Origin of the sequence: Collinsella intestinalis (assembly GCF_902501455.1) — a bacterium.
Lineage (GTDB): Bacteria > Actinomycetota > Coriobacteriia > Coriobacteriales > Coriobacteriaceae > Collinsella > Collinsella intestinalis.
Genome location: NZ_CABWIC010000007.1, coordinates 739538 through 796987, shown reverse-complemented (window position 1 = coordinate 796987; position 57450 = coordinate 739538). Strand labels below are relative to the sequence as shown.

Annotated in this window: 48 protein-coding genes (2 of these 48 only partly in view); 38 read left to right on the top strand and 10 right to left on the bottom strand. The window is 63.7% G+C overall.

The annotated features are described in order from the left end of the window. Positions 1-119: the end of an ABC1 kinase family protein gene (locus AOBCEHNH_RS04960; RefSeq protein WP_152063376.1), read on the top strand. Its footprint begins 1681 nt before the window's first position; only the last 119 of its 1800 coding nucleotides appear in the window; the start codon falls outside the window, past its left edge; its stop codon occupies positions 117-119. Here the strand turns inward: AOBCEHNH_RS04960 and AOBCEHNH_RS04955 are convergent. From AOBCEHNH_RS04955 to AOBCEHNH_RS04945, 3 genes are all read right to left on the bottom strand, one after another. Next, on the bottom strand, positions 31-948 hold the full coding sequence (locus AOBCEHNH_RS04955) for a methyltransferase domain-containing protein (protein ID WP_152063375.1): 918 nt from the start codon (positions 946-948) through the stop codon (positions 31-33). The genes AOBCEHNH_RS04960 and AOBCEHNH_RS04955 overlap by 89 nt on opposite strands. 3 nt (positions 949-951) lie before the next feature. Next, positions 952-1488 (bottom strand): GNAT family N-acetyltransferase, encoded by a 537-nt coding sequence (locus tag AOBCEHNH_RS04950; RefSeq protein WP_152063374.1) that lies wholly within the window; start codon positions 1486-1488, stop codon positions 952-954. A gap of 191 nt (positions 1489-1679) precedes the next feature. After that, the gene (locus AOBCEHNH_RS04945) at positions 1680-3836 is read right to left on the bottom strand and encodes a class I tRNA ligase family protein (RefSeq protein WP_152063373.1); all 2157 of its coding nucleotides are present in this window, start codon (positions 3834-3836) and stop codon (positions 1680-1682) included. Between the two features lie 151 nt (positions 3837-3987). Between AOBCEHNH_RS04945 and AOBCEHNH_RS04940 the strand changes: the two genes are divergently transcribed. The 3 genes from AOBCEHNH_RS04940 to queA all read left to right on the top strand — a co-directional run bounded on the left by AOBCEHNH_RS04940 (position 3988) and on the right by queA (position 6669). Beyond that, positions 3988-4788 carry a DUF3267 domain-containing protein gene (locus tag AOBCEHNH_RS04940; RefSeq protein ID WP_152063372.1) on the top strand — a complete coding sequence of 267 codons (801 nt, stop codon included), beginning with the start codon at positions 3988-3990 and terminating at the stop codon, positions 4786-4788. Beyond that, on the top strand, positions 4785-5381 hold the full coding sequence (locus AOBCEHNH_RS04935; RefSeq protein ID WP_152063371.1) for an epoxyqueuosine reductase QueH: 597 nt from the start codon (positions 4785-4787) through the stop codon (positions 5379-5381). The genes AOBCEHNH_RS04940 and AOBCEHNH_RS04935 overlap by 4 nt, the downstream gene beginning before the upstream one ends. Positions 5382-5442: 61 nt before the next feature. Then, positions 5443-6669 (top strand): tRNA preQ1(34) S-adenosylmethionine ribosyltransferase-isomerase QueA, encoded by a 1227-nt coding sequence (queA, locus tag AOBCEHNH_RS04930; protein ID WP_152063370.1) that lies wholly within the window; start codon positions 5443-5445, stop codon positions 6667-6669. 522 nt (positions 6670-7191) lie between these two features. Here the strand turns inward: queA and AOBCEHNH_RS04925 are convergent. After that, positions 7192-8598 carry a coiled-coil domain-containing protein gene (locus AOBCEHNH_RS04925; protein WP_152063369.1) on the bottom strand — a complete coding sequence of 469 codons (1407 nt, stop codon included), beginning with the start codon at positions 8596-8598 and terminating at the stop codon, positions 7192-7194. Positions 8599-8733: 135 nt separating this feature from the next. Here AOBCEHNH_RS04925 and AOBCEHNH_RS04920 point away from each other — a divergent pair, with 135 nt between their 5' ends. The 8 genes from AOBCEHNH_RS04920 to AOBCEHNH_RS04885 all read left to right on the top strand — a co-directional run bounded on the left by AOBCEHNH_RS04920 (position 8734) and on the right by AOBCEHNH_RS04885 (position 15751). Then, positions 8734-9192, top strand: a complete 459-nt coding sequence (locus tag AOBCEHNH_RS04920) for a hypothetical protein (protein ID WP_152063368.1) — start codon at positions 8734-8736, stop codon at positions 9190-9192. 154 nt (positions 9193-9346) lie between these two features. Continuing rightward, positions 9347-10000 carry a helix-turn-helix domain-containing protein gene (locus tag AOBCEHNH_RS04915; RefSeq protein WP_152063367.1) on the top strand — a complete coding sequence of 218 codons (654 nt, stop codon included), beginning with the start codon at positions 9347-9349 and terminating at the stop codon, positions 9998-10000. Between the two features lie 156 nt (positions 10001-10156). Then, complete coding sequence (gene tgt / locus AOBCEHNH_RS04910) at positions 10157-11296, top strand: tRNA guanosine(34) transglycosylase Tgt (protein WP_118271400.1); 1140 nt, start codon at positions 10157-10159, stop codon at positions 11294-11296. Between the two features lie 106 nt (positions 11297-11402). Further along, a complete protein-coding gene (locus AOBCEHNH_RS04905) occupies positions 11403-12107 on the top strand; it encodes a zinc metallopeptidase (RefSeq protein ID WP_152063366.1) in 705 nt (234 codons plus the stop codon). Between the two features lie 58 nt (positions 12108-12165). After that, positions 12166-13644 (top strand): exodeoxyribonuclease VII large subunit, encoded by a 1479-nt coding sequence (gene xseA / locus AOBCEHNH_RS04900; RefSeq protein ID WP_152063365.1) that lies wholly within the window; start codon positions 12166-12168, stop codon positions 13642-13644. Between the two features lie 69 nt (positions 13645-13713). Further along, the gene (xseB, locus tag AOBCEHNH_RS04895) at positions 13714-13980 is read left to right on the top strand and encodes an exodeoxyribonuclease VII small subunit (protein WP_039910177.1); all 267 of its coding nucleotides are present in this window, start codon (positions 13714-13716) and stop codon (positions 13978-13980) included. 142 nt (positions 13981-14122) lie between these two features. Next, positions 14123-14458: an HIT family protein gene (locus AOBCEHNH_RS04890; protein ID WP_152063364.1), complete on the top strand. Its 336-nt coding sequence runs from the start codon at positions 14123-14125 to the stop codon at positions 14456-14458. 120 nt (positions 14459-14578) lie between these two features. Then, a complete protein-coding gene (locus tag AOBCEHNH_RS04885) occupies positions 14579-15751 on the top strand; it encodes an acetate/propionate family kinase (protein WP_152063363.1) in 1173 nt (390 codons plus the stop codon). A 153-nt stretch (positions 15752-15904) separates the two neighbouring features. On the opposite strand, the gene pta is transcribed toward AOBCEHNH_RS04885, so the two are convergent. Continuing rightward, positions 15905-16885, bottom strand: coding sequence for a phosphate acetyltransferase (pta, locus tag AOBCEHNH_RS04880; RefSeq protein WP_152063362.1), 981 nt, complete (start codon positions 16883-16885; stop codon positions 15905-15907). A gap of 186 nt (positions 16886-17071) precedes the next feature. On the opposite strand from pta, the gene glf reads away from it, so the two are divergent. From glf to polA, 3 genes are all read left to right on the top strand, one after another. Continuing rightward, positions 17072-18274, top strand: a complete 1203-nt coding sequence (glf, locus tag AOBCEHNH_RS04875; RefSeq protein ID WP_118103710.1) for a UDP-galactopyranose mutase — start codon at positions 17072-17074, stop codon at positions 18272-18274. After that, a complete protein-coding gene (locus tag AOBCEHNH_RS04870; protein ID WP_152063361.1) occupies positions 18267-19400 on the top strand; it encodes a glycosyltransferase family 2 protein in 1134 nt (377 codons plus the stop codon). The genes glf and AOBCEHNH_RS04870 overlap by 8 nt, the downstream gene beginning before the upstream one ends. Positions 19401-19552: 152 nt before the next feature. Beyond that, positions 19553-22348 carry a DNA polymerase I gene (polA, locus tag AOBCEHNH_RS04865; protein WP_152063360.1) on the top strand — a complete coding sequence of 932 codons (2796 nt, stop codon included), beginning with the start codon at positions 19553-19555 and terminating at the stop codon, positions 22346-22348. A gap of 82 nt (positions 22349-22430) precedes the next feature. On the opposite strand, the gene AOBCEHNH_RS04860 is transcribed toward polA, so the two are convergent. Continuing rightward, complete coding sequence (locus tag AOBCEHNH_RS04860) at positions 22431-23264, bottom strand: HAD family hydrolase (RefSeq protein WP_152063359.1); 834 nt, start codon at positions 23262-23264, stop codon at positions 22431-22433. Between the two features lie 347 nt (positions 23265-23611). Here AOBCEHNH_RS04860 and AOBCEHNH_RS04855 point away from each other — a divergent pair, with 347 nt between their 5' ends. The 7 genes from AOBCEHNH_RS04855 to AOBCEHNH_RS04825 all read left to right on the top strand — a co-directional run bounded on the left by AOBCEHNH_RS04855 (position 23612) and on the right by AOBCEHNH_RS04825 (position 32076). Continuing rightward, the gene (locus AOBCEHNH_RS04855; RefSeq protein WP_226803268.1) at positions 23612-24532 is read left to right on the top strand and encodes a transporter substrate-binding domain-containing protein; all 921 of its coding nucleotides are present in this window, start codon (positions 23612-23614) and stop codon (positions 24530-24532) included. A 167-nt stretch (positions 24533-24699) separates the two neighbouring features. Continuing rightward, positions 24700-25893, top strand: a complete 1194-nt coding sequence (locus AOBCEHNH_RS04850) for an amino acid ABC transporter permease (RefSeq protein ID WP_006722270.1) — start codon at positions 24700-24702, stop codon at positions 25891-25893. Between the two features lie 3 nt (positions 25894-25896). Then, positions 25897-26670 (top strand): amino acid ABC transporter ATP-binding protein, encoded by a 774-nt coding sequence (locus tag AOBCEHNH_RS04845; protein ID WP_306437540.1) that lies wholly within the window; start codon positions 25897-25899, stop codon positions 26668-26670. Between the two features lie 472 nt (positions 26671-27142). After that, positions 27143-28447 (top strand): argininosuccinate synthase, encoded by a 1305-nt coding sequence (locus tag AOBCEHNH_RS04840; RefSeq protein ID WP_152063358.1) that lies wholly within the window; start codon positions 27143-27145, stop codon positions 28445-28447. A 99-nt stretch (positions 28448-28546) separates the two neighbouring features. Beyond that, positions 28547-29974 carry an argininosuccinate lyase gene (argH, locus tag AOBCEHNH_RS04835; protein ID WP_152063357.1) on the top strand — a complete coding sequence of 476 codons (1428 nt, stop codon included), beginning with the start codon at positions 28547-28549 and terminating at the stop codon, positions 29972-29974. A gap of 178 nt (positions 29975-30152) precedes the next feature. Further along, complete coding sequence (gene ndk / locus AOBCEHNH_RS04830; protein WP_006722274.1) at positions 30153-30560, top strand: nucleoside-diphosphate kinase; 408 nt, start codon at positions 30153-30155, stop codon at positions 30558-30560. A 157-nt stretch (positions 30561-30717) separates the two neighbouring features. Then, positions 30718-32076, top strand: a complete 1359-nt coding sequence (locus AOBCEHNH_RS04825) for an L-cysteine desulfidase family protein (protein ID WP_193221190.1) — start codon at positions 30718-30720, stop codon at positions 32074-32076. Between the two features lie 22 nt (positions 32077-32098). Here AOBCEHNH_RS04825 and AOBCEHNH_RS04820 read toward each other — a convergent pair whose 3' ends face one another. After that, on the bottom strand, positions 32099-32845 hold the full coding sequence (locus AOBCEHNH_RS04820; RefSeq protein ID WP_152063355.1) for an HAD family hydrolase: 747 nt from the start codon (positions 32843-32845) through the stop codon (positions 32099-32101). A gap of 378 nt (positions 32846-33223) precedes the next feature. Between AOBCEHNH_RS04820 and rpsA the strand changes: the two genes are divergently transcribed. From rpsA to AOBCEHNH_RS04775, 9 genes are all read left to right on the top strand, one after another. Continuing rightward, entirely contained in the window at positions 33224-34384 is a 1161-nt protein-coding gene (rpsA, locus tag AOBCEHNH_RS04815) for a 30S ribosomal protein S1 (protein ID WP_006722287.1), read from the top strand. A gap of 114 nt (positions 34385-34498) precedes the next feature. Further along, positions 34499-35170: an HAD hydrolase-like protein gene (locus tag AOBCEHNH_RS04810; RefSeq protein WP_226803266.1), complete on the top strand. Its 672-nt coding sequence runs from the start codon at positions 34499-34501 to the stop codon at positions 35168-35170. Positions 35171-35288: 118 nt separating this feature from the next. Then, positions 35289-36716 (top strand): Sapep family Mn(2+)-dependent dipeptidase, encoded by a 1428-nt coding sequence (locus tag AOBCEHNH_RS04805; RefSeq protein ID WP_152063353.1) that lies wholly within the window; start codon positions 35289-35291, stop codon positions 36714-36716. A 1-nt stretch (position 36717) separates the two neighbouring features. Continuing rightward, on the top strand, positions 36718-36876 hold the full coding sequence (locus AOBCEHNH_RS04800; protein ID WP_193221181.1) for a hypothetical protein: 159 nt from the start codon (positions 36718-36720) through the stop codon (positions 36874-36876). A gap of 307 nt (positions 36877-37183) precedes the next feature. After that, a complete protein-coding gene (locus tag AOBCEHNH_RS04795) occupies positions 37184-38116 on the top strand; it encodes a phosphate ABC transporter substrate-binding protein (RefSeq protein WP_152063352.1) in 933 nt (310 codons plus the stop codon). 34 nt (positions 38117-38150) lie between these two features. After that, the gene (gene pstC, locus AOBCEHNH_RS04790; protein WP_006722295.1) at positions 38151-39062 is read left to right on the top strand and encodes a phosphate ABC transporter permease subunit PstC; all 912 of its coding nucleotides are present in this window, start codon (positions 38151-38153) and stop codon (positions 39060-39062) included. Further along, positions 39055-40020 (top strand): phosphate ABC transporter permease PstA, encoded by a 966-nt coding sequence (gene pstA / locus AOBCEHNH_RS04785; protein WP_006722296.1) that lies wholly within the window; start codon positions 39055-39057, stop codon positions 40018-40020. The genes pstC and pstA overlap by 8 nt, the downstream gene beginning before the upstream one ends. Further along, on the top strand, positions 40017-40850 hold the full coding sequence (pstB, locus tag AOBCEHNH_RS04780; RefSeq protein WP_152063351.1) for a phosphate ABC transporter ATP-binding protein PstB: 834 nt from the start codon (positions 40017-40019) through the stop codon (positions 40848-40850). The genes pstA and pstB overlap by 4 nt, the downstream gene beginning before the upstream one ends. 79 nt (positions 40851-40929) lie before the next feature. Next, positions 40930-42816: an ABC-F family ATP-binding cassette domain-containing protein gene (locus tag AOBCEHNH_RS04775; RefSeq protein WP_152063350.1), complete on the top strand. Its 1887-nt coding sequence runs from the start codon at positions 40930-40932 to the stop codon at positions 42814-42816. A 111-nt stretch (positions 42817-42927) separates the two neighbouring features. On the opposite strand, the gene ppk1 is transcribed toward AOBCEHNH_RS04775, so the two are convergent. Next, positions 42928-45255 (bottom strand): polyphosphate kinase 1, encoded by a 2328-nt coding sequence (gene ppk1, locus AOBCEHNH_RS04770; RefSeq protein WP_152063349.1) that lies wholly within the window; start codon positions 45253-45255, stop codon positions 42928-42930. A gap of 286 nt (positions 45256-45541) precedes the next feature. On the opposite strand from ppk1, the gene AOBCEHNH_RS04765 reads away from it, so the two are divergent. After that, positions 45542-46624, top strand: a complete 1083-nt coding sequence (locus AOBCEHNH_RS04765) for a 6-phosphofructokinase (RefSeq protein WP_152063348.1) — start codon at positions 45542-45544, stop codon at positions 46622-46624. On the opposite strand, the gene AOBCEHNH_RS04760 is transcribed toward AOBCEHNH_RS04765, so the two are convergent. Continuing rightward, positions 46621-47334 (bottom strand): response regulator, encoded by a 714-nt coding sequence (locus AOBCEHNH_RS04760; protein WP_152063347.1) that lies wholly within the window; start codon positions 47332-47334, stop codon positions 46621-46623. The genes AOBCEHNH_RS04765 and AOBCEHNH_RS04760 overlap by 4 nt on opposite strands. Beyond that, the gene (locus AOBCEHNH_RS04755; RefSeq protein WP_152063346.1) at positions 47327-50062 is read right to left on the bottom strand and encodes an ATP-binding protein; all 2736 of its coding nucleotides are present in this window, start codon (positions 50060-50062) and stop codon (positions 47327-47329) included. The genes AOBCEHNH_RS04760 and AOBCEHNH_RS04755 overlap by 8 nt, the downstream gene beginning before the upstream one ends. Positions 50063-50383: 321 nt before the next feature. Between AOBCEHNH_RS04755 and kdpA the strand changes: the two genes are divergently transcribed. The 6 genes from kdpA to AOBCEHNH_RS04725 form a co-directional block, all read left to right on the top strand. Further along, positions 50384-52207, top strand: a complete 1824-nt coding sequence (kdpA, locus tag AOBCEHNH_RS04750; RefSeq protein ID WP_152063345.1) for a potassium-transporting ATPase subunit KdpA — start codon at positions 50384-50386, stop codon at positions 52205-52207. A gap of 16 nt (positions 52208-52223) precedes the next feature. Continuing rightward, positions 52224-54278 (top strand): potassium-transporting ATPase subunit KdpB, encoded by a 2055-nt coding sequence (gene kdpB, locus AOBCEHNH_RS04745; protein ID WP_006722307.1) that lies wholly within the window; start codon positions 52224-52226, stop codon positions 54276-54278. Positions 54279-54290: 12 nt separating this feature from the next. Then, positions 54291-54881, top strand: coding sequence for a potassium-transporting ATPase subunit KdpC (gene kdpC / locus AOBCEHNH_RS04740; RefSeq protein ID WP_118271371.1), 591 nt, complete (start codon positions 54291-54293; stop codon positions 54879-54881). A gap of 174 nt (positions 54882-55055) precedes the next feature. Then, positions 55056-55640: a hypothetical protein gene (locus AOBCEHNH_RS04735; RefSeq protein WP_193221180.1), complete on the top strand. Its 585-nt coding sequence runs from the start codon at positions 55056-55058 to the stop codon at positions 55638-55640. A gap of 186 nt (positions 55641-55826) precedes the next feature. Then, on the top strand, positions 55827-57197 hold the full coding sequence (locus AOBCEHNH_RS04730; RefSeq protein ID WP_152063344.1) for an FtsX-like permease family protein: 1371 nt from the start codon (positions 55827-55829) through the stop codon (positions 57195-57197). A 41-nt stretch (positions 57198-57238) separates the two neighbouring features. Beyond that, a protein-coding gene (locus tag AOBCEHNH_RS04725) for a metallophosphoesterase family protein (RefSeq protein WP_152063343.1) crosses the window boundary here: on the top strand, positions 57239-57450 show its 5' end (the start). 508 nt of this gene lie beyond the right edge of the window; only the first 212 of its 720 coding nucleotides appear in the window; the start codon lies at positions 57239-57241; the stop codon falls past the right edge of the window.

The window sequence follows — 57450 nt, the reverse complement described above, 5'->3', positions numbered from 1 at the left end:
AGATCGAGCCGGTCATCTTCGGCATCCCCGTTATCGGCTTTTTGGGTTATGCGAGCGCCTTGTTCCTGGCTCTTGGCCTGGGACGAGAGATTTGGCGCAACAGTCACGGCGGAAAGTGAACTGAGCGCAGATGATCTCGGCGTCGACGGTGATGTGCGTCAGAGAGCCGAGATCGAGGGCGTGCTCCTCGATGCTGAAGGCCACGGGGCTCATGCGCACCAGGTCGAGTGCGTCTTCCGCCTGAACGGGAGACGTTTGGGTCACGCGGGCCCGACTCACGACGTTCATATGGCGCATCAGGTGCTCGGAAACGCCGTGGTCGACGAAATCGGCCTCGGATAGCTGCTCACCTGCAAGTTCGCGCAGCTCGTGCATATGCTGCGGGGCGGGGATGACCTTGACGAGCATTCCGCCCGGTTTGAGGACGCGTTTGAATTCGTCGTAGTTGGCGGGTGTGAACACGTTGAGGATCGCGTCGACCGTGGAATCGGAGAGCGGGATGTTCGCAAGGTCGGCGACGAGCCAGCGCACCGGACCGCCACCTCGAGCGGCGACGCGAATCGCGTCCTTTGCGATGTCGAGGCCCAAGACGGTCGAGTGGGGGAGCGCGCGAGCCACGTCCTTGGCGTATGATCCTTCGCCGCACCCAGCATCGATGACGGTCGCCGTGTTTGCGAGCTCGTTTAGAGAGGCGGCGACGGCCTGATGCACTTCGCGATAGTAACCATGCTCCATGATGCGCTGGCGGCTCGCGAAGAACGTTTCGTCGTAGCCCTTGAGGGGTTTCTGATGCGGGGTGAGGTTCAAGAAGCCCTTCGCCGAGATGGCGAAATCGTGGCCGCTTTCGCAGGCGACCGAGGATTGCCGCGCATGCATTTCCGCTCCGCATAAAGGGCAGCGAAGGAGCTCGGCGATGTCGAGATGCTTTTGAACGCCCGGGCGCGCCATAGGTTAGAGGACCTTCTCGAATGCGATGCGCAAAGGATCAACTTCGCCGGGATAAGGAAGCGTGATGGTGCCGCAGTGGGTGTAGCCGAGCTTACTTACGAGTCCCTGCACGGGGATGTTGCGCTCGTGGGTGTCGATGCGGATGCTCTGAGATCCGTGTTCGCGCGCGATGCGCTCGCCCTCCTCGAACATGAGCGTCATGATGCCGCGGCGGGCGGCGGCGGCGCTGATGGCGCAGCGATGGATGACGGCATAGCGGGGTTCGCGCGAATCCGATTCGGTCAGCCAGGCCCCGTCGATTTGGTCGTAGGTCTCCTCACCCGAGAAGGAAAGCGCCATCACGGCGAGCACGGTGCCGTCCTCGCCGACCGCCACATATGAGGCATCTTCAGCCATGTCGGCCTCGATATCGAGATGATTGGGGTAGTCGCCCAGCCACTGGGGGATGTCCAGTGCCGCAAGTGCCACCTTGCCGTCCACGAGGCACTTTTCAGCCGCTTCAACGTCGGCGGCAACGGTTTTGCGAATCGCGACTCTCATGCACGAGTTCCTTCCAGTCAAATTCGTCCTGAGCGAATCTCCCGACCATTCTTCTGCGCAGCCAGGTCCCGGGGCGGGGCGAAGGTTTTTGTAGATTCCGCACGAACAGAAAGCCCAGTGGGCTTTCGTCGTGAGCAGGACTTGACCGAGTAAAAACCTTCGACCCGCCCCGGGACCTGGCGGGCGGTCCGTTAGAACTGCGACGGGTGCTTCGCGAAGAAATCGAAGCGCGGCGGCAGCGCCTTGATGGCGTGCGTGCCGGGCTGCTCGCCCAACTCGGCCGTGAGCTCGTCATTCGTCTTGAAGATGTTGTCCCAGGAGAAGAAGGCGACGGGGTCGATGGCGAAGTGCTCGCAGATCAGCTCGCAGCCCGTGGGCACGATGCCGTGCATGAGGACGGTCGCCACGCGCAGCTCGTGGAACGCGTCGACGAGCGCCTGGTTCATGGCGGTGTCGTCCCCGCTGTTCTTCGCGGCCTTGGAGGCGTCGCTCCAGCGCTTGTTGGCGGCGCGCAGGAACTCATCGCACACGCCGAGGGCGTGGTGCAGCTCGAAGGCGTGCATGGCCTGCTCGAACGCGATCGCTGCCTGTTCGGCTGCGTTGCGCGCGGCTTCGGAAGGCTCGCCCGCGGGGATGCACCCGGTGCGGTAGGCGGCCTCATCGCCCTCCTTGACGGCCACGCCGTAGAACGCAGAGCGGGCCAGGCGGTTGAAAACACCGGTGAGCAGCGCGCCCTCCTTGAGGGCGGGGTCGATTACGCGCTTGTCATCGCGGGCGAGGATGGGGTTGCCGTCCTTGTCCTTGCCGGTCTCGCGCAGGTCGAAGGCCTTCGGGGAGAAGCTGACGGGTTTCTCGCCCAAGCCGAGCGACAGCCAGTGCGCGCGCAGCTGCTCGGGGGTGTAGTGCTCGAGCATCTCATGCGCCAGCGGCGGGGGAGTCTGGGAGCTGGAGCTCGCCTTCTTGCCCATGTACAGGATATGGTAGTTGGCAGCCACGCAGGACTGCTGCATGTTCCAGTCGAGTGCCTCCCACATGCCGGATTGCGCGATGCAGTAGAAGTAGATGTTGTCCTGGCCGATGAATTGGTAGGCGCGGGCATCCTCGCTGGCCCACCAGTCGTGCCAGTCGAGGCTGGCGTGCGTGTAGGTGGGCTCGTCCATGATCATGGCCGGGGCATCGTCCACGAGCTGGGCGTCGGCGACGGCGCACTCGGCGAGCTCGGCGGCAGGTGTGCCCGCGGCCTCGAGCTTGGCGGCGTCGCGTGCGAGGACGGCGCGGGTGAAGCTGATGGGCGCCCACAGGCTCTCGGGCCAGACCCAGGCCGTGAGGTCGCGGCAGCCCTCGACCTCGGGCAGGGGCACGCCCCACTCGACGTTGCCCGAGATGCGGAACGGCACGAGCGCTTTGCCGGAGCGGAAGCGCACGCCGGCTCGGTTGAGGACCTCGTGGGCCTCGTCGCGCTCGCGCCAGGTGGGGAAGACCACCGTGAAGGAGCCCTTGTTGCCCTCGGCCTCGATGACCTCGTGCGCGGGCAGCTCGCCGCGGATGGCCTCGAATTCATCGCGGAACTTCACCTGGATGAACAGGCGCGGGGCGTCGAGCCACTCCTGCATGGTCTTGGACACCACGGAGCGCACGGTGGGATCGGCGGCCAGGCGCTCGGTGTGCTCCCGCATGTACTCGGTGTAGGAGGGCAGGTCGAAATACAGGTTGTCCACCGGCACGAGCTCAGGCGTCTCGCCGGTGAGCGCGCTCTTGGGGGCGATGAGCTCCTCGGGCTCGAACTGGTGGCCGAGGTCACACTCGTCGGCGTAGGCCTTCTCGGACTTGCAGCCCTGGATGGGGCAGCGGCCGAGGACCTGGCGGCCGTTCAGGAACTGTCCGGCGGCCGGGTCAAAGAACTGCTTGGTGCTCATCTTGGTGAGCTTGCCCTGCTCGTGCAGGCGCTCGACGATTTCGGCGGTCATGCGCTCGTGGATGTGCACGGCGGGCTCCAGCGCGCTGCCGGCATACAGGTCGCAGGACACGCCGAAGCTGGCCAGGTCGGCTTCCTGGCTGTCGTGGTTCTCGCGCACGTAATCGGAGATGTGCTTGGTGTAGCCGTCTGCCTCACGGCGCTTGCGGAAGCCCTCCATGATGGGGGATCCATAGCAGTCGGTACCGGAGACGAAGATCACGTTCTCGCGGCCCAGACGGTCGCGCAGAAAGCGAGCGTAGAAGTCCGCCGGGACGAAGACGCCTCCCACGTGGCCGAAGTGCAGACCCTTGTTGCCGTAGGGCATGCCGGCGGTGACGACGGCGCGACGCGGCCAGGAGGGGCGGTCGGCGGGAGTGAGGTGTGCGGTCATGTGCGTCCTTCTTCCGAGTTTCGTGGTGAATAAGACGGTGCGAGGCGACGCGGCACCGCATTCGGGCGCGGCGTCGCGTCGCCTCGATCATTGTCCGAAGTAATCCCACATTATCGCACAGGTGTCCGCATGAGACGCTACACTTGGTCGCATGAGGAAAATAGCCGACATACATGTTTTCGAGGACGAGGGCTTCCTGGCTCGCATGCGCTCCTTGTCGGCCACGGTGCTGGTGGCTGGGGTTCTCGCTGCGATCCTGTGGGCGCTCACCATGGTGGCGCTTCGCGAGTTCTTCGACGCCCCGGTGACTCCTTTCGAGCTCGGTGCCGTCCTGGGTTCGCTGGGCGACCGTCTCATGGGTGTCGAGGACACCGGGCGCGGCGTCGATATCCGCTGGTGGATCTCCCTTGTCGTCGCCATTCCCGCAACGTTTGCCATCCACGAGCTCGTGCACGCGTTGTTTTTCAGGCATTACGCGCCGCCTGGGGCTCAGATCACGTTCGGCTCGAATCTCAAGATGGGCATGATCTACGCGAGCGCCGAAGGGGTTGTGTACCCGCGTGACGCCTACCTTGTCATAGCGTTGGTGCCTTCCGTCATCGTGACGCTGCTGGTCGTCGTTCTCGGCATCGGTTTTAGGTGGCCGCTGTGGACCATCGTCGTCGCGACCGCCCATCTCTCGGGGTGCACCGGGGATTGGGGGTATGTGCGCGCCATTCGTTCCGACCCGACCATCGCCTATTGCGAGGACACCGCGTGGGGCGTCTCCTTCTATGGCGCCCCTTGCCGCCTTCAGCCGCGCCGCGTTTCTCCGTCCGATGTCCGCGCGACGCCTCGGGCGGCGGATGCGGACGGCTCTCACGGGCTTGGTTCGTCGGCTTTGCCCCGTCCGGCGAAATCCGATCGGGGGACATCCGGTTTCAGCGTCGTCGAGGGAGGAAAGCGCCTATGACCCCGTTGCTGTTGCATGCATGCTGCGCCCCCTGTTCGCTTGAGCCGGTGCGCTTGCTCGTGGAGGAGGGCTTTGAGCCCACGATATGCTGGACCAATCCGAATATCCAGCCCGTGTCAGAGCATGGCAAGCGTCTTGAGGAACTCCGCCGCTGGAGTTCCGATAACGGTATTCGCCTGATCGAGGCGGCGGATGACCGCGACCGCTGGGATGCGTCGGTGGCGCGGCTCGGCGCGGATCGAGAGCGCCGCTGCCGCGCGTGCTACGCCTTGCGTCTCGCCGAGGCCTGTCGGGTCGCCGAGCGGGAGGGGTTCTCGAACATCGCCACGACGCTCGCGGTCTCTCCATACCAGTTGTTCGACACGTGCAATGACGTGTTGGAAAAACTCGCGGCGGCGCATGGACTGACCCCGGTTATCCGAGATTTCCGGCCGTGGTACCCGCAGGCGACCGTGCGCTCGCGCGAACTGGGTATGTACCGCCAGAATTACTGCGGTTGCCGTTTTTCGGCCGCCGAGGCCGCGCTCGACCGTGCGCGCATGCGCGATGAACGCAAGGCGGAGAAGGCCCGCCGGGCCGCCCTCAAGGACTGATGCCTCACCGCGCCTGCGCTATCATGGACGGCTGTCGAACTCTCAAGTGAAAGGTGGCGCCATGCGCACCGATGATTTTGATTACAACCTGCCCGATGAGCTGATCGCTCAAGCTCCCGCCGAGCCGCGTGATTCCTGCCGCCTCTTGGTGGTGAACCGCGAGCTTCCGGGCGGTCCCGTCCGCGCGGCGGATGCCGTTGCGCTCGAGCACGGTGGCTCCGTCGAGCACCGTCATTTTTACGATATCGTCGACTATCTCGAGCCCGGTGATCTGCTGGTCGCCAATCAGACGCGCGTTATGCCCGCGCGTCTCATAGGCAAGAAGCCGACGGGCGGTGTGGCCGAGACGTTGCTGCTCCGTCGTCGCGAGGACGTCGATCCCCTCGGGCATGTGTGGGAGTGCCTGGTAAACCCCGGCAAGCGTCTCAAGCCGGGCAATGTCGTCGAGTATCGCGCCGGCGGCCTGCTCGCGCCGGAGGGCGCGCCCGTGGTACTTACCGCCGAGATCCTCGATTTCATCGACGATTCGAAGGGCGGCCGCCTGGTGCGCTTCGAGCCCGTGGGCGAGAACGAGGGCGGCGTGCCGCGCACGCTCGACGAGGCCATTCACGCCGCGGGCCATGTTCCGCTGCCGCCTTATATCACCGGCTATGAGGGAGACCCGGAGAAGTACCAGACCGTGTATGCCATGAGCGAGGAGCACTCCGCCGCTGCCCCGACCGCCGGCCTACACTTTACCCCGGAGCTCATCCAGCGCATCAAGGACAAGGGCTGCGGTTGGGCGACGGTCGAGCTCGAGGTGGGTATCGACACCTTCCGCCTGGTGGAGGAGGACGATCCCACCGAGCATGTCATGCACACCGAGCGCTATCACGTTCCTGCCGAGGTTGTGGAAGCCGTGCACGCCACCAAGGCGGCCGGCCATCGCGTGATCGCCGTGGGCACCACCGCTGTGCGTTCCCTCGAGAGCGCGTGGGACGCCGCGGCACCCGCGAGCGATCCAGCGGTTACGGCGCGCGGCTTTGAGGGGCGCGAGGATGGTGCGGACGTTCGCGGTGAGGGCGATATCACCGTGCGCGAGGACGCCACCACCAATCTGTACCTCATGCCGGGGTCGACCTTCCACGTGGTGGATGCGCTCATCACGAACTTCCATGTGCCGCGCTCCACGCTCATGATGCTCGTTTCCGCCCTCGCCACGCGCGATCAGATCATCGATGCATACGAGGAGGCCGTGCGAGAGAAGTACCGGTTCTTCAGCTTCGGCGACGCGATGCTTATCGAGTAAAACCTCAATGCCGTTCGCCGGCGATAACGTACCGTTCACTGGGTATTGGCATTCGATGTGCAATACCACTGTCATCCGGGGCATAAGCAGGATGTACCAAAAGAGTCGCAACGTTACCGCGACCGAGACGGGAGGTGTGTCCGATGGGTTTTGAAGATATAGCAGCTTTCGGGCCCGCCGCCTGCGATACCGAGATCGGGTAGATGCAAAAGCGAGCGCACGCGCCGTTCTTAGTTCCACCGGTTGGTTGGTAGGACGATCGAAGAGGAAACGCGTCGGCGGGCTCGATAAATTGGATAGCCCCATTCCTTCGGTAAAAGAAAGTGGGCGAGTCCACCGTAGGATATAAGAGAGGCGGCGGCATCGCGAGAAGCGGTGCCGCCGCCTTTGTCGTGCGTGGGGGGGCTAAGGTTAGGGTTATAGGACAAAAAGTGGGGTTATAGGGTTATAGGACAAATAGTGTGTCCAACATCGGGCCGTCTACGCAGGTAGACGGCCCAGAATCAATCGTGCAAACCCAGACTACAGGAGCATCCAGATCGCCAGGATGGCCAGCAGGGCGATGCCTGCGATCGCGGCGATGAACCGAATGCGCGAGGCGCGCGTTTGCTCACGCACATCGCGTTCGGTGTTCGCAAGTTCCTCGACCTCCGCCACGCGGTCGCCGTGCTCGGCGCGGTCGGCCTCGAGGGCATGGGCAATCGCCTCGGTCACCTCCGGATGGGCGATGACATCCTCGGCTTCATCTATGACGGCCTGCGCCGCCGACGCCTCGTCGAGCTTGTCCGTTATAGAGCGATCCTGCGACTTGAGGGACTTCTCCTCGTCCCCGATGCGCTTCCGCAGCTCCTTTTGCCGTGTCTCAGCGGCCTCTTTTGCCTCGCTGTATGCGTCACGGGCCTTGTCGGATGCGGCCGCCGCCTCATCGAAAGCGGTCTTTGCGGCTGCGATGGGTTTCTCGGCCGCTGCGACGGCGGCGATCGCCTCATCGATGGCGCGTTGCGTCTCCCGGTCGGTCTGCGGCAGGTCCTCCCGAGCGCTGCGAAGCGCGGCGGCTGCGTCGGAGATCTCGAACTCGAGCTCGCGCGTCCTGACCGAGTACTCTGCGGAGTTGGCGGAGGGGTTGCGCTGGAGTTCTGCGTATTCGGCGTTGAGTGTGGCGAGACGCTTCTCAGCGCTTGCGATGGCCTGTTCGGATGCGATCAGGCTGGCGCGTCGCTCCTCGTTGAGGCGTTCGAGGTCGCTTTTCGCGTCGTCGAGGCGGTTCTGGAGGCGCCGTCCGGACTCTCGCGCGGATTGCTCTTTGTCGGTCGCGGCGTCGAGGGTGACCTTGAGGCGCTTCTCCGTGGTCGTATCCTCCTCGCGCATCTGCTCGAGCTTGCGCTTGAGCTGGCTTACGCGCTCGGCCGTTACATCTCGTTGAGCTTTCAGGTCTTCGGCTGCCTGCTCGGCATCGCTCTTGCGGGCACGCTCCCGTTCGATGATCTCGTCGTAGTTCGCCTCGATATCGCGGCGGTGCTCGAGTTCGGCCTCGCGGGCGGCGATGGTGTTCTGAAGTCGCTCGAGTTCGTCGCGGGCCTCGGCATGTGCGCGCCGCGCGCTGCTCATGGCCTTCATGCTCGCAACGCCCTCGGAGAACAGGCCGCTGGGAGCGGATGTCTCGACGGCCTCCGTGCCTTCGGGCTCGGTGGGCTCGGTGGCCCCGGGCTCACCGCCATCGGCGTCTGCGGTGTCGCGAGCGTTTTCACCTGCAGACTCGTCTGGGGTCTCGGCTGCATGAGTGGCCGCCATCTGGTTCTGGGCGAGGAATGCCGGGATTTGGCCCGACGGTTCATCCTCGGCGCCCTCAACATCGCAGGAAGGCGCGGTAAGAGGTTCGGCTGCGGTGACGCCTACCGGCTGGTCTTGCAATTCGTCCTGGTCACACATGGTGCGCCTCCCCGTGGTCGTCCGATTCGTCTACCTTATGATAGGGCTTCTGCCGCTGCGGTTGCGCGGTGGTCTCGGTGCACTTTTCACGGTAGAATCACGCGGAAGCAAACGAAAGCGGACAGGGGGACTGACATGGCTCAGCGGGAGATCGAGCTCGACGAGGCCCTTGCGGCGGTCGAGGATGCGCTGGATTGTCTCGACGCTGCCGCGCGAGATCTCAAGAGCGCGCGGAACTGGGGTCTTCTCGACATGTTCGGCGGCGGGTTTTTGATCTCCGCGTTCAAGCAGGGCAGGATGCAGACTGCGCAGGAGCACCTCAATGCGGCGCAGCGCGCGCTTTCCCGCCTGGCGGACGAGTTGAACGATGTCCAGGGATTCTCGGGTATCGGTCCCGACGTGGGCGACTTTCTGCTCGCCGCCGATTGGCTGTTCGACAACGTTTTCATGGACGCCATGGTCCAGCAGCGCATCGTCGAATCGCGTGAGCGCGTCGCCCAGGCAATTGCCCAGTGCGAAGACGTGCGCGATCAGCTGCTTGCCCTCAGGCGTTCCAATCGCGGTGCGGGCAACGGTTTGCCTGGGGCCGAGTAGGGGACGAGGCAATTTCTTCGATGGTCTCGTACGCCAATCTTGTCGATCGGCGTTTGGCGCGTCGCGTATTTCTCCGATGTAAAGGACTTTTGACAGACAAGCCACCTCTTCTTCGCTACTGTGAAGGCAAGTAATTGCTTATGAGGGAGGGACCATGGAAGGCACTGGAATCGGCACCGGTATTCGGATGCAACGCGAGCGGCTCGGTATGTCTCAGCAAGACCTTGCCCAGGCGTGTATGGTGTCGCGTCAAACCATATCGAACTGGGAGACGGGCAAGACCCTTCCGGATGTCCAGAGCATGGCGTATCTTGCCGAGGTCTTTGGTGTTACGGTGGATGACTTGGTCAATCAAGTCGCTCCTGAGCTCGGTAAGCGGGTTTCCGTCGATAAGCGAGAGCTGCTGCTTTTGACCCTTGGCATCATTTTTATCGGCGTGCTCTACATACCGCTGGAAATGGTGCTGGAGCGGTCGGGCGTCCCCGCTCCGGATATTCCCGCTGCCGCGGTCGACTCGGTTTTGCTTGTTGGAATCGTCGCGATCATAGTTCGCATGGGGATGATCTTTCGCAAGCACAATTTGAGTACCGACCGGGAGATCGCCGACTATCTGGTGGGCAACATCCACTCGGCGCCTCAAAAGAGGGGCTTTCTCCGTCGGCATCGCTTCGAGCTGTCTATACTCCTGAGCGCCGTCGCGTGCCTCGCCCTCATGGTTTTCGCAGGGGAGCATTGGGAGGTTGCGTTTTGGATCTTGGCCGCCGTCGCGATTGTGCTCCAGGTGGGATTCCAGCTCATTTCCCGCTGAATGGCGCAGTGCACGGTGCGCGATAGTACAATAAACGGCTGAAATTGCATGGCACTGGCGGCATGTGAATGCGAGGCCTTCGCGCGGGGGAGTCCCCACGCGCTGGACCGATTGATTTCACGCCCGCCTGGCGCCGAATAACCGAGGAGCCGTTTCATGGACCAATCCCTGTTCAAATACGAGATCGTCGCCGAGGATCCCAAGACGCATGCGCGCGCCGGCATTCTCCACACGCCGCATGGCGATATCGAGACCCCGATCTTCATGCCCGTGGGCACCAAGGCCAACGTCAAGGGCATTCCCACCGAGACCGTGAAGGACCTGGGCGCCCAGATCGTTCTCGCCAACACCTATCACCTTGCCATGCGCCCGGGCGCCGATACGGTGGCCGAGCTCGGCGGCTTGCACGACTTCATGAACTGGCACGGTCCCATCCTCACGGACTCGGGCGGCTTCCAGATCTTCTCCCATTCCGACGCGGTCAAGCTCACCGATGAGGGCGTGCGCTTCATCGCCACCGATTACGACGGCAGCCATGTGTTCTGGACGCCCGAGGACAACATGGAGATCGCCATGAAGCTCGGCAGCGACATCTGCATGCAGCTCGACCAGTGCCCGGGTTACCCCGCCACGCGCAAGTTCGTGGAGCGCGCCGTCGAGCTCTCCAGCATGTGGGCTGAGCGTTGCTACAAGGCCCATACTCGCGATGACCAGGCGTTGTTCGGCATCGTGCAGGGCGGCATGCATTTGGACCTGCGCCTGCGCTCCCTCAAGCACCTCGAGGAGATTGGCGACTTCCCCGGCTACGGCATCGGCGGCTACTCGGTGGGCGAGCCCCACGAGGTCATGTTCGAGACCCTCGAGCCGCTTGTGTCCGAGCACATGCCGCGTCACAAGCCCCGCTATCTCATGGGCGTGGGCAATCCCACCACGCTCGTGCGCGGCGTTGGCTGTGGCGTCGACATGTTCGATTGCGTGCTGCCCACCCGCACCGGCCGCATGGGCACCGCGTTCTCGAGCACCGGCCGCATGAACCTCAAGAACGCCAAGTTCGCCCGCGACCCGCGCCCCATCGACGAGAAGTGCACCTGCCCGGTGTGCACCGGCGGCTACTCCCGTGCGCTCATTCGCCACATGGTCACGCAGAAGGAGATGCTCGGCGGTATCCTGCTGTCGCAGCACAACATCTATTTCCTGCTCGACCTCATGCGTCGCGCCCGCCAGGCCATCATCGATGGCCGCTACGCCGAGTTCCAGGCCGAGTGGCTGGCCGGCGAGGGGGCCGTGGACTTCTAAAGCCGCGCGTATCACATCTGTGCGAAGGCGCCCCGACTTGGAAAGTCGGGGCGTTCTTTTTGGGTACAAGGTCCCACATGTGCACATAGCATCTGAAAGGATTCCCATGCCCTACTACGGCTATTACGGCTTTGGATACGACCCGCTCTATCTGATCATCGTGCTGGTCACGACGGTGGTCGGCCTCATGGCTCAGAGTTATATCAACTCCACGTACCGTCGTTGGTCCCGCGTTCCCTCGGACGGGGAGACCGGTGAGCAGGTTGCCCGCCGTATGCTCGACGCATCCGGTTGCGGCCGCGTGGGAATCTTTGGGACCCCCGGCCATCTGAGCGACCATTACGACCCGCGCGACAACAACCTCTACCTCTCGCGCGAGAACCTCTCCGGCGGCTCGGTCGCCAGTGTTGCGGTCGCCTGCCACGAGGCGGGTCATGCGGCCCAGCGTGAGAGCGGCTATTTCATGATGAAGGTGCGCCACGCCCTCGTGCCCGTCGTCAATTTCACCCAGAACATCTGGACCATCGTGTTCTTGCTCGGCTTCATGATGGACATGGCGGGCCTGACGTCGCTCGCCATCGCCATGTTCGCGTTCTCCGTGGTGTTCCAGCTGGTCACGTTGCCTGTCGAAATCAACGCGAGCCGCCGGGCCGTGGCCTACATCGAGGGCTCTGGCATGAGCGAGGTGAATGTGCGCGGCGCCCGCAAGGTGCTCACCGCCGCGGCGCTCACGTACGTGGCGGCGGCGCTCTCCAGCGTCCTCCAGCTGCTGTACCTCCTCGCCCGCACGCATCGTGACGACGATAACTAGTTTTGTCCGCACGGCGCGCTACCGTGTCGTTGGGTAGACGAGAAGAGGAGGTGTTCGCATGAGTGCCTGGAGTTTGACGGGGGCCACGCCCGATCAACCGGTGGTGGCCGATATGGGCGAGTCAGATTCGGATGCCCTGTCGGTTTCGCAAGCTGCCGAGTTGGCGGCGGGCGCCCTGCACGGCGTCCCCAAGATCACCGTTTTGGGTGAGGTGACCGGGTTTCGCGGTCCGAACGCCCGTAGCGGCCATTGCTATTTTCAGATCAAGGACGAGTCGGCCGCGCTCGAGTGCATCGTGTGGAAGGGCACCTACGACAAGCGCGCGTTCGATTTGCGCGACGGTCTGCAGGTGCTGTTTACCGGTACGTTCGACCTGTACAAGCCCACGGGCAAGATGAGTTTCAAGGCGAGTTCCTTCACCCTGGCGGGGGAGGGACTGCTGCGCCAACAGGTCGCGCAGCTCGCGGAGAAGCTCCGCCGCGAGGGGCTCATGGAGCCCGAGCGCAAGCGCCGCATCCCCGTGTTCTGCACCCGCGTCGCCGTCGTGACCTCGCTGTCCGGTGCGGTCATCAACGATGTGAAGCGCACCCTGCGCCGCCGCAACCCCATGGTCGAGGTTGTGTGCGTGGGTGCCAAGGTGCAGGGCGAGGGAGCTCCGGCGGAGCTCGTGGAGGGCCTGCGCCGCGCCGCTGCGATTACGCCGGCGCCCGACTGCATCTTGCTCGTGCGAGGCGGCGGTTCCTTCGAGGACCTCATGACCTTCAACGACGAGGGCCTGGCGCGCGCGGTGGCCGCGTGCCCCGTGCCGGTGGTCACGGGCATCGGGCATGAACCCGATAACTCGATCTGCGACATGGTGAGCGATCGCCGCTGCTCCACGCCCACCGCGGCGGCGGAGTCCGTCGCTCCGGAGTTCTCCGAGCTGGTGAGCGCCTTGGACGGTCGCGAGCAACGCTTGCAGCGCGTGCTCGAGGGCAAGGTCGTCCGCGCCGCCTCCGCTTGCGACGGACTGGGCGGCCGGCTTGGCCGGGCCATGGACGTGCGGCTCGAGCGCGAGCGCCGGTCACTGGATGCGTTCGCAACGCGTCCCTGCCTAACCAGCCCCGCGAACATCGTGGACCGCCGCGAGGTGGAGCTCGCGCAGACCGTCGACCGCTTTTGCACCGCGTGCGAGCGCGCGCAGGGTCGCTTCGCCATGGAGCTCGATCGCCTGGCGCCCCGGCTGCGTTCGAGCACGGCGCAGATGGACCGCATGGGCCATGCCCTCGAGCTCGCGGCCTCTCGCCTGAGGTCCAAAGGCGCACAGCTGTTGAGCGCCCCTGTTGCCGAGCTGGGCCGTTCGGCTGCCGCGCTCGATGCGCTTTCGCCGCTCAAGGTCCTGGGCCGAGGCTATTCGATCGCGTATGACGGAGACGGCTCGGTCGCCACGCGTGCCGATTCGTTCCATGTGGGCGATGCTTTGCGCCTGCGCATGGCCGACGGCGATGTGCTGGCAACGGTCGATGCCGTTGAGTGTGCCGCGGCACCGCGGGAATAGCGCGCGCCGCGGCACGTTGAATCATGAGATCTTGCCGCGCGTGCGCGGCGACGTGAAAGGATGAAGAACATGGCTGAGTACAAGAACGTCGAGGAGCTCACGTACAAGGAGGCATCCACCGAGTTGGAGCTCATTATCCGTAGCCTCGAGTCGGGCGACATGGAGCTCGAGGAATCGCTCGAGAGCTACACGCGCGGCGTGGAGCTGCTCAAGAGCCTGCGCGCCCGTCTTGCCGGCGCCGAGCAGAAGGTCTCGGTGCTTCTCAAGGATATCGACGGCAACGATGAGCTCGTAGCGGGTTCCCCGGCCGACGACTCCGACGCTCTCAACCTGTAAATTCGCTACGATGTGTCAAGAGGGGACGGGTGCGTTTTGCACATCCGATGCGCCCTTGCGCTCACCGCACGCAGCTTGTCGCGTGCAGATGTGTAAAACGCGCCCGTCCCCTTTTACACATCAAGACGATTGGAGCCTTCCCATGTCCGACTGCATTTTCTGCAAGATCGCAGAGCACGAGATTCCTGCCACCGTTGTGTACGAGGATGACCTCGTCATCGCGTTCGACGATCTGAACCCCCAGGCCCCCGTCCATACGCTCGTGATCCCCAAGGCACACCACGAGAACATCATCGACGGCGTGCCTGCCGAGACGCTCGCCGCCATGACCCATGCCGTCGCCGAGGTCGCGCGTATCAAGGGTCTCGACGAGGGTTTCCGCGTCATCTCCAACAAGGGAGAGGCCGCCGGACAGACCGTCATGCATTTCCACCTGCATGTGCTGGGCGGCAAGCCGCTGGGAGAGGGCCTTATCTAAGGGATGCGGCCGTCGGCTGCGTTTCTGTGCCGTCCATAGGGACCGCGTTCACGCTATGATAGAGACATACGTGTAAAATCTGCCCGGATCGACCGGGCAACCGAACCACCAAGGAGTGTCATGAACGTTCTCGTTCTCAACGCCGGTAGCTCGAGCCTCAAATTCCAGCTGATGAACACCAAGACTCGCGAGGTCTTCACCAAGGGCAATTGCGAGCGCATCGGCCTGACCGACGGCATCTTCGGCCATGTCGAGGGTGATGGCGAGAAGGTCAAGGAGATCGTGGACTTCCCCGATCACGGCACTGCCATCCGCAAGGTCATCGAGCTCATCAACGAGCACGGCTTCGAGATGGGGGCCTTCGGCCACCGCATCGTTCAGGGTGGCTGGCACTTCGAGGACTCCGCGCTCGTCGACGATGAGGTGCTCGCCAAGATCTACGAGGTTGCCCCGCTCGCCCCGCTGCACAACTATGCCGAGGCCGGCGTCATCGAGCACTGCCGCGAGACCTACCCCGAGCTCCCGAACGTCGCCGTGTTCGACACGTCCTTCCACATGGGCATGCCGCCCGCGGCCTACACCTACGCGCTGCCGACCGAGGTGCGCGAGAAGCTGCACATCCGCAAGTACGGAGCCCACGGCACCAGCCACCGCTATGAGTGGCAGACGGCCAAGGAGCTCCTGGGCGAGACCTGCCATCGCGTGCTCTCCTGCCACCTGGGCAACGGTTCCTCGCTGTGCGCCATCGAGGATGGCGTGGTCCGCGACACCACGATGGGCCTCACCCCGCTCGACGGCCTCATGATGGGCACCCGCTGCGGCTCCATCGACCCGGCGACTGTGTGCTACCTCCAGCGCGAGGGCGGCTACACCTGCGATGAGGTCGACACCATGATGAACAAGCAGTCCGGCTTCCTCGCCATCTCCGAGAACACGAGCGATGTCCGCGATATCCGCGACGGCGCCGCCGCCGGCGATGAGAAGTGCCTGCTCGCTCTGGATATGTTCATCTACAAGGTCGTCGCCCAGGGCGCTGCCATGATCGCCAGCATGTCCGGCGTCGACACCATCACCTTCACTGGCGGTATCGGTGAGAACGACTGGGCGACCCGTCAGGCCGTGTGCGAGTGCTTCGAGTGGATGGGCGTGCGCGTCGACCGCGAGAAGAACAAGAGCATGTGCTCCGGCAAGACCGGCGTGATCTCCACCGCCGGCTCCTCCGTCACCGTCATGGTGCTCCCCACCGACGAGGAGTACATGATCGCCTGCGACGTCGAGCGTCTCGCCAAGTAGGTTCACGCCACATACCGTGTATTTGCAAGGAGCGGCTTCCAGAAGGGGGTCGCTCTTTTTTCGTTTGGGCGCTCGTCTCCGAGCTTGGCGCAAGAAAAAACCCGGGGCTCTTTGAGGGAGCCCCGGGCAGGGATTGCATATGTGGCGGTTGCGCTACTCGGCCATCTGCGCCTGGACGGCCGTGATGGCCACGACGCCCACGATGTCGTCGGCGGAGCAGCCGCGGGACAGGTCGTTCACCGGCTTGGCAATGCCCTGCAGGATCGGGCCGTAGGCCTCGGCGCCGCCGAAGCGCTGTACCAGCTTGTAGCCGATGTTGCCGGTCTCGAGGTTGGGGAAGACCAGGACGTTGGCGTGGCCGGCGACCTTGGACTCGGGGGCCTTGAGCTCTGCGACGGACGGCACGATGGCGGCGTCGAGCTGCAGGTCGCCATCGATGGCGAGCTCGGGGGCCTTCTCCTTGGCGAATGCGGTGGCCTCCTGGACCTTCTTGGCGGTGTCGCCGCCGGCGGAGCCCATGGTGGAGTAGGAGAGCATGGCGACCTTGGGCTCGACATCGCCCATGAAGGTCTTGAAGGAGTTGGCCGACGCGATGGCGATCTCGGAGAGCTCGTCGGAGGTGGGGGCGATGTTCAGGCCGCAGTCGGCGAACACGAGCGTGCCGTCGGCACCGAACTGCTCGGTCTGAGTGCACATGATCATGAAGGCGGAGACCAGCTTGGTGCCGGGGGCCGTCTTCAGGATCTGCAGGGCCGGGCGCAGGGTGTCGGCGGTGGAGTGGCAGGCGCCGGAGACCAGGCCGTCGGCGTCGCCCATCTTGACCATCATGGTGCCGAAGTAGGTGGCGTCCATGACCTGGGCGCGGGCCTGCTCGATGGTCACGCCCTTCTTAGCGCGGAGCTCGGCGAACTTGCTTGCGTACTCTTCGTGCTTCTCGGCGTTGCGGGGGTCGATGACGGTGGCGCCGGGGACGTCGATCTCGTCGGGGTTGCCCAGGATCACGAGGTTGGCAAGGTCCTCCTCGACGATCTTCTTGGCCGCTTCGATGGTGCGCGGGTCCTCGCCCTCGGGCAGGACGATGGTCTTCTTGTCGGCCTTGGCGGCGGCCTTCATGCGGCCCAGGAAATCACTCATGCAAACGCTCCTCGTCATGCGCGCCCATCATCGTCCTTGTCTGATGATGAGCTTTATTGGTGTGACAGGGGTAATTATATGCCCCGACCGTTATAATCGGTTGGATGAAAACGCGATGCGCGGCTCATGACGGCCCCGCGCGCCGCGAGAGGGAACATTTGCCGTCGCCACCTGCAAGGAGCTGTCATGCAGATCAATTCAGGTCTCCCTGAGGATTTCAACCCAAGCGCCTACGACATGATCGTCGTCGGTGCGGGCTATGCGGGTGCGGTGTGCGCCCGTCGCCTCGCCGAGACCGTCGGCTTCCGCGTCGCCGTCCTCGAGCGCCGCAACCACATTGCCGGCAACGCCTACGACTACCTGGATGAGGCCGGTGTGCTCGTTCACATGTACGGCCCGCACATCTACCACACCTTCAGCGAGCGCGTGCACACGTTCCTGTCCCGCTTCACCGAGTGGACCGATTACCAGCACAAGGTACTCGCCAACGTCCACGGCACGCTCATGCCGGTTCCCTTCAACCACAAGAGCCTGCTGCTCGCGTTCGGAGAGGAGCGCGGCGAGGAGCTGTACGCCAAGCTCGTGGAGACGTTTGGCAAGGACGTGAAGGTCCCCATCTTGCAGCTGCGCGAGAAGAACGACCCCGACCTGGCCGAGATCGCCGACTACGTGTATGAGAACGTGTTCCTCCACTATACGATGAAGCAGTGGGGCCAGACGCCCGACGAGATCGACCCCTCCGTCACTGCCCGCGTGCCGATCTTCGTCGGCGATGACGACCGCTACTTCCCGCAGGCTCCCTACCAGGGCATGCCCGCGGAGGGCTACACCGCCCTGTTCGAGAACATGCTCGATCACGATTGCATCGACGTTTTCTGCGACGTGGACGCCCGTGACATCTTCGAGCTCACCGACACCACGGTGAAGGTCTGCGGCAACGTCTACGGCGGCGAGGTGATCTACACCGGCCCGCTCGACGAGCTGTTCGACCTCGATTTGGGTGCCCTGCCGTACCGCACGCTCGACATGAAGTTCGAGACCCTCGACATGGATCAGTTCCAGCCCGTGGGCACCGTGAACTACACCGTTTCCGAGGACTTCACCCGCATCACCGAGTTCAAGAACATGACGGGCCAGGAGGTCCCCGGCAAGACGACCATCATGAAGGAGTACAGCCACGCCTACGAGCCGGGCAGCGGCCAGACCCCGTACTACGCGATTCTGGACCCCGATAACCGCAAGCTGTACGAGAGCTATCTCGAGCGCGTCTCGCACATCACGAACTTCCATCCGGTCGGTCGCCTGGCTGAGTACCGTTATTACGATATGGACGCCGTGACCGCCTCTGCCCTCAACCTTTCGGACGAAATCATCGCCTGCCATGCCTAATGTCGACTATTCCGCACTCGCCGCTTCCTATGATGTGGAGGCGGCTCGAGCCGCATTTCCCATCAAGACGCTGTCTGTGACCCCGGCGGGGGAGGGCCACAAGGTCCTCTCCTTCGGCATTCCGAGCTACAACGCCGCCAAGGACATGGACCATTGCATCTCATCGATTCTCGAGGGCTCCAAGTGCGCCTCCGATATCGAGATCATCATCGTGAACGATGGCTCCAAGGACGAGACCGGCGCCAAGGCCGACGAGTGGGAGGCCCGCTATCCGGGCATCGTCCGCGTGGTGCATCAGGAGAACGGCGGTCACGGCATGGCCGTCCGTGCCGGCCTTCGCGAGGCGCGCGGCACGTACTACAAGGTCGTCGACTCCGATGACTGGCTCGACGCGGATGCGCTCGCCACGATGCTGCAGCTCCTGCGTGGCTTTGAGGAGCGCGACCTGCGCGTGGACCTGTTCATCTCCAACTACGTGTACGAGAAGGTCCACGAGGGTACGCACACCACCATCAGCTACCGTATGGCCCTGCCGCGCAAGAAGGTCTTCACGTGGGGCGATATCGGTCGCTTCCGTCCGGATCAGAACCTGCTGATGCACTCGCTGTGCTATCGCACGGACGTCCTGCGCGCGCATGAACTGCCCATGCCGCCTCATACCTTCTACGTGGACAACATCTACGCTTACGTGCCGCTGCCCAATTGCGAGACGCTGTACTACGCCGATATCGACCTCTATCGCTACTTCATCGGCCGCGAGGGCCAGAGCGTGAACGAGGAGATCATGGTTGGCCGTCTTGACCAGCAGTTCCGCATCACGCGCATCATGATGCAGGCGTATCACCTGTATGAGGACGTTCCTCAGGAGAAACTGCGCTCTTACATGATGGGCTACTTCACCATGATGATGGCCATTTGCTCGGTGTTCACCAAGTTGTCGGATAAGCCCGGCATCGAGGATGAGCTCGCGGCTCTGTGGGCCGAGCTCAAGGCCTACGACGAGAAGATGTATCGCAAGGCGCGTCACGGCGTGATCGGCATCGGGACGAACCTTCCCGGCAAGCTGGGGGAGAAGACCACCATCGGCATGTACCACCTGGCGAGCAAGATCTTCAAGTTCAACTAGTTTCACGCCTTGCCGTGTAATTGGGGACGGGTGCAAATTACACATCGAACCTGATGTGCAATTTGCACCCGTCCCCTTTTGCACACCCGCGGCAAGAGGTCCATGCGGTGGGGTAGACTGGTGTCGTTCAACGACGAAATGAGGTTATCCCCATGACCGATAGCACTTCCGCCCGCGAGCGCCGCGTCATCGCCGTGATCGACGGCAACTCGCTCATGCACCGCGCTTTCCATGCCGTGCCGCCTACCATGAACGCGCCGGACGGCCGCCCTACCAACGCGGTGTTCGGCTTCCTCAACATGTTCCTCAAAATGGTCGACGAGTTCACGCCCGACGGCGTGGTCTGCGCCTTCGACAAGGGTCGTCCGAAGGTCCGCATGGAGATGCTGCCGCAGTATAAGGCACAGCGCCCGCCCATGGATCCCAACCTGCGCAGTCAGTTCCCCATGATCAAGGAGCTGCTCGCGAGCCTGTCCGTCCCCGTCGTGGAGCTCGAGGGCTGGGAGGGCGACGACATCCTGGGGACTCTTGCCCGCCGCGGTGAGGCCGCCGGGTGCGACATGTACCTCGTCACCGGTGACCGCGATATGTATCAGCTCGTGACCGACCACGTGCACGTGGTGTCCACCCGCAAGGGCCTGTCCGACATCGCCATCATGACGCCCGAGAGCGTCGATGACCTATACCACGGCATCACGCCCGAGCTCGTCCCCGACTTTTACGGCCTCAAGGGCGACTCTTCCGACAATATCCCCGGCGTGCCCGGCATCGGCCCCAAGAAGGCGAGCGCCCTCATCGCGCAGTACGGCAACCTCGACGAGGTCATCGCCCATGCCGACGAGGTCAAGGGCAAGATGGGCGAGAATCTGCGCGCCCACATCGACGATGCGCTCATCTCCCGCAAGATCGCGACGATCATGACGGACGCGCCCATCGAGTGCGACCTGACCGAGGTGGCGTTCCCCGCCTTCGACGCGGCTGCCGTCTCCGCCGCTTTGGGCGGAATCGGCATCATGGCCATGCAGAACCGTTTCCTCGCCCTGTTAGGCGAGGGCGCTGCAGCGGTTCCCGCCGCGGCGAGTCTCGAGATGCCCGAGATCCTGCGGGTGGCTCTCGATGCGTCATCGGCGCTCGATGAGGCCAAGCACGCTCGCGAGCACGAGGAGATGGACGCGTGTTTCGACGAGCTGTCCCGTGCGCTCGAGGCGGGCGAGTGGCTCGGTGTGTCCATGGAGGACGACAAGGAGGCCGACGCGCTTTTCGGCATGACGCGCCGCCTGTGGGTCGCCACCGAGCGCGCCCTGCTGTCGTTCGAGGAGCCCCTCGGCCCCTGTGCGATATTCACGACCGATTTCGATCTTTCCGCAGGTGTCATCCCGGGCGTTCTCAAGCTCGTCTTGACCGAGGGGCGCGTTGCTTCCTTCGATGTCAAGGCGCTGCTTCACGAGCTGTCGCCGGTCGATTCGAGTGAAGCCGAGCTGCTTGACCCCCTGGCGGTGGATTCCACTCGCCTGTTCGATACCGTGGTCGCCGCATATCTGCTCGATTCGGTGCGCTCTGACTTCACCGACGCCTACCTGGCCGAGACCTACTTGCATGCGTCCCTGCCGTCTGCGGCGGGGGAGGACGGTGCCCCTGCGGACGCCGTGAGCATCGCCGCACGTGGGGCCTGGCTCGCCCGCACCCTGCGCGAGCCACTCGCCTCGGCGCTCGAAGCCCAGGGGGCGGATGCCATCTTCACCAAGATCGAGATGCCGCTCGTACGCGTCCTCGCCTCCATGGAGCGCGCGGGCATGTACGTCGACCCTGCTCGCCTCGCCGCACAGTCCGATGAGCTCGTCGGTCAGATTCAAGCGCTCGAGGCGCGTATTCGCGAGCTCGCCGGCGGCGAGGAGTTCAACCTTTCGAGCCCCATGCAGCTCTCGCGCATCCTGTTCGACAAGCTCGGCCTGCCCACGGCTGGCCTCAAAAAGACGCAGCGCGGATACTACTCCACGAACGCCAAGGTGCTCGAGGATTTGGCGAAGGACCATGAGATCGTCCAGCTCATCCTCGAGTTCCGCGAGAAAACCAAGATCAAGTCGACGTACCTCGACACGCTGGGGCCGTTGCGCCGCCATGACGGGCGCGTGCATACCACGTACAATCAGACCATCACCGCGACGGGGCGCCTTTCGAGCTCAAGTCCCAACCTGCAGAACATCCCCACCCGCTCCGAGCTGGGCCATGCGGTCAAGCGCGCCTTCTCGGTCGAGGAGGGGTCGGTGTTCGTGGCGATCGACTACTCGCAGATCGAGCTCAGGCTGCTGGCGCACCTCTCTGGCGACGAACACCTGGTGAGCGCCTTCAACGAGGGCGAGGACTTCCACGCCGAGACGGCGGCGCGCGTTTTCGGCGTCCCCGTGGACGAGGTCACCCCACAGCTGCGCAGCCGCGCCAAGGCGGTGAACTTCGGCATCGTATACGGCCAGCAGGCATACGGCCTGTCCCAGACGCTCGATATCCCCATGGCCGAGGCGCGTGAGATGATCGACGCGTATTTCCGTGCGTACCCCGGCGTTCGCACGTATCTGGACGAAACGGTCACCTTTGCTAAGCAGACGGGCTATGCCGAGACCATGTACGGTCGCCGTCGTCCCATCCCGGAGCTGCGCATCCCTGCGCAGCGCATGTTCGGTGAGCGCACGGCGATGAACCACCCCATGCAGGGATCCGCTGCCGATATCATCAAGATCGCCATGGTGCGTGTCGCCGAGCGCCTGCGCGCCGAGGGCTTTACGGCCAAGATGATCCTGCAGGTGCACGACGAACTCGACTTCGAATGTCCGGTCGGCGAGGTCGATCGACTCATCGCCATGGTGCGCGAGGAGATGGAGGGCGTCGCCGAGCTGCGCGTGCCCCTCATCGCCGACGCGAGCACCGGCGAGACGTGGGCAGAGGCTAAGTAACTCGTCGCAGAATCGCCCCTATATGTGAAAACCGCCCTCGACGCGTACGTCGGGGGCGGTTCCATTCGAAGTGGCCGCGCTGTTATTTCGCAGCTTCGACGATGCGGTCGATGACGGTGAGCACGCCCGCCTCGTTGTTGGTCGGCGCGAGGAACTTGCCGTGCGCGTGCATGTGCTCGGCGGCGTTGCCCATCACATAGCTGTGTCCCACGATGTCCAGCATGGGGATATCGTTGTAGGTGTCTCCCAACGCGGCGACGTCGGCCAGATCGATCCCAAGGTTCTCTGCGAGATGGCGGATGCCCGAACCTTTGTTGATGCCGATGTTCATGAAGTCGAGCCATTCGTCGCCGGCGCACGTGACGTAGAGGCGGGACCCGAACTCGGGCCCGTAGACCTCGTCGAGCTGTTTTTTGCTGTCCCAGTCCGGGAAGTACATCGAGATCTTGTTCGATTCGATGTCGAGGTCCTCGAATGAGTCGACGTAGATGATGGAACGGTAATAGATCCCCACCACGTCCTCGTGCTTGCGGTCGCGCTCGAGTACGTATGCGTCGTCGAAGGCGCAAAGTACCGGGATGCCGCGGCCCGAATCGACGCACCGCGCGAGGACCTCATGATAGAGCCCCTTGTCGAGCAGGTCTCGATAGATGAGCTCGTCGCGCAGATAGACGGACGCACCGTTGTCGGCCACGATCGCCATGTTGGCATGGTGGCGGGGGAAGGATTGGCGCAGGGCGAGGGCCGGCCTGCCGCTCGCGGCGCAAAAGACGATGCCGTGCTCGGTAAGGGCATCGATGCGCTCGTCGATGCCCTCGGGCATCGATTTGTCGTCGGCCAGCAGGGTGAGGTCCATGTCGGTCGCGACGAGCTTGATGGATGACAGGTCGGTGTCTTCGAGATAGGAGGGGAGCATGGGTTCCTTTCGGGATGCCGGGCCGAGCATGCCGCCGCTGGCTCCGGGGTGCGATTCCCGCCTATTGTAGAGCGCTGAGGTCCGAAGCGCCCCTTCGATGTTTAAAAACCCGATTCACGCGCGCATCGCGCACCATACCGCGCCTCATAATCGCATACAGCAAAATGAATATTCTTTGTAACCAATGTATTTCTTGGCATACCTCCACCATGCGCTCCACTGAAGCGGAGTATTCTGCCTTGCAGCACGCGGAACTTTCACGCATTAAGTTGCAAGGGAGAGGGGGATGGGCCCCCTCTGGTTGCGTCGTGCGGAAGGGGTCTCAGGCAAAAACCGGAGGTATCATCATGACTCACGAGACTGTCTCTGTATCTGTACAACCTGTCATGCGTTCGCGCAGGGAGTTCTTGAAGCTCTCGGGCATGGCGGCATTGAGCGTGGGAGGTATGATGTTCCTCGCGGGCTGCGGACCCGCCCCCCAGGGCAGCGGCGACGCCGCCGATGGCGGTGCTTCTGCGTCCGGCACCCTGCTCGGCGATGGCAAGACCTTGCGCGTCGGCATGGAGGCCGCCTATGCTCCGTACAACTGGCAGGTCTCTGAGGAGTCCGAGTTCACCATCCCCATCGAGAACGTTCCCGGCGCTTACGCCGATGGCTACGACGTGCAGGTTGCGAAGATCATCGCCGATGGCCTTGGCATGGAGCCCGTGGCGGTCAAGCTCGAGTTCGGCTCGCTCATCGACGCGCTCAACAACGGCCAGGTCGACATAGTGTGCGCCGGTATGTCCGTCACGCCCGAACGCGCGGCTGCCGCGGCGTTTTCCGACTCGTATGTCGACGATGACATCGTCATGATCTGCAGGGCCGATTCCGCCTATGCCGGCGCCACCACGTTCGACGAGCTTGCGGATGCCTCCATCCTGGGCCAGGCCGCAACCATGTACGACGATGTTATCGCCCAAATCGAGGGCGCCAACCACATGACGCCCGCCGAGACCCAGCCCATGGTTGTTGAGAACCTGCGCAACGGCACGTGCGACATCATCACGTATTCCATGCTCTCTGCGCCCAAGCTGCTCGAGGTCTATCCCGATTTGGTCGTACTCGACATGGAGGACGCCTTCGAGGACTCGCTCATGCCCGATAACGCGGGCGTTGCCAAGGGAAACGACGCCGCGCTCGACAAGGTCAACGAAATCATCGCCTCCATCGACGACGAGGAGCGCCAGGACATGTGGTCCGCCTGCATGGATCGCCAGCCGGCCTAACGGATCGTGCCGCCTGAGCGCGGACATAATCTCTTCGGGCGTGGTTGCGCTTCGCCTCACAAAACGCCCTTCGAGAATATGTCCGAGCTCAGGCTATGTGCATGTTGCCGTGCCGCCGATTCATGCTCGGCGGCCATATCACGTCACTCAATTAAAGGAGTCGATCTATGACCACCGTATCGGCGGGCGAGGGTCCGCTTGGCCGCTTGGTCTCGTTTATTCGCAGCGATCATCGCTACGTGCTGTTGGGCACGAGCGCCATCGCCGCCGCGGGTATGGCATTGTCCGCCTCGCCCCGTCCCTCTTTGAGCTTCATGACCCATGCATATGCGCTTGAGGTCGCCGTGTACTATCTGCTCGCCGCCTGGCTCGTAATCGCCGCCATTGCCTTGGTGTTCAAGCTCACGCGGTGGAAGGCCTATGCGAACGCCTCGCCGTTCACGCGTCCCGGCGTCGTTCGCGCCCTGCGTTACGGCTCCTATGCGGTCACCGCCATGACCGCCGTCCTCGCCATCGACCGCGTGGGCTGCGGCCTCGCCTCCGCCTGGGCGGTCGCGACCACGGCAACGACGCGCCCCTCCGCCACGCTCGAGAGCATGCTCTACATGCTCTACAACGGCCGCGACATCTTTGTCGCGGGTCTCAAGACCACGGTCGCCCTCGCGGTGTTCGGCACTGTGATCGCGTTCTTCCTGGCGCTGCTCCTCGTGTTTTTGCGCATTCAGGTCATCGACCGTTCGGACAACGACTTCGTGCGCTTTTGGAAGGTCGTGGGCAGTGGATTCGCCCGCACGTACAGCACCGTGGTGCGCGGCACGCCCATGATGGTCCAGGCTATGATCATCTTCTTCGGCGTTTTCTCCCTATTCAAGATGACCGACCTTACCACTACGCAGATCAACGCGATCTGGAGCACGTTCACCGCCGGTCTCGTGACCATCGTGCTCAACTCCACGGCCTACATGATGGAGGTGCTGCGCGGCGGCATCGAGTCGGTCGATGCCGGCCAGATGGAGGCGGCCCGCTCGCTCGGTCTCTCGCAATGGGAGGCGATGCGCAAGGTCGTCTTCCCGCAGGGTGTCAAATTCGCCATCCCCGGTCTTTCCAACGAGCTCGTCATCAACATCAAGGATTCGTCGGTGCTCTCGGTCATCGGTACGTTCGACCTCATGTTCGCCACCACCACCGTGGGCGGCATCTACTATGCCAAGTTCGAGGCCGCGCTTGTGACGAGCGTGATGTACCTGTGCCTCACCATGTTCGCCTCGTGGCTGCTAGGGCGCCTCGCAAGTCGACTCGACGTCAAGTCCGTGAAGCTCGGCAGCACATCCGATCAGCCCATCAACGTCGAGGAGCGCTGAACCATGCATACGAGTGACATTATCGCGACGGCGCCCGCCGGCGAATACCTGGTGCGCATCGAAGGGTTGCGCAAGTCCTTCGGCGACCTGGAGGTCTTGCGCGACGTCAATCTGGACGTCGCCCCCGGCGAGGTCGTGACGATCATCGGCGCCTCCGGTTCGGGCAAGTCGACCTTGCTGAGGTGCATCAATCTGCTGGAGACGCCCGACGCGGGCCACGTGTGGTTCCAGGGGAGCGACCTGACCGCGGATCATGTGGATGTGAACGCCCTGCGCGAGGACATCGGCATGGTGTTCCAGGGCTTCAACCTGTTCAACAACATGGATGTGCTCGCCAACTGCACGTTGGCGCCCGTCACCCGCAAGAAGATGTCGAAGGCCGAGGCGGAGGAGGTGGCGCTTGGGCACTTGCGCTCGGTGGGACTCGAGGCCTTCGCCCATGCGGCACCCTCCACGCTCTCGGGCGGGCAGAAGCAGCGCGTCGCCATCGCGCGCGCCCTGTGCATGCGCCCGAAGATCATGTTGTTCGACGAGCCCACCAGCGCGCTCGACCCGCAGATTGTGGGCGAGGTGCTCGAGGTCATGCGCGCCCTTGCACGCGACGGCATGACGATGGTGGTCGTCACACATGAGATGGAGTTCGCGCGCACCGTATCGGATCGCGTGGTCTTCATGGACCGCGGCATCATCGCCGAGCAGGGTGCGCCTGAGCGGATATTCACCGCGCCCGAGAGCCCCCGCACTCGGGAATTCCTATCCAGATATCTCTCGGATTAGCGAGATTGTATTCATGCGGCCCTGTTTCTTATGCATATGGCAAACAGGGCCGAAATATTCGAAAAATTCGAATGTTCAGGCGAGCACTTTAGGCTACTATAGCAAACCAATGATTGGCGCTGCCGGATTTAGAGGGGACGAGCAACCGTGGCACAGCTTCTGGCTACATACGAGGGGAAGGCGATTGCCGCCATCACGCCCCGCCAGATCGCCGCCGACGCTGCCGTCCGACGCCAGCGCGCAATCTCCCGACGACGATAGATCGTTGTCTCTGTTCGCATGGAGGCCTGACCTCCACGCAGAGTCCAACCGATATCGTCAAGGGAGCATCCGCCGAGAGGCGGATTTTTCATATGCGCGCATCGCATGCGACTCGTGACGCGCGCAGACACAGGTGCGACCGCGGGCACCTCTATATCGGTTGGGCTCAACCCATTTCCACTGCATTAAGGCATCGTGAAAGGATGAGTCCATGAACAACCAGCAATCCAAGGAAAAGGTCGTGCTCGCGTACTCCGGAGGCCTGGATACCTCCGTGTGCATCAAATGGCTGCAACACGAGATGGACCTCGACGTCATCGCCATGCTGGGCAATGTGGGCCAGGAGCACGACGGCCTCGAGAAGGTCGCGGAAAAAGCGCGGATGCTCGGGTGCGTCGCCGTCGAGGTGGTCGATATGACGGAGGAGTTCGCCTCCGACTACATCACCTGCGCCATTGCCGCGAACGCCATGTATGAGAACAAGTACCCCCTGCTCTCCGCGCTTTCCCGCCCGCTGATCTCGAAGCACCTCGTCGAGACGGCCCATAAGTACGGCGCCACCTGCGTCGCCCACGGTTGCACGGGCAAGGGTAACGATCAAGTGCGCTTCGAGACATCCATCACGGCACTCGATCCGTCGCTCAAGGTCATCGCTCCCGTGCGTGAATGGGATCTTGGCATGCGTCCCGACGAGATCGCATATGCGGAGAAGCACGGCGTGCCGGTTTCCCAGAGCATCGAGAAGCCTTATTCCATCGATGATAACCTGTGGGGCCGCGCCATCGAGGCCGGTGTGCTCGAGGATCCGTGGGCGGAGCCCCCGGCGGATATCTGGACGATGACGGTCGATCCGCTCGATGCCCCCGATGTCCCGACCTACGTCGAGGTCGGGTTCGCTGCGGGAGTGCCCACGAGCCTCGACGGCGAGGAGCTGCCGCTGCCCGAGCTCATCGCCAAGCTCAATGTCATCGCCGGCTCGTGCGGGTACGGCCGCATCGACATGATCGAGAACCGCTATGTCGGGCTGAAATCCCGCGAGTGCTATGAGGTCCCCGCCGGTCTTGCGCTCATCCAGGCGCACAAGGCGCTCGAGGATCTGTGCTTGGAGCGCGACGTGCTCCATCACAAGCTCGCGCTCGAGCAGCTTTGGGCGGACCAGGTTTACAACGGACGCTGGTTCAGCCCCTTCAAGCAGGCGCTCGACGCATTTATGGCCGCTACGCAACACGACGTGACCGGCACGGTGAGACTCAAGCTCTACAAGGGCGGATGCGTGGTTGCGGGTCGCAAGAGCTCCTGCGCCCTGTACGATCCGGCGCTCGCTACCTACGAGAACGACGAGGCATTCGACCAGAAGGCGGCGAAGGGCTTCATCGATATCCAGGGGCTTTCGATCAAGACCTGGGCGATGAAGGGGGCCACGCACATGCAGGAAGGCGCGTCCGCGCCCACGTCTTTCGATGTCTTGGATGGTACGGCCGGTTCCCACACCACGAGCCGCGCGGTGAACTTCTGATGCCCGTACGGGATGCGTGAGGGAATGGACCGCGTGGGGGATGGTTTTCCGCGCGGCGGATGCGGCCGAGACGGGTTGCCGCGGAAAGGATGGATGAGGATGGCGCTTTGGGGTGGACGGTTCAAGGAGGACGTCGCTGTGGCCACGCAGGAGTTCGGCGCGTCGCTGCCGGTCGACAAACACCTGTACAAGCAGGATATCGCTGGTTCGAAGGCGCATGCACGCATGCTCGCCAAGCAGCACATCATCTCCCAGGGGGACTGCGATGCCATAGTGGGGTGCCTCGACGATATCGAGGGGGAGATCGATGCCGGGTCGTTCCCCTTCCATATCGAGGACGAGGACATCCACATGGCGATTGAGGGGGAGCTCACGCGCCGCATTGGCGAAGCGGGTAAGCGCCTGCATACCGGGCGCTCCCGCAACGACCAGGTCGCCACCGACACACGGCTTGCCGCGAAGGCGCTCGCCCACGACCTCATGCAGGCGAATTTGCATATGCGCGAGGCCCTGATCGGGGCCGCATGCGACAACGAGGGCGTGGTCTTGCCGGGCATGACGCATCTCCAGCACGCGCAGCCCGTTCTCCTCTCGCACCATCTGCTCGCGTACTACTGGATGTTCGAGCGCGATTTCCATCGGCTGACCGCGGCCTTCGAAGCAGCCGATGCATCCCCGCTGGGGGCGGCGGCGCTCGCCGGGACCACGTATCCGATCGATCGCGTCGCAGCCTCGTACGAGATGGGGTTCGCTCGCGTCATCTGCAATTCGCTCGATGCGGTCTCTGATCGAGATTTCATTTTGGACCTGCATTTCGCATGCTCGACCATGGCCATGCACCTCTCCCGCCTCGCCGAGGAGATCGTGCTGTGGAGCAGTTCGGAGTTCGGCTATATCACCCTTTCCGACGCATATTCCACGGGCTCCTCGATCATGCCCCAAAAGAAGAATCCCGATTTCGCGGAGCTCATCAGGGGAAAGACGGGTCGCGTCTACGGCAATCTCCTGCAGCTGCTGGTGACGTGCAAGGGGTTGCCGCTGGCATACAACAAGGACTTGCAAGAGGACAAGGGCGGTATGCTCGATTCCGCCCGCACGCTCTCCCAGAGCCTCGCCGTCATGGCGGGGATGATCTCCACTTGCACGTTCAACGCCGATGTCATGCGCGCGGCCTGCGAGGTCGGGCATCTCGCGGCGACGGATGTCGCCGACTACCTCGCCAAGAAGGGCATGCCGTTCCGCGAGGCGCATGAGGTTGTCGGGCGCCTGGTGCTTGTATGCGAGGAGCGCGGATGTCGGCTCGACGACCTGCCCCTTGCCGTATTCCAGGAAGCGAGCCCCCTGTTCGGCCCCGATATCGCCTCGTCTCTCGATATCGACGCCATCGTCGGTGCGCGCTCGACGATGGGCGGCACGTCTCCCTCTGCCGTGAGGGAGCAGATGCGCCTGGTTCGAGCAACGCTCGTCGCGGATGAAGCGCATCTCGAGGGGATTTCGTCTCTCGTCCCCATGGGGGAGGGCGCCTAATCGGACGGCTCGATGATGGTGGTTTCGTGGGCGAGCGGTGTATGTTCGCGTGGGGAAACGTTTCAGCTGGGCCCTTTGTCGAAATGTGGGTTTCCGCCCTTGCGCTTTGGGTACCATGGCGTAGCGAACATACAGCGCGCAAGGCGCGTTTCCAGCCCTCCCATCGAAAGGGGAACCCGTGGCAGATATCGAGAAGACCTTCATCATGATCAAGCCCGATGCCGTCCGTGACCGCAAGACGGGCCTCATCATCGACCGCATCGAGCGTTGCGGCCTCACCATTGAGAAGATGGAGAAGTGCGAGCTTGACGAGGACCTCGTCAAGGTGCATTACGCTCATCTGGCCGACAAGCCGTTCTTCGGCGACATCGTCGATTTCATGACGAGCGGCCCCGTGGTGAAGATGGTCGTGTCCGGCCTCTCCGCCGTCTCCAAGATGCGCACCCTCATGGGCGCCACCAACCCGCTCGACGCGGCCCCCGGCACGATTCGCGGCGACTTTGCCAACGACGTGAACGCGAACATCATCCACGGCTCCGATTCCCTGGAAAACGCGGCCATCGAGATCGAGCGCTTCTTCGGCTAGGTGCGACGACCGTCCAATATGCCCCCCTACAACGCGGTTCGGCCTTTGCGGGCCGAGCCGCGTTTCCGTGAGAAGGGCGGATGGGGCTGCTACACTTGGAGGCAGTTGAATGACACATCGAAAGGGGATCGCCGTGGATGTCAAGAACGTGGCCGACATGTCGCTCGAGCAGCGTGACCGCGCGCTGTGCGACCTGTTGAATTCCGAGCTGATCTGCGCGCTGGGCTGCACTGAGCCCATCGCCGTCGCATATGCCGCGGCGCTTGCCCGGCTCGTGCTGGGGTGCGAGCCCGAATCGCTCGAGGTGGGTTGCTCCGGCAACATCATCAAGAACGTCAAGAGCGTCACCGTCCCCAATTCCGGTGGCATGCGCGGCGTCGAGGCCGCGGCGGTCCTCGGCGCGGTCGGCGGCGACGCCTCGGCGGCCCTCGAGGCCCTCGAGGGCGTGGGCGAGGCGGACATAGCGCGCACGCGCGACCTGCTTGCCCAGGAGGGCTACTGCGAGGTGACGCTGATCGAGGGTGTGCCGAACCTCTACATCGAGATCAAAGCGCACGCACTGGGCCATGTGGCCGAGGTCGCCATTTCCGAGCACCACACGAACGTGGTTCGCTGCACGCGCGACGGCGTGCCCGCCAACCAGCTGTGCCCCGCCGCCCGCGGCGGTGACGTGGAGGATTCCTGCTCCGGCACCTGTGCGCTCATGAGCGCCGTGCAGTCCGCCGGCGATTCCGAGGCGCCTGCCGCCAAGCCCCTCGAGGGCCTCACGCTCGACATCATCCTGGACTTCGTGGAGGGCGGCGATATCTCCGGTGCTCGCGAGTCTCTCGAGCGCCAGCTCACGCTCAACACGGCCATCTCGGAGGAGGGCCTTGTCAACGAGTGGGGCGCCGAGGTGGGCCGCACGCTGCTCGCCACGCGCGGCGATGATGTGGCCTGTCGCGCCCGCGCCCGTGCTGCGGCCGGTTCCGATGCCCGTATGAGCGGCTGCGCCCTGCCCGTCGCGATCGTGTGCGGGTCGGGCAACCAGGGCATCACGTGCGCCATGCCCGTGGCGACCTACGCCGAGGAGCTCGGCATCGAGGGCGATCGCCTGTTGCGCGCGCTCGCCCTGTCCGATCTGGTGGCGATTCATGTGAAGAGCTACATCGGCGCGCTCTCGGCGTTTTGCGGCGTGGTGTGCGCAGGATGCGGTGCTGGTGCTGCCATCGAGTGGATGCGCGGCGGGTCGCGTGAGCAGGTTGGCGCCACCATCGTCAACACCCTCGGCAATGTGGGCGGTATCGTGTGCGACGGCGCCAAGGCGAGCTGCGCCGCCAAAATCTCGGCAGCTGTTGACGCCGCGATCCTCGGTGCAGATATGGCTCAGGCCGGTCGCGGTTTCCGCGCGGGCGAGGGTATCGTGATGGGCACGGTGGAGGAGACCATCGCGAGCATGGGCTACGTCGGCCGCGTGGGCATGAAGGACACCGATGTCGAGATCTTGAAGCTCATGACGGGCGAGACCCGGCTGTAAGGAGTTTGGGCCTCGCGAGGGTCTATTCGCCGTTGCAGAACCGTTCCTCGATGCGGTCGAAGTCCTTGGCGAAATCGGCCATGCTGCCGTTCCACAACGCATGAGGTTGGTAGCCGGCACCCACGTAGGCCGTTTTGAGGCCGATCGAGGGGGAGGGGAAGTCGCGCTTGGGGTCGTTGCCCACCATGAGGGTCTCCTCGGGGGCGAGGCCGAGCTTGGCGAGCGAATCGCGGTAGTAATCGGCGCTGGGCTTGACGCGCGTTGAGTTCTCCCACGTAGTCACAAGTTCGAAGGGCATGTCGAGCATGTCGCCCCAGCCCATACGGCATTCGATGCAGGAGCGCGAGAAGCTCGGGTTGGTGAGTAGCGCGATGCGCAAGCCATGGTCGAGCACGGTCTGCACCGCCTCGTGGGCTCCCTCGCGAGGGCGTGCGGAGATGGTCCGGTCGTTCTTCTTGGGCAGGACCTCCCGCTCGTAGAAGTCGAGCATGTCGGCGATGGCGGGCTCGAGAATGGGGATACCGCAGCGGCGCTCGATTTCATCGGCGAAGAACTGGCGGTTGGTGCGGGTGTCCCCCTGTGCGCGATCGCCGTTGTTGAGGGCGAGCATGGCCGAGCCGAGGGGGGAGAAGAGCGACACGATGGGTTTGCGGGCGACCTGCGCGAGCAAGTTCGCCTCGTCGAGCGCGAACACGCCGATGAAGGCGCTGAGATTGATGCTGAGCAGCGTGTCGTCCATGTCAAAGACGACGGCTTTGAGAGTCGCCATGGGCGCCGTTTCCCTCCTGGTCATGTCGGCATGTCTACCGATTATGCCCAAACCGAGGCAATTCAGGCGCACGAACAGACAAAAGGCGTCAGAGGGGCTCGTCGCCGCACGAGTCGTTCAAGGGGGAGGGGTTCGACCATCCCCACCGCTCCCCGGGCGGTTTGCCGCCATGGACGAAAAAATCGCACTTTATGCTTGAAATAGATGGGGATTCAACGTACTCTAATGAACCGTGAATGTTTATAGTTCACGTCAGTATCTGTCGGCCCCCGAGATTGTTCCAAACGGTGCGCGCGCGCTGGCGGCTCGTCCGCTCCTTGCAAGCAACCATCTGCAGGTCAGGTAATCGGGGCCCCGTAGTTCGAAAGGGGTCCACCTTTGAGTGAGATTCAGAACTCGTCCATCTTCTCCCTCGACGACGTCGATACCGAGGAGATGAACAACCTCATCGACAACTCCATCACCGATTTCGATGAGGGCGACCTGGTTAACGGCACCGTTGTGAAGATCGAGCGCGACGAGGTCCTCGTCGACATCGGCTTCAAGTCCGAGGGCGTCATTCCCGTCCGCGAGCTCTCCATCCGCAAGGATGCCAACCCCGCCGACCTCGTGGCGCTGGGCGACTCCATTGAGGCGCTCGTGCTCCAGAAGGAGGACAAGGACGGTCGTCTGGTTCTCTCCAAGAAGCGCGCCGAGTACGAGCGTGCCTGGAACCGTATCGAGGAGAAGTTCAACGCCGGCGAGAACGTCGAGGGCGAGGTTATCGAGGTCGTCAAGGGCGGTCTTATCCTCGACATCGGCCTGCGCGGCTTCCTGCCCGCCTCCCTCGTTGACCTTCGCCGCGTGAAGGATCTCACCTCCTACCTCGGCACCCGCATCGAGGCTCGCGTCATCGAGATGGATCGCAACCGCAACAACGTCGTGCTCTCCCGCCGCGTTGTCCTCGAGGAGTCCCGCAAGGCCGAGCGCTCCGAGATCCTCTCCAAGCTCAAGAGCGGCATGCGCCTCAAGGGCACCGTTTCCTCCATCGTGGACTTCGGCGCCTTCGTGGATCTGGGCGGCATCGACGGCCTCATCCACATCTCCGAGCTTTCTTGGAACCACGTCAACCACCCCTCCGAGGTCGTCAAGGTCGGCCAGGAGGTCGAGGTCGAGGTGCTCGACGTCGATCTGAACCGCGAGCGCATCTCCCTCGGTCTCAAGCAGACCACCGAGGATCCGTGGCGTGCCCTGGTCAAGAAGTACCCCGTGGGCGCCATCGTCGAGGGCACCGTCACCAAGCTCGTGCCCTTTGGCGCGTTCGTCGACCTCGGTGACGGCATCGAGGGTCTCGTGCACATCTCCGAGATGGCCAACAAGCACGTGGATCAGCCTGCCCAGGTCACCGCTGTGGGCTCCAAGGTCCAGGTCAAGGTCATGGAGATCGACCTCGACCGTCGTCGCATCTCCCTGTCCATGAAGTCCGCTGCCGAGACCCTCGGCATCGAGATCGAGGTCACCCCGCTCGAGGGTGAGGAGAAGGCCGAGGACGCCGAGTAAATCTCCGGCATATCGCCTTTGAACCCTAGGTTCGCTGCAGACCCCGACGGGCATGTGTCCGCCGGGGTCTTTTTCATAAAGAAAAGGAAGTATGGAAAGGTGCGAGTGGAGCCCATGCATGAATTCGACGGCTTGCCGATACACGAGAGGCCCGTGGTGCTGTTCGACTTTGACGGCACGGTCGCCGATACTCAGCCGGCCATTATGCGCGCGGTGGGAACGGTCCTTTCGAATCACGGGTATGAGCTCAGCGAAGAGCAGATGCTGCCTTTGATTGGGCCGCCGCTTGAGATCGGGATCAAGCTCGTCACGGACATGGGGGAGCAAGAGGCGCAGGTTGTTGCCGCCGAGTATCGCGCGCTGTTTGAGCGAACGGTCACACCGGCGGATATCCCGCTTTTCCCGCATACCGCCGACCTTCTCGATGCGCTGGCGGCCCTTGGCAAGCGTTTGGCTGTGGCGACGTCGCGCGTCGAGGCGCCGACGTGCAAGTTGCTCGATTCCCTCGGCGTCACGCAATTCGAAGCCGTTGCGGGGCGCATCCCCGGTTTTCGCGAGACCAAGGCGGAGTCAATCGCCGCGGCGCTCGATGCCCTGGGTGCGACTAGTGCCGACGCCGTGATGGTGGGGGACCGCATGTATGACGTGCGGGGTGCCGCCGAGCTCGGGATTCCCTGTATCGGCATCTATTCGGGCGCCGCTGTCCCTGGCGAGCTCGAGGAGGCTGGCGCGGTCGCCGCATGTAAGGACATGCTCGAAGTGGGTCGCGTTTTGGGCGTGTGGTAGCCGGTGTAGCTTGCCGTTGGCGGTATTTTGATCGGTCATTTGTCCGCGCCATCGCCTGCCGCCTGAGTTATTGGGCATAATTACACATTGCTGAATAACCTGAGGGAAGGGAGCGCCCATGCGCGCGGATGTGATGGAGAGCGTTGAGAAATACGTCGATGAAGTCTGGGAGGATGTCGTTTCCGACATCGCCTCCCTGGTGGCATATCCGTCCGTCGCCGACGCCTCGGCGGCCGAACCGGGCGCTCCGTTCGGCCGACCCGTGCGTGACGCGCTCGATTGCAGCTTGGGCATCGCCGAGCGCCTGGGGTACGAGGTGACCGACGATGACGGCTATGTCGGAATCGCAGACATCCCGGGCGAGTGCGAGGAGCACATCGCCACCATCGCGCACGTCGACGTGGTCCCCGCCGGTCCCGGTTGGGGCACGGACCCGTTTTCCATGGAGCGTCGTGAGGGCTGGCTGCTCGGTCGCGGCGTGATCGACGACAAGGGCCCCGCCGTTCTGTCGCTCTATGCCGGCGCGTTCTTCCTGCGTGAGGGCATCACTCCGCGCTACACGTTCCGTGCGCTGCTCGGCTGCGACGAGGAGGTGGGCATGACCGACGTCAAGCACTACCTGGCCGGTCATGAGCAGCCACTGTTCCTCTTTACTCCCGATGCCGAGTTCCCCGTGTGCAATGCCGAGAAGGGCTGCTTTGGCGGCACGTTCAAGAGCGCGAAGATCGAGAACGGCATCATTCGCTCTTGGAGCGGCGCCGAGGCGACCAACGCCATCCCCAGCCAGTCCGAGTGCATCATCGCCGTGCCCCTGTCCGAGCTTCCCGCTCCGCAGGCCAATGCGGATCGCATCACGCTCGAGGATGCCGGCGAGGGCTGCACGCGCATCTTCGCCCAGGGTATCGGCGGACACGCCTCTCTTCCTGAGGGCACGATCAACGCCATCGCGCTCGTGGCGGGCTACCTGCACGAGGTTATGGATGCTCAGCCCGACCTGCTTGATCCCGCGGAGCGCTCCTATCTGGACCTGCTTTCCGTGGTGCATGACGGCACGGCGGGGGAGGGGCTTGGCATCGCCGCCGAGAGCGATGCCTTTGGCGCCCTCACCTGCAACGCCGGTACGATTGAGGTCGCGGACGGTCACATCCTTCAGACCATCGACGTCCGTTATCCCGACTCCACCACCTCCGATGAGATGACCATGATCTGCGGAGCCCATGCGTCGCGCTTTGGCACGGAGTTTATCGCGGGTCGCGCCAAGGAGCCCTTCAGTGTCTCCGCTGACAGCCCGGCGGTTCGCGCCTTGCTCAACACGTACCGTGAGGTCACGGGCAAGCCCGCAGAGCCCTTCTCCATGGGCGGCGGTACCTATGCGCGCAACTTCAAGAGCGCCGTCTCGTTTGGTCCCGAGGACAACGGCCTGGAGCTCCCCGCATGGGCGGGCAGTATGCATGGCCCGAACGAGGCCGCCAACGAGCAGCTCCTGCGAGACGCCCTCAAGATGTACATCATCGCGCTCGTACGCTTGAACGAATTGGAGTTCTAGCATGGAGGCCCCGAATATCTGGGAGCAGCTCTTCTATATCGCCATTATCGTCGTGTCGATGGTGTTCGGCGGGCATCTGTACCGCAAGCGCCACGATGCTCCGAGCGCCAAGAAGGCGGATCAGCCCGCCAAGAAGAAGCGCCCGAAAAAGAAGCACTAGGGCGTTGAGCGGTTGAAATGTGAGCCGCTCGGAAGAAGCATCATATTTCGCTGAAGGCGGTGTCACGGTCGAGCGTGACACCGCCTTTTCATATGTAAGCCGCTTGTAAGGCGGGTCAAAGCACGTGGTAATGCTCGGTCAGAGTGCCGTAAGAGACGGCGAACGAGGGCAGATGGGCGGCGAGCGCGCGGTATCGTGCTTGCCGTACGACGGATGGGGCCCGAACACGCCTCATGGGGATGAAGATGGACCCCAGTTTTTCCGTCCGGCGCGAAATCACGCCGATGTTGCTCTCGAAGGGAGAACCATGTTCGATTATTCCTGCTCTCGTCGCTCCTTCCTCGGCCTTGCCGGCGGTGTCGCCGCCGTGGCCGGTCTCGGCCTGGCTGGCTGCGGTGGTTCTGAGGCCCCTGCCGCTGGTTCCGCCGACGCCGCCGCGGGCGTCGTGGGCGAGGTCACCTACGACGGCGCCTCCTCCTTCCAGGCCCTCGTCGAGGCTGCGGCCGAGCAGTTCATGAACGAGAACCCCGACTGCGTGATCTCCGGTTCCGGCAACGGCTCCGGCGCCGGCCTCACCGCCGTGTCCTCCGGCACCGTGACCATCGGCAACTCCGATGTCTTCGCCGAGACCAAGCTCGACGCCGATGCCGCCGCCAAGCTCGTCGACCACGAGGTCGCCGTCGTGGGTATGGGCCCGATTGTCTCCAAGAACGTCACCGTCGACGACCTGACCCTCGAGCAGCTCAAGGGCATTTTCGGCGGCACCATCACCAACTGGAGCGAGGTCGGTGGCGAGGACGCCGAGATCGTCGTCGTCAACCGCAAGGAGGGCTCCGGCACCCGCGCCACCTTCGAGGCCGCCGTCTTTGGCGAGGAGAAGAACACCTACAAGCCCGCCCAGCCCGAGCAGGACAAGTCCGGCGACGTCCAGACCCTGATGGGCTCCACCGACAACGCCATCTCCTACATCGACTTCTCCCACTTCGATGACTCCAAGTTCACCGCCATCAAGGTCGGCGGCGTGGAGCCCGCGAGCGAGAACGTCCTTGACAACTCCTTCCCGATTTGGGCCACCGAGCACATGTACTGCGCCAAGGACGCCGATGACGCCACCAAGGCTTTCCTCGAGTACATGCTCTCCGATGACGTCCAGGGCGAGCTCGTTGCCGAGCAGGGCTTCATCCCGGTCTCCAAGATGGCCGTGGTGAAGGACGCGAACGGCGTCGTCACCGAGAAGTAAGACCCTCTTCACATATCCTTTCGAAAGGTGCGTCATGGCAAAACAGATGCCCAAGCGCAACCTTGAGAAGGTCGGTTTTGGTGTCACGGGCGCGTGCGTCGCGCTCGTGACATTGCTGGTCCTCGCGCTTATCGTCATGGTCGCGCAAAAGGGCCTCTCCACCTTCTTCAAGGACGGCGTGGACCTCGTCGGCTTCTTCACCGGGACCGATTGGAGCCTTGCCAACATAGATCCCGAGACCGGTCTGCCGCAGACCGGGGCGTTGCCGCTCATCGTCACGTCGTTCGCGGTCACGCTGCTGTCGACCGCCATCGCGCTGCCCATCGCCATCGGGTCGGCGATCTTTGCGGTCGAGATTCGCCCGGACTTCGGCAAGAAGATCTTCCAGCCGCTCGTCGAGCTGCTCGTGGGTATTCCCTCCGTCGTGTTCGGCCTCATCGGCTTCCACGTGGTCGTCGCCGCCTGCAAGGCCATCTTCGGCACGCAGACCGGCATGGGCATCCTGCCCGGCGCCGTCGTGCTGGCCATCATGATCTTGCCGACGGTGACCACACTTTCCATGGACGCCCTGCGCGCCGTGCCCGATGGCTATCGTCAGGGTTCGCTCGCGCTCGGATACACGCGCTGGCAGACCATTCGCCACGTCGTGATCAAGTCCGCGATGCCCTCCCTCATGACCGCAGTCATCCTCGGCATGACGCGTGCCTTTGGTGAGACGCTGGCGGTCCGCATGGTTATCGGTGGTGCCGAGGTCATGCCGCTGTCTTTGCTGTCTCCGGCCTCGACCATCACCACGACCCTCACCACCAGCATGGCGATCTACGCCGACGGCTCGGTGCAGAAGGACGTGCTGTGGTCTCTTGGCCTGTTGCTGATGGGCATGTCGCTCATCTTTATCCTGATCATCCATATGATTGGCAAGAAGGGGGCGAAGTCCCGTGGCTGATAAGCGCACCACCACTCAGGCACCTGCTTCCGGTGCACCCCGCCCGCTCGCCATCGACGAGGGCCACATCCTGCGCGCCCAGCGCGGCGACCGCATCGCCACCGCCGTTTTGACCGGCATCGCGTGCTTCGTCATGCTCATCGTCGTGTCGATGGTGGCCTATATCCTCTACGAGGGCCTCTCCACCCTGCTGACCCCGGGCTTCCTCACGCAGCCGAGCCGTTCCAACGGCGCGGCCGGCGGCGTTGCCTATCAGCTGTTCGACTCCTTCTACCTGCTTGTCATCACGCTGCTGATCTCGGTGCCGGTGAGCCTTGGGGCCGCGGTGTTCCTCACCGAGTACGCTCCGGACGGCCCTATCACCGCGATTGCGAGCACGGCCATCGAGACCCTGTCCTCGCTGCCGTCCATCGTCGTTGGCATGTTCGGCTTCCTCGTGTTCTCCGTGAACTTCGGTTGGAAGTACTCGATCATTTCCGGTGCCGTGGCGCTCACCATGTTCAATATCCCGATTCTGGTGCGCGTTATCCAGCAGGCGCTCGAGGACGTGCCCCAGCACCAGCGCGACGCATGCTTGGCCATGGGCCTTACGCGTTGGGAGGCCACGGTTCACGTGCTCATCCCGGCTGCCATGCCCGCCATCGTCACGGGCGTCGTGCTCTCCGCCGGCCGCGTGTTCGGTGAAGCCGCGGCCTTGCTGTTCACCTCCGGCATGTCGAGCCCGGTGCGCCTGAACTTCCTCACGCTCAACTTCTCCAGCCCCACGTGCGCCTGGAATATCTTCCGCCCCGGCGAGTCGCTCGCGGTGCACATCTACAAGATCTACGGCGAGGGCAGCCCCGAGGCCCAGCATATCGTGTGGGGAACCGCCGCCTTGCTGATGATCTGCGTGCTTCTGTTCAACGTGCTCTCCCGCCTTGCGGGCAAGGCCCTGGCAAAAAGGATGACCGCCGAATGAGTGAAGTGATTACGGGCGAGACCGCCATGGACCAGGTGGTCATCGGCACCGCCGCCGCCGAGATGCCCCCCACCTCCGAGGTCGTGCTCGAGACGCATGGCGTCAACGTCTATTACGGCTCGAACCATGCGCTGCACGATACCTCACTGGCGTTTCACAAGGGTGAGATCACCGCGTTGATCGGCCCGTCCGGCTGCGGCAAGTCCACGTTCCTGCGCAGCTTGAACCTCATGAATCGCGAGATCAAGGGTTGCCGCGTCGAGGGCGAGATCATCTACGACGGGCGCAACATCAACACGCGCGAGGAGAACCTCTACGACCTGCGCCGTTCGATCGGCATGGTGTTCCAGCAGCCGAACCCGTTCCATAAGACGATCTACGAGAACATCGTGTTCGCGCCCAAGCGCCACGGCCTGCGTGGCAAGGAGAATCTCGATGCCTTGGTCGAGGAGTCTCTGCGCGGCGCCGCCCTGTGGGACGAGGTTAAGGACAAGTTGAACCAGAGTGCATTTTCGCTCTCCGGTGGTCAGCAGCAACGTCTGTGCATCGCCCGTACGCTCGCCATGCATCCGGACGTCATCCTGTTCGACGAGCCCTGCTCGGCCCTCGACCCGATCTCGACCCTGGCGATCGAGGAGCTCATGCAGAGCGTGGTCAAAGAGCGCGCCATCGTGATTGTGACGCACAACATGGAGCAGGCGAGCCGCGTGTCCAACCGCACCGCTTTCTTCTACATGGGCGACATGGTCGAGTGCGGCCAGACCGATCAGATCTTCCAGCGCCCCAAGGATAAGCGCCTGAACGATTACCTTACGGGCATGTTCTCCTAGGGGGCAATCAACCCGTCCGCTATCTGGGTGGACTGTTAAGATGAATGGCTGTGAATACGAGAAGCGAGGAGCTGCGATTATGGCCATTCTGCTCGGCTGCGACAGCGTGCATCTGGAGTTTCCCACCAAGTTGATCGCCCAGGACGTGACCCTGGGCGTCAACGAGGGTGACCGTATCGGCATCGTCGGCAAGAACGGCGACGGCAAGTCGAGCTTGCTCGGCGTGCTTTCCGGGGCGGTTCCGCCGGACGCGGGGCGCGTGACGCGCCGCCGCGATGTGACGGTCGGCGTGCTCGGGCAGCGCGATGCGCTCGACAGCGCCTCCACGGTGCATAGGGCCGTGGTGGGTGACCTTCCCGAGTACGAGTGGGCCGCGAGCCCGCGCGTCCGTCAGATCTTGGACGGCCTCATCGCGGATGTGCCCTGGGAGGGCCTGGTGGGGGAGCTGTCTGGTGGTCAGCGCCGCCGTGTGGACCTGGCGCGCCTGCTCATCGGGGATTATGACGTCCTGATGCTGGACGAGCCTACCAACCATCTGGACATGCGCACCATCAACTGGCTCGCCGAACATCTCAAGTCCCGCTGGCAGCGCGGATCCGGCGCCATGCTCGTCGTCACGCACGACCGCTGGTTCCTCGACGAGGTCTGCACCTCCATGTGGGAGGTGCACGACGGCTGCGTCGATCCGTTCGAGGGCGGTTACTCCGCCTATATCCTGCAGCGTGTTGAGCGCGACCGCATGGCCGCCGTGACCGAGGAGCGCCGTCGGAACATGGCGCGCAAGGAGCTTGCATGGCTCTCGCGCGGTGCGCAAGCGCGAAGCACCAAGCCGAAATTTCGCGTCGAGGCGGCTCGTGAGCTCATTGCCGACGTTCCTCCCATGCGCAACGAACTCGAGCTGAAGCGCCTCGCGGTGAGCCGCCTGGGCAAGCAGGTCATTGATGTAATCGACGTCGATGCGGGCTATGAGAACGGTGCGGCGGAGGACGGGTCCGGCGCCCCCGCGTCCTCACGTCCCGTGCTCTCTGACGTGACCTGGCTCATCGGCGCCGGCGATCGGTACGGCCTGTTGGGCGAGAATGGCGCGGGCAAGACCACGCTGCTCAACGTCATCCAGGGCAAGCTCAGCCCTCGCCGCGGTCGGGTGAAGATCGGGTCCACGGTGCGCTTCGGCGTCCTCTCCCAGCAGCTCGATGAGCTGAAGCCCGTCGAGGACGATACGATTCGAGAGGTGCTCGCCCGTGGCAAGCGCTATGTGATGGTGGAGGGCAAGGAAACGAGCCCCGAGAAGCTCCTTGAGCGCCTCGGCTTCACGCAGCAACAGATGTGGAGCCGCATCAAGGATCTTTCCGGTGGTCAGAAGCGCCGCCTGTCGCTGCTGCTCACTATTTTGGAGGAGCCTAACGTGCTCATCCTGGACGAGCCCGGCAACGACTTGGATACGGATATGCTCGCGCTTGTGGAGGACCTGCTGGACAGTTGGCCCGGAACGCTCATCCTGGTCACGCACGACCGCTTCCTCATGGAGCGCGTGACCGACCAGCAGTGGGCGCTCATCGGCGGCACCCTGCGACACGTGCCGGGTGGCGTGGATGAGTATCTCCGGTTGACGGAGGGCTTGAGCGCGGGCGGCTCCGCGCGTCCTCAGGCCCCTGGATTCAACGGCGGTCAGGGGGGTGACCCCAATCTTTCGAACGTCCCGCAGACGGGCGCTCAGGGTCCTCGGAACGGGCTCTCGAATGCGGAGCGTCAGCGCCTCAAAAAGGAGGTCGCCTCCCTCGAGCGCAAGATGGAGACGCGTCGCGCCAAGGTCGAGGAGCTGGAGCGGGGGATGTTCGGCATCGATCCCACCGACTTTGCCGCGCTCACCGCTCAGCAGGATGCCGTCGCTGCCGCTCGCGACGAGCTCGACGAGCTCGAGATGGCATGGCTTGAGGCGAGCGAGCGCCTAGAGACCTCAATTTAGGGACAGTCCCTTTTTTGAGGTTGAAAATGAGCGCGCCGAGGGGTGAATCCTCGGCGCGCACTCGTCTGGATGTGTAAAACGCATCCGTCCCCAATTACATATTGGGGTTCCTTAGGAGAGCATCTCCTTGAAGCCACTCATAATCATGCGCCAGCCGCGCTTGAAGCGGCCCTCGGCGGGATGGGGCGCCGGCGCGATGATGGTCGCCTCGGCCTGGACGATCTCCCCTTTGGCGGGAGCGGGCCCGCATGTGTTCGTGCTGGCCGGGGCTTGTGCGAAGCGCACGATCTTGTCGCGCGTGGCGCGTTCGACCTCGTCGGCTCGCCGCGCGCGTTCCTCTTCAGCGGCTCGGGCGCGCTCGATGGCTTGCGCCATGAGGCGCTCCTGCGCGTTGAAGGGCGCCTCGCCCTCCGCGCGGGCAACGGGGACCCAGCGTCCGCGTGCGTCGAGCTCGCGGGCCTTCACGTTGTCGCGCAGCTGGTCGGCCATGTAGTCACGCACCATGGCGCGGCAGGTGGGGTCGAGGACGGGATAGGCGATCTCGACACGGTGCTCGGTGTTGCGCGTCATCATGTCGGCGCTGGACAGGTACACCGTATCCGCCTCCTCGCCGAACGAGTAGACGCGCGCGTGCTCCAGGAAGCGCCCGACGATCGAGCGGATGTGCACGTTGTCGGTGCTGCCCTCGATACCTGGCAGCATGCATGAGATGCCACGGATGATCATGTCGACGCGCACGCCCACACGGCTCGCCTCGGCGATTTTGTCTATCACTTCACGGTCGGTCAGAGAGTTCATCTTGAAGAAGGCGTGCGCGGGCATACCGGCGCGTGCACGGGCGATCTCGCGGTCGAGGCCGTCCATGACGAGTGGCTTGAGACCGGCGGGCGCGACACCGAGATAACGGTATTCGCCGTGCAGGTTACCCAGCGTCAGGTTGCGGAAGAACGCATTGGCGTCCTCGCCGATGCCTTCATGCGCCGTCATGAGCATGAAGTCGGAGTACAGGCGCGCCGTCTTTTCGTTGAAGTTGCCTGTGCCCAGGAGCGTGATGCGCTCGATGCACCCCTGGTTGTGATAGGTGAGCTGGCAGATTTTGGAATGGCATTTGAAGCCCTCGGCACCGTAGATGACCGTGCAGCCTGCCTCTTCGAGGCGCTCCGCCCAGGCGATGTTGTTCTCCTCGTCGAACCGCGCGCGCAGCTCCATGAGGACCGTGACCTCCTTGCCGTGCTCGGCGGCCGAAATCAGGGATTCGCACAAGCGCGACTGGCGGGCCACACGGTAGAGGGTGATGCGCAGCGAGATGCAGGCGTCGTCGTGTGCCGCCTCATTGATGAGGTCGAGCAGCGTGTTCATGGATTCATATGGATAGAAGAGCAGTTTGTCGCCGGCGAGCACCTGCTCGCGCATGGGTTCGCCCGGGCAGAACATCGGGCTCGGCTGCGGTGCGAACGGGGGGAACAGGAGCTTCTCACGTGCCGCTGCGGGGAGCTTGCCCTCAAGGGAGAAGATGAAGCCGAGGTCGAGGGGCATATTCACGGAAAGCACCGCCTGTTGGGTCAGGTGCAGCGCCTTGCGGATGGATTTGACGGCATCTCTGCCCAGGTCGCCGTGAATGGCGAGCAGCACGGGCTGCAGCCTCAGACGCTTCTTGAGCACCTTCTTCATGTGCTGGCGGTAGTCCTCGTCCTCCTCGACTCCCTCGCCGTCCGGATCGAGGTCGGCGTTGCGGGTGACGCGGATCACGGCGCTGTCCTGCGGGGCGTAGGCGCCGAAGCATGAATCGAGACATGCCAGGATGATGTCTTCGAGCAGGATGTAGCGCAACAGGCCGTTCTCGTTGGAGACCTCGATCACACGGGGAAGGGAGGTCGGTACCTCGATGATGCCGAGCAGGCCCTGCTCATCCTCGGATGCGGACGCGAGCGTGCAGACCACGTAGAGGGCCCCGTTGCGGAGGTTGGGGAACGGGTGGCGCGGGTCGATGATGAGTGGGGAGAAGATGGGCTGCACGTTGCGGTTGAAATAGCTCCGCACCGTGTCGCGCTCGGTCCCAATGAGCTCCGGGGGCGTGATGCGTTCGATGCCTTTGGCGCGCAAGAGGGATTCGATGGCGTCGAGGGATGCGGAGGCCTTGGAGAACAGCCCCGGCAGTTCGGAGAACACGGCGGCGACCTGCTCGGAGGGGGTCATTCCGCTCTTGTTGTCGCGCGGTTGGCGCTTGAGGGTCGCCAGGCTCGAGAGGCCACCCATGCGGACCATGAGGAACTCGCGCATGTTGCTCTCGAAGATGGCGATGAATTTCAGGCGCTCAAACAGCGGCACGGATTCATCCATCGATTCGGCGAGCACGCGCTCGTCGAATCGGAGCCAGGAGAGCTCTCGGTTCTGGGTGTAGGTCATGTCGCGCTTCTTATCGTGTCCGTCATTGCCCATGATGGCCCCCTCGTGTGTTGCGGCGATACCTGGAAGTGATGATGTCTGCGAAGTCGCATGAATGTCTCAAGGTTATCGCCGTGTCCGGACTGAACCCGAGTGTAGCGCGCAGCCATGATGAGCTCTTTACACGCTGCTTTCGAACGTGTTAAAGACTCGCGTGAATGTAAGCGATGGGCGCGGATGAGCCGCGTGAGGCGCCGTTGGGCGTACACTGATGAACGTGTGAGAAGACCTCGGATGCCGTCCCATCGGCGGGCGCGCACCATGAACGTGAGGGGTACCTATGGTTCGAATCGGCCTTTTGACCAGCGGTGGCGATTGCCAGGCGCTCAACGCGACGATGCGCGGCATCGTCAAGACTCTCGACCATCGCTCGGGAGAGCCGGTCGAGATCTTCGGTTTCGAAGATGGCTATCAGGGCCTCATCTACAAACGATTCCGCAAGATGACCCCTGCCGACTTCAGCGGCATCCTCACGCGCGGCGGCACGATCTTGGGCACGAGCCGCACACCCTTCAAGCGCCTCGATATTCCCGAGGCCGACGGCGTGGACAAGGTCGCTGCTATGAAGGGGACCTATCGCGAACTCGGCCTCGACTGCCTGTTCATGCTGGGCGGCAACGGCTCCACCAAGACCGCCAACCGCTTGGCGCAGGAGGGCCTGAACGTGATCGCGCTGCCCAAGACCATCGACAATGACACATGGGGGACCGACATCACCTTCGGCTTCACGAGTGCGGTCGAGATCGCGACCAAGTGCATCGACGACATCCACACCACCGCGAGCAGCCACGGCCGCGTCTTTGTGATCGAGATCATGGGGCACAAGGTCGGTTGGATTCCCCTGTATTCCGCTGTCGCCGGCGGTGCGGATGTGTGCCTGATCCCCGAGATCCCCTACGAGATGGATAGCGTGATCGCCGCGATCGACCGCCGTATGCAGTCGGGTGCGCGCTTCACCATCATCGTGGTCGCAGAGGGCGCCATTTCTCGCGAGGAGGCGGCGCTGTCCAAGAAGGAGTACAAGAAGCTCGTGGCGGCGCGCACGTCGCCGTCTATCGCCTACGACATCGCCCGTGAGGTCGAGGCGCGCTGCGGGCGCGAGACCCGCGTGGCGGTGCCCGGGCACACCCAGCGCGGCGGTCAGCCCGATGCGCAGGACCGCGTATTCGCCACACAGTGCGGTGTCGAGGCGGCGTTGGGCTGCTTGGAGGGGGAGTACGGCTTTATGGTGGCCCAGCGCGACGGCGAGATGCGCCGCGTACCGCTGGCGGAGGTCGCCGGCAAGCTCAAGCGCGTCGACCCTGCCGGCGACCTGGTGCGTGAGGCTCGCGCCCTCGGCATCTCCTTCGGCGACGAGGCTTAGCGGGGCTCGAGGCGCTGCATGCGGTAGCCCACTCCGACGTGCGTCTGGATCATAGCGGGATGCGATGGGTCGGCCTCGATCTTCTTGCGCAGGGTTCGCATGAACACGCGTAGGCTCGCGATGTCGCTGTCCCAGCTCGTCCCCCAGATCTCGTGCGTGATGAAGGTGTGCGTGAGCACCTTGTCGACGTTTTTCGCCAAAAGCACGAGGAGCTTGTACTCGGTGGGTGTGAGCGAGAGGCGCTCGCCGTCGAGCTCGGCGTATCCCGCGGCGTAATCGATGTGCAGGCCTCCGTTGTCGAAGGTGCTCGACTCGACGGATTCGGCGGTGATCATGGTCGAGCGCCGCAGGTTGGCGCGGACGCGGGCGAGCATCTCCTCAACCGAAAACGGCTTCGTCAGGTAGTCGTCGGCGCCGGCGTCGAGCGCGCCGATCTTATCCGAGTCCTCGACGCGCGCCGAGATGACGATGATGGGAACGGCCGACCAGCTGCGGATCTTGTTGATGACTTCGACGCCGTCGATGTCCGGCAGGCCGAGGTCGAGCATGATCAGGTCGGGGTTGCGCGATGCCGCGTCCATGATGGCGGTCTCGCCGTCCGTCGCCTTCTCGACGCTGTAGCCGTGCAGGTCGAGAGCGGTCGTCACGAGGTTACGGACCGCCGGGTCGTCTTCGACCACGAGGATGCTTGGGTGCGCGGCGTCATTCATGTATCTCGATCTCCTCGGCGGGAAGGGTGAAGCGGAAGACCGCTCCATGGGGCTTGTTGTCGGCGACTTCGATGATACCCCCGTGCGCCTCGATGATGGAGCGGCACAACGACAGACCGAGGCCGAAGCTTCGATGGGAGTCGACGGGGCGAGGGCCCTCGGCGATGAAGAAGCGGTCGAAGACGCGGGGCTTGTCGCGATCGGAGACACCCGGGCCGTCATCGGCGACCTCTACGACGACGGATGAACCCTCCCGTCGCGCGCCGATCGTCACGGTCGAGCCCTTCGGCGTGTATTTGAACGCGTTCGTGATGAGGTTCGTGAGCACCTGCATGATGAGGTGGACATCGATTTTCACCAAAAGGATCTCGTCCGTGTGCGTGATGGTCACGCGGTGCCCGTGCGATTCGCGGGCGACGTGGCTGAGTGCGGCGGCGATGACCTCGTCCATGAGTTCCGACGTGAGGTTGAGTTGCATGTCGCCATCTTCGATGCGGGTGATGGCGAGGAGGTTCTCGACGGTGTCGATCAGCCAGAGCGAGTCGTTATAAATGGCGTCCGCGAGCTCGAGTCGTTTCGCGTCCTCGAGTTTCTCCCCACCATCGCGCAGCACCGCGGCCGACCCCGAGATCGCGGTGAGGGGCGTCCTCAGGTCATGGCCGATGGATCTAAGCAGGTTGGCGCGCAGTTGTTCATTTTTGGCGAGCACGGCGGCCTCCTCCCGCTCTCGCGCCGCCTTGTCGCTCTCGAGGGCGAGCGCGCACTCGCCGACGATCGACAGGACGATGGAGTGCTCGAACGCCTCGAGCACGCGTCCCTTCAGATCGATGCCCACGACGCCGAACACCTCGTTGCCCGCGCGCACCGCAAGGTAGAGGCACTGCGCCTCTGGCAGGGTGTGAGTGCTCGCCCCGGCGTGCTTGTTGTTGTTGAAAGTCCACGTCGCCACGGCGCGTTCGTATTCGGTGAACAGGGACGTGCGGTGGTCTTCGGCCCCGGCGCTCTCATACAGCGGCTCCCCGAGCAGGTCGCCGTCTGCGGGGTAGAAGACGACGTCGAGCCTGAGGAGCTTCACGAGCTGGCTCATGGCGACGCGCGCTCGCGCCTGGGGTCCCTGGGCCCGTTGCAGGAGCTGGTTGGTTTCGAGGAGCACGCGGGTCCTGAAGGCGTTTTTCGCCGAGGCGCGCGCGTTGTCGGTGAGGCGCGCGGTGAGTTCGGCGGCCACCATCGCGGTCGCGAACATGATGGCGAAGGTCACGAGGTAGCTTCGGTCGTAGCTGTCGAATGAGAACAGCGGTGTCACGAAGCAGAAGTTGTAGAGCACCACCGAGAGGATGCTCGACACGATGGTGCAGACGCGCCCCGTGGTCGTGACGGCCGTGAGCAGGGCCGTGAGGATGTAGAGGGAGATGATGCTCGAGTCAGCGAACCCGAGTCCGCGGAATGCGGTGCCAACTGCCGTGGCGATGGCGGATAGACCCAGTGTGAGCAGCATATCCCGCCTGCTCGGCAGATGGGGTCCCGAGGCCGCTTGCCGGTCGTGGCCCCGCCTGGCCGGCGCCGGCTGATCGGGGATGATGTAGATGTCGAGGTTCGGCGCGATGGCGATCAGCCTCTCCACGAGCGATTTGCGCCCGAAGAGCGCGTGATGCAGGCCGTGCGCCTCGCCGGTGCGCCCCATGACGATCTTCGAGATGCCGGACAGTCGCGCGAACTCGGCGATCTGAAAGGCGATGTCGTCCCCATACACCGTTTCCACCTGCGCGCCGAGCTGCTCGGCGAGGGCGCTGTTCGAGGAGAGGCGGGCGCGTTCGTCCTCGTCCATGGTCTGGGTTCGCGGGCTCTCGACGAACAGGGCGACGAGTTCGCCGTGGAAGGCCTTCGACAGCCGCGCGGCCGCCCGCACGATACGCGGGTTCGTGGGGGCGGGGGAGAGGCAGACCAGGATGCGCTCGCTGGTGTAGTAGTCGCGGTTGCCGAGCACGCGCGCGGCGTCGGCGAGGCGCCCCGTGCGGTCGGCGCAGCGGCGCAGTGCGATCTCGCGCAATGCCGTGAGGTTCTCGATGCTGAAGAAATTGCGCTGCGCGCGGTCGGCCTGCGCCGCGCGGTACACGAGTCCGGCCTTGAGGCGCTCGAGCAGGTCTTCGGGCTCGATATCCACGAGCTCGACCTGGTCGGCGTCATCGAAGACGCGGTCGGGGATGCGCTCGCGCACGACGACGCCCGTGATGGAGGCCACCATGTCGTTCAGGCTTTCGATGTGCTGGACGTTGACCGTGGTGTAGACGTCTATGCCGGCGCGCAGGAGCTCCTCGACATCTTGATAGCGCTTTTCATGGCGGCAGCCCGGTGCATTGGTATGCGCGAGTTCGTCGACGAGGATTAGCCGCGGCGCACGGGCCAGGGCGGCGTCGAGGTCGAATTCCGCGAGTTCGATGCCATTGTGCTCGATGGACATGTGCGGGATGCGCTCGATGCCCCGCGACAGGCGCGCCGTCTCGGGGCGCTCATGAGGTTCGATATAGCCGGCGACGACGTCCACGCCGCGCCTCTTGGCGGCGTGCGCGGCCTGGAGCATGGCGTAGGTTTTGCCCACGCCCGCGGCGTACCCGAAGAAGATCTTGAGGTGCCCTCGGCGTTCGCGGCGCTCCTGTGTGTGGGCGTCCTGTTCGAGCGCTCTGAGCAGGAGGTCGGGGTTCGCCCGTACGTCGGATGCAGCGCATGACATTGCGAGGCCTTTCTCGCCGGTGTGGATCGATTGCGGCGGCGGGATGGGCCGCCTCGAGCATGCGATGAGTATAGGGCTCCGTTCGGGGCGCCGCATCCGCTCAGCTGCATCTTTACGGCATCTTAAGGCCGGAGGGCATCACCCTAACACCGTTTTAATCCGCTTCGCCGTTTACTGTTACCAGGCACTCGGGGAAGGGTGCCACCCGTGATTCTCGGAAGGAGCGGTTACATGAACGTCCTGATCCCGATCATAGGCATCACGTGCATCGGCCTGTTGATCTACTACATCTACATTCTGATGAGGAGTGATTCTTAAATCATGAGCGCTGCAATTCAGTACATCCTGTACTTCGCCGTGCTCGTCGTTTTGGCCATCCCGCTCGGTCGGTTCATGGCCCGTGTCATGGACGGCGAGCATACCTTTTTGTCACCCGTGCTCGCACCCGTCGAGCGGGGCGTCTATCGTCTGCTCCGCATTGACTCGCATGAGCAGATGGGCTGGAAGCGTTACCTGGTGAGCGTCCTTGCCTTCTCGGGTATCGGGCTCGTGGTGCTCGTCGCGCTCCAGATGCTCCAGGCTGTCCTGCCGGGCAACCCGCAGCACCTGCCCAGCGTTCCCTGGGACCTGTCGTTCAACACGGCGGCCTCCTTTATCACCAATACCAACTGGCAGTCCTATTCCGGCGAGACCGCCCTGTCCTACCTTGTGCAGTTCATGGGTCTCACCGTGCAGAACTTCGTTTCCGCCGGCACCGGTATCGCGGTCATGTTCGCACTGATCCGCGGCTTCCGTCAGGTCAAGGAGCAGGGTCTGGGTTCCTTCTGGGTCGACCTCACCCGCACCGTCCTGTATGTGCTCATCCCGCTGAACCTCGTGTTGGGCGTCTGCCTGGCTGCCGGTGGCGTCATCTCCAACTTCCAGCCGGCTCAGAAGGCTGAGCTCGTAGAGCCCGTCGCTGTCCAGCCTAATGCAGACGGCGGCTGGAGCGTCATCGATGGCGCCCAGATCGAGGGCGACACGGTCAAGGTCGATGGCAAGGTCGTCGAGGACGCACGCGTGGTCACCGAGCAGTTCCTGCCCCAGGGCCCCGCGGCTCCTCAGGTCGCCATCAAGCAGTCCGGCACCAACGGCGGCGGCTTCTTCGGCGTGAACTCCGCCCATCCGTATGAGAACCCCAGTGCCTTCACCAACATCATCGAGATGACCAGCCTGCTGCTGATCCCGGCCGCCTGCTGCTTCACCTTCGGTATCGGCGTCAAGAACGCCAAGCAGGGCAAGGCCATCTTTGCCGCCATGTTCATCTTGCTGGTGATCTTCACCGGCACCATCGCCGTCAACGAGCATGCGGGTACCCCGCAGCTGGCCGATGGCGGAGCGGTCAATATCGAGATGACCGACGGCCAGGCCGGCGGCAACATGGAGGGCAAGGAGAGCCGCTTCGGTATCGCCGCCTCCTCCACGTGGTCGGCTTACACCACCGCCGCTTCCAACGGCTCGGTTAACTCCATGCACGACTCCTACACCCCGCTGGGTGGTTTTGTCCAGATGCTTCAGATGGCTCTGGGCGAGGTCGTCTTCGGCGGCGTGGGCTGCGGCCTGTACGGCATGATCGGCTTCGCCATCCTCACGGTGTTCATCGCCGGCCTCATGGTCGGACGCACGCCGGAGTTCCTGGGCAAGAAGATCGAGCCGGGCGAGATGCGCTGGGCAGTTGTCCTGTGCCTGGCAACTCCGTTTGCCATTCTGGTGTGCTCGGCCATCGCTTGCATGGTGCCCGGTCTTGCCGACCAACTCAACAATGGCGGCGCGCACGGCTTCTCCGAGGTGCTGTATGCCTTCACCTCATGCGGCGGTAACAACGGCTCGGCGTTTGCAGGCATGAACTGCAACATTCCCTGGATCAACGTCATGCTCGGCCTCGAGATGCTGTTCGCCCGCTTCATGCCCATCATCGGCACGCTGGCTATCGCCGGCTCGCTGTCCAAGAAGGGTAAGGTCGCCGAGAGCGCCGGCACCCTGTCTACCACCAACGGCATGTTCGTATTCCTGCTCGTGTTCATCGTTCTGCTGATCGGTGCCCTGAGCTTCTTCCCGGCCCTGGCGCTTGGCCCCGTTGCCGAGTTCTTCCAGATGATTGCGTAAAGGAGGGCGCAGATTTATGGCTATGCAAAAAGACATGATGGGCCGCGCGGTCCGCGACTCGTTTGCCAAGCTGGATCCTCGCGTCCAGATTCAAAACCCGGTCATGTTCCTGGTGTGGCTTTCCGCCGTCATGACCTCCGTCCTGGCCGTCGCTTCCATCTTCGGTGTGCAGGACGCGGGTGTGCCCACCTACTATGTGGTCGCCATCGCGGTCATCCTGTGGCTTACCGACCTGTTCTCGAACTTCGCCGAGGCGCTTGCCGAGGGCCGCGGTAAGGCTCAGGCCGATTCCCTGCGTGCGGCCAAAAAGGATGTCGAGGCCCATCGCATCGAGTCCGTTGAGGATAAGGAGCACTTCACCGTCGTTCCCGGCACCGAGCTCACGCGCGGCGACCTGGTGATCGTACGCGCCGGCGAGCAGATCCCCGGCGACGGCGACGTCATCGAGGGCGCTGCCTCCGTTGACGAGTCCGCCATCACCGGCGAGTCCGCTCCCGTGGTCCGCGAGGCCGGCGGCGACCGCTCTGCCGTTACCGGCGGTACCACGGTGCTGTCCGACTGGATCGTCGTCAAGATCTCCAGTGAGCCCGGCCAGAGCTTCCTGGACAAGATGATCGCGATGGTCGAGGGTGCCGCGCGCAAGAAGACTCCCAACGAGATCGCTCTGGAAATCTTCCTGGTGGCCCTCTCCATCGTCTTTATCCTGGTCACGCTGGCCCTGTATTGCTACTCCTGCTTCTCGGCCGGTCTTAACGACATGGTCAACCCCACGGCCGTGACCACGCTTGTGGCGCTGCTCGTGTGCCTAGCTCCCACTACCATCGGTGCGTTGCTGTCCGCCATCGGCATCGCCGGCATGAGCCGTCTGAACGAGGCCAACGTGCTGGCCATGTCCGGTCGCGCCATCGAGGCCGCCGGCGACGTCGACATCCTCATGCTCGACAAGACCGGCACCATCACCCTGGGTAACCGCCAGGCCGCCGAGTTCATCCCGGTCGACGGTGTCGATCCCGCGGAGCTGGCCGATGCCGCTCAGCTTTCCTCGCTGGCCGACGAGACTCCCGAGGGCCGTTCCATCGTCGTGCTCGCCAAGGAGCAGTTCGGTTTGCGCGGTCGCACGCTTGAGGATAAGGGTATGGAGTTCATCCCGTTCACCGCGGCAACGCGTATGTCCGGCGTGAACTACGAGGGCAATGAGATCCGCAAAGGCGCTGCCGATTCCGTGCGCACCTATGTGGAGGCAGCCGGCGGCGTGTTCTCCCAGGAGTGCGACGAGGTCGTCGAGCGCATCGCCAAGGCCGGCGGCACCCCGCTGGTCGTGACCAAGAACTGCCGCGTGCTGGGCGTTGTGTACCTCAAGGACATCATCAAGTCCGGCGTTAAGGAGAAGTTCGCCGACCTGCGCCGCATGGGCATCAAGACCATCATGGTGACGGGCGACAACCCGCTCACCGCCGCGGCAATCGCCGCCGAGGCCGGCGTTGACGACTTCCTGGCCGAGGCCACCCCTGAGGGCAAGCTCGAGAAGATCCGCGAGTTCCAGCGTGAGGGCCACCTGGTCGCCATGACCGGCGACGGCACCAACGACGCGCCCGCTCTGGCCCAGGCCGACGTCGCCGTGGCCATGAACACGGGCACCCAGGCTGCCAAGGAGGCCGGCAACATGGTCGACCTCGACTCCAGCCCCACCAAGCTCATCGAGGTTGTGCGTATTGGCAAGCAGCTGCTCATGACCCGCGGTTCGCTCACGACCTTCTCGGTGGCCAACGATGTGGCGAAGTACTTCGCTATCATCCCGGCCCTGTTCTCGCCGATCTACCCGGGCCTTGGCGCGCTCAACATCCTCGGTCTGGCAAGCCCGCTGTCCGCGGTTCTTTCGGCCATCATCTATAACGCGCTCGTTATCGTCGCGCTGATCCCCGCCGCGCTGAAGGGCGTTAAGTACCGCGAGGTCCCGTCCGGACAGCTGCTGACCCACAACCTGCTCGTGTGGGGTCTGGGCGGCATCGTTGCCCCGTTCGTATTCATCAAGCTCATCGACATGCTGCTCGCGTTCTGCGGCATTATGTAAGTGGAGGTTTGTATGTTCAAAGGTGTTGCATCGCGTGCACTGGGTGTGTTCGCGCTGTTTACCGTTGTCTGCGGCCTGGGCTATACGCTCGTCGTGACCGGCATCGCCCAGGTTGCGTTCCCGTATCAGGCGAACGGTTCGCTCATCAAGGTCGACGACAAGATCGTGGGCTCCGAGCTGATCGGTCAGAACTTTGAGGATGAGGACCACATGTGGGGCCGTATCCAGAACGTGACTATCGTCGAGGGGGAGGACGGCGGGCTCATGGCCTACGGCGCTCCGTCCAACCTCTCCCCGGCGAGCGAGGAGTACCGGCAGCTTGTGGACGAGCGCGTCGAGAAGATTCGCGCCGCCAATCCCGACGCCGACATGGATGCCGTGCCCGTCGACCTGGTGACGTGTTCCGGCTCAGGGCTCGACCCCGAGATCTCCCCCGATGCCGCCGAGTACCAGGTACCGCGTCTGGCAAAGGCCACGGGCAAGAGTGAAGGCGAGGTGCGCGACATCATCGCCCAGTGCACCAAGGGCCGATTCCTGGGCGTCTTCGGCGAGCCCACGGTCAACGTGCTCAAGGTGAACCTCATGTTGGATGGTGTGCTGTAGGCGGCGTTTTCGACTAGAGATGCTTGTATGCCCCCGGTGCAGTCGCGCCGGGGGCATGATTGTTTTAACCAGCGGTTAGATTTCCTGCCGAAAACATGAGGGCGCGTCAATTGTGCTGACGGTCGCTAGCTGATGAAGAGCGTTGTGCCGGCAGTGAGGGATCAGGCGTCCGCAATGCTCATCGCGAAAGCCATGCAGGAAGAGCGGTATGAGGATGCCCAACGTATCCTGGACGGCATCCCCGACCGCACGGTGGATAAGGAGGAGCGCCAGGCGATCTTGTATGCGCGCGAAGGAAAGGACGAGGACGCCGCGCGCACTTGGGAGGCCCGCGTGATTCGCATTGCCGCCGATTTGATGGGGGCGATTGTCGGGTTGATCGAAATTGCGTTGAGGGATGGCCGCAAAGATGATGCGCTCGAGTGCGCGTACCGCGCTCAGCTGGCATTCGAGGCACTTGGTCAGCCTGCATGGATGAGTCTGATGCCGCGGCTGGCGGCCGTGACGGCATCGGGCGATTCTGGTGAGGCGATTGAGCTTCTTGACGCCGTCATGGCCTCGTTGCATGGGGGCGACTCCGCGGCACTCCAGGGTCCGCTTTACCGCTATTCGGACCTGAATGACTTGACCGACTTGACGTCCAGGATGGGTGCGCTGCTGCTTTCGGAAGTCGAGAATGAAGACGAGTATGCTTTTGTGCGCGCAGTCCCTGCCTACCGTTCGTTCGTGGAGAAATGGAAGGCCGTGGGTTCGGTGTAGGGAATTCGGTCCGGTCATCCAAAGTGCGGGTGTTTTCGGCCGTGAACGGAGCGGTTATCTTTACTTTGGTTCGCTTCGAGGATGAGAGCCTTACATTTTCGTATGCCGCGCGTAAGCCGAATCGATGGCACGGGAGGGACGAGTTCACGAGAATGGGTGCGGTAATAACCCTTGGAAGGACTCGCCATGCAGCTATATCTCAAGCTCGCCGTCGGCAACGTGCGCCGCAGTGCCCGTGACTACTCGGTGTATTTCGCGACGCTCGGGTTCGCGGCGTGCCTGCTGTACTCGTTCGTCGCCTCGACCGATTACCTGCGCGCCATGGGGCTCTCGCCCGAGCAGCTGGGCGTGCTGGGGAGCGCGGGCGATATCCTGCAGGCGTTCTCCGTCTTCACGGTGCTCGTGTTCCTCTTTCTGGTGCGGTATGCCAATCGGTTCCTGCTCCGCCAGCGCAAGCGCGAGTTCGCCCTCTACGAGCTGTGCGGCATGGGGCGCGGTGCGGTATCGGTCGTGCTCGTGGCCGAGACGGCGCTCGTGGGTGCCGGCGCACTGGCGTGCGGTTTGGCAGCGGGTGCGGCACTGTCGCCCGCGTTCGGCGCGGTCGCGGCCTTCGTGTTCGACGCTCCCTGGCGGCTCGCGTTCTCCTTCTCGCCCGACTCCGCGGCATGGACCGCCGGATGCTTTGCCGTGGTGTTCGCGGTGAACGCTGTGGACGGCGCGCGCGATATCGCGCGGCGCCCGCTGATCGAGCTCATGTCCGCCGAGCGCGCGCCGGAGCGCATGCGCCTCGGCGGCCGGGTCGCGCGGGGCGGGCAGGCCGTGGTGGCCTCGGTCCTGCTCGCGGTGGTATGGGGCGCGTGCCTGCTTCAACCGGTGTACTTCATCGCGTTCATCATCCCCATGGGCTTCGCGGCCTGCTTCGCCACGTCGCTCGTCGAGCGCCTGGGCGTGGCCGCATGGGGCGAGCGGGAGCGCGGGCGCTCCGAGCGGTACTGGGACGGGCTCACCGCCTTCACGGTGCGGCAGGTCGAGGCGCGCGTGTCCAGTACCTCGATGGCGCTCGCCTGCGTATGCGTGCTCGTCGCCGTCGCCGTGTGCATGATGGTCGCGGGGTTCGTCTTCAGCATCGGGTTGCGCGCGCCCGAGATGGTCTCGGCCGGCATCGCGGCGTCGATGGCGCCGATCGGCTACATCGGCATCTTCTACGGGGCGGTGTTCCTGCTGAGCGCCGTCGCGGTGCTCGCGCTCCAGCAGCTTTCGGGCGCGGTCGATGCACGGCGCGCGTACGGCGTGCTGGGGCAGCTCGGGTGCGACCGCGCCCTTATGCGCGCGTCCGTGCGCCGGCAGCTCGCGCTCTACTTCGCCGCGCCGCTCGCCGGGGCTCTCGTCCACGATGTATTCGGGTTGTTCCTCGTCGCGTTCCTCGCGTTCGCGCTCGGTGCCGAGGGCCTGTTCGCGATCGTTGCGGGTGTGCTCGCCTTCACGGTCGGCCTCATGGCGGCGTACGGGGCGATCACCGCCCGCGCCGTCGAGCGGGTGGTGCTGTCGAGGGTATGATTATCGGACTATGTCACTCTGCGTGACGGGAGGTCCGTCTCATGCTTTGGTTTACATCGGACACGCACTTTGGCCATGCCAACGTGCTGCATTTCACCGATCGCCCGTTTGGCGATATCGCGCATATGAATCGCGCGCTCATCAACGCGATCAACGAGCGTGTGGCGCCCACCGACGACCTGTACATCCTCGGTGATTTCTCGTATCAGATGACCGCGGTCGAGGCGGCGGCGCTGCGCTCGAAGATCAATTG

Coding starts and splice junctions, on each gene's coding strand:
- AOBCEHNH_RS04735 (WP_193221180.1), top strand. CDS start 55,056: ATGCTCATCGCGAAAGCCATGCAGGAAGAGCGGTATGAGGATGCCCAA.
- AOBCEHNH_RS04775 (WP_152063350.1), top strand. CDS start 40,930: ATGGCCATTCTGCTCGGCTGCGACAGCGTGCATCTGGAGTTTCCCACC.
- AOBCEHNH_RS04920 (WP_152063368.1), top strand. CDS start 8,734: ATGGCTCAGCGGGAGATCGAGCTCGACGAGGCCCTTGCGGCGGTCGAG.
- AOBCEHNH_RS04890 (WP_152063364.1), top strand. CDS start 14,123: ATGTCCGACTGCATTTTCTGCAAGATCGCAGAGCACGAGATTCCTGCC.
- xseB (WP_039910177.1), top strand. CDS start 13,714: ATGGCTGAGTACAAGAACGTCGAGGAGCTCACGTACAAGGAGGCATCC.
- pstB (WP_152063351.1), top strand. CDS start 40,017: ATGAGTGAAGTGATTACGGGCGAGACCGCCATGGACCAGGTGGTCATC.
- AOBCEHNH_RS04860 (WP_152063359.1), bottom strand. CDS start 23,264: ATGCTCCCCTCCTATCTCGAAGACACCGACCTGTCATCCATCAAGCTC.
- AOBCEHNH_RS04755 (WP_152063346.1), bottom strand. CDS start 50,062: ATGTCATGCGCTGCATCCGACGTACGGGCGAACCCCGACCTCCTGCTC.
- AOBCEHNH_RS04915 (WP_152063367.1), top strand. CDS start 9,347: ATGGAAGGCACTGGAATCGGCACCGGTATTCGGATGCAACGCGAGCGG.
- AOBCEHNH_RS04870 (WP_152063361.1), top strand. CDS start 18,267: ATGCCTAATGTCGACTATTCCGCACTCGCCGCTTCCTATGATGTGGAG.
- AOBCEHNH_RS04730 (WP_152063344.1), top strand. CDS start 55,827: ATGCAGCTATATCTCAAGCTCGCCGTCGGCAACGTGCGCCGCAGTGCC.
- polA (WP_152063360.1), top strand. CDS start 19,553: ATGACCGATAGCACTTCCGCCCGCGAGCGCCGCGTCATCGCCGTGATC.
- AOBCEHNH_RS04805 (WP_152063353.1), top strand. CDS start 35,289: ATGCGCGCGGATGTGATGGAGAGCGTTGAGAAATACGTCGATGAAGTC.
- AOBCEHNH_RS04850 (WP_006722270.1), top strand. CDS start 24,700: ATGACCACCGTATCGGCGGGCGAGGGTCCGCTTGGCCGCTTGGTCTCG.
- AOBCEHNH_RS04855 (WP_226803268.1), top strand. CDS start 23,612: ATGACTCACGAGACTGTCTCTGTATCTGTACAACCTGTCATGCGTTCG.
- pstC (WP_006722295.1), top strand. CDS start 38,151: ATGGCAAAACAGATGCCCAAGCGCAACCTTGAGAAGGTCGGTTTTGGT.
- AOBCEHNH_RS04825 (WP_193221190.1), top strand. CDS start 30,718: ATGTCGCTCGAGCAGCGTGACCGCGCGCTGTGCGACCTGTTGAATTCC.
- AOBCEHNH_RS04840 (WP_152063358.1), top strand. CDS start 27,143: ATGAACAACCAGCAATCCAAGGAAAAGGTCGTGCTCGCGTACTCCGGA.
- AOBCEHNH_RS04810 (WP_226803266.1), top strand. CDS start 34,499: ATGCATGAATTCGACGGCTTGCCGATACACGAGAGGCCCGTGGTGCTG.
- AOBCEHNH_RS04800 (WP_193221181.1), top strand. CDS start 36,718: ATGGAGGCCCCGAATATCTGGGAGCAGCTCTTCTATATCGCCATTATC.
- AOBCEHNH_RS04820 (WP_152063355.1), bottom strand. CDS start 32,845: ATGGCGACTCTCAAAGCCGTCGTCTTTGACATGGACGACACGCTGCTC.
- tgt (WP_118271400.1), top strand. CDS start 10,157: ATGGACCAATCCCTGTTCAAATACGAGATCGTCGCCGAGGATCCCAAG.
- AOBCEHNH_RS04905 (WP_152063366.1), top strand. CDS start 11,403: ATGCCCTACTACGGCTATTACGGCTTTGGATACGACCCGCTCTATCTG.
- kdpB (WP_006722307.1), top strand. CDS start 52,224: ATGGCTATGCAAAAAGACATGATGGGCCGCGCGGTCCGCGACTCGTTT.
- AOBCEHNH_RS04935 (WP_152063371.1), top strand. CDS start 4,785: ATGACCCCGTTGCTGTTGCATGCATGCTGCGCCCCCTGTTCGCTTGAG.
- AOBCEHNH_RS04845 (WP_306437540.1), top strand. CDS start 25,897: ATGCATACGAGTGACATTATCGCGACGGCGCCCGCCGGCGAATACCTG.
- AOBCEHNH_RS04940 (WP_152063372.1), top strand. CDS start 3,988: ATGAGGAAAATAGCCGACATACATGTTTTCGAGGACGAGGGCTTCCTG.
- kdpA (WP_152063345.1), top strand. CDS start 50,384: ATGAGCGCTGCAATTCAGTACATCCTGTACTTCGCCGTGCTCGTCGTT.
- ppk1 (WP_152063349.1), bottom strand. CDS start 45,255: ATGGGCAATGACGGACACGATAAGAAGCGCGACATGACCTACACCCAG.
- queA (WP_152063370.1), top strand. CDS start 5,443: ATGCGCACCGATGATTTTGATTACAACCTGCCCGATGAGCTGATCGCT.
- AOBCEHNH_RS04760 (WP_152063347.1), bottom strand. CDS start 47,334: ATGAATGACGCCGCGCACCCAAGCATCCTCGTGGTCGAAGACGACCCG.
- AOBCEHNH_RS04885 (WP_152063363.1), top strand. CDS start 14,579: ATGAACGTTCTCGTTCTCAACGCCGGTAGCTCGAGCCTCAAATTCCAG.
- argH (WP_152063357.1), top strand. CDS start 28,547: ATGGCGCTTTGGGGTGGACGGTTCAAGGAGGACGTCGCTGTGGCCACG.
- pta (WP_152063362.1), bottom strand. CDS start 16,885: ATGAGTGATTTCCTGGGCCGCATGAAGGCCGCCGCCAAGGCCGACAAG.
- AOBCEHNH_RS04765 (WP_152063348.1), top strand. CDS start 45,542: ATGGTTCGAATCGGCCTTTTGACCAGCGGTGGCGATTGCCAGGCGCTC.
- AOBCEHNH_RS04795 (WP_152063352.1), top strand. CDS start 37,184: ATGTTCGATTATTCCTGCTCTCGTCGCTCCTTCCTCGGCCTTGCCGGC.
- xseA (WP_152063365.1), top strand. CDS start 12,166: ATGAGTGCCTGGAGTTTGACGGGGGCCACGCCCGATCAACCGGTGGTG.
- AOBCEHNH_RS04925 (WP_152063369.1), bottom strand. CDS start 8,598: ATGTGTGACCAGGACGAATTGCAAGACCAGCCGGTAGGCGTCACCGCA.
- kdpC (WP_118271371.1), top strand. CDS start 54,291: ATGTTCAAAGGTGTTGCATCGCGTGCACTGGGTGTGTTCGCGCTGTTT.
- AOBCEHNH_RS04950 (WP_152063374.1), bottom strand. CDS start 1,488: ATGAGAGTCGCGATTCGCAAAACCGTTGCCGCCGACGTTGAAGCGGCT.
- AOBCEHNH_RS04955 (WP_152063375.1), bottom strand. CDS start 948: ATGGCGCGCCCGGGCGTTCAAAAGCATCTCGACATCGCCGAGCTCCTT.
- glf (WP_118103710.1), top strand. CDS start 17,072: ATGCAGATCAATTCAGGTCTCCCTGAGGATTTCAACCCAAGCGCCTAC.
- AOBCEHNH_RS04945 (WP_152063373.1), bottom strand. CDS start 3,836: ATGACCGCACACCTCACTCCCGCCGACCGCCCCTCCTGGCCGCGTCGC.